General features: G+C 74.4%; 55 protein-coding genes (2 of these 55 cut by a window edge). 24 read left to right on the top strand and 31 right to left on the bottom strand.

Annotation, left to right across the window (positions count from 1 at the left end):
* From BIV28_RS16475 to BIV28_RS16465, 3 genes are all read right to left on the bottom strand, one after another.
* Nucleotides 1–174 carry the 5' portion of an EVE domain-containing protein gene (locus BIV28_RS16475; protein ID WP_076263595.1) on the bottom strand. It extends 264 nt beyond the left edge of the window, so 174 of the gene's 438 nt are visible here — the first part of the coding sequence; its start codon is at nt 172–174; the stop codon falls past the left edge of the window.
* On the bottom strand, nt 171–632 hold the full coding sequence (locus tag BIV28_RS16470; RefSeq protein WP_076263594.1) for an SRPBCC family protein: 462 nt from the start codon (nt 630–632) through the stop codon (nt 171–173). The genes BIV28_RS16475 and BIV28_RS16470 overlap by 4 nt, the downstream gene beginning before the upstream one ends.
* A 78-nt stretch (nt 633–710) precedes the next feature.
* A complete protein-coding gene (locus BIV28_RS16465; protein ID WP_076263593.1) occupies nt 711–2,066 on the bottom strand; it encodes an aspartate aminotransferase family protein in 1,356 nt (451 codons plus the stop codon).
* A gap of 149 nt (nt 2,067–2,215) precedes the next feature.
* Between BIV28_RS16465 and BIV28_RS16460 the strand changes: the two genes are divergently transcribed.
* A complete protein-coding gene (locus tag BIV28_RS16460; RefSeq protein WP_076263592.1) occupies nt 2,216–3,601 on the top strand; it encodes an NAD(P)/FAD-dependent oxidoreductase in 1,386 nt (461 codons plus the stop codon).
* Between the two features lie 7 nt (nt 3,602–3,608).
* Here the strand turns inward: BIV28_RS16460 and BIV28_RS16455 are convergent, their stop codons facing one another.
* The 6 genes from BIV28_RS16455 to BIV28_RS16430 form a co-directional block, all read right to left on the bottom strand.
* Nucleotides 3,609–4,448, bottom strand: coding sequence for a 2-phosphosulfolactate phosphatase (locus BIV28_RS16455; RefSeq protein ID WP_076263591.1), 840 nt, complete (start codon nt 4,446–4,448; stop codon nt 3,609–3,611).
* Between the two features lie 10 nt (nt 4,449–4,458).
* Nucleotides 4,459–4,638, bottom strand: coding sequence for a hypothetical protein (locus BIV28_RS16450; RefSeq protein WP_076263590.1), 180 nt, complete (start codon nt 4,636–4,638; stop codon nt 4,459–4,461).
* A gap of 105 nt (nt 4,639–4,743) precedes the next feature.
* The gene (locus BIV28_RS16445; RefSeq protein WP_076263589.1) at nt 4,744–5,229 is read right to left on the bottom strand and encodes a CAP domain-containing protein; all 486 of its coding nucleotides are present in this window, start codon (nt 5,227–5,229) and stop codon (nt 4,744–4,746) included.
* A gap of 141 nt (nt 5,230–5,370) precedes the next feature.
* The gene (locus BIV28_RS16440; RefSeq protein ID WP_076263627.1) at nt 5,371–5,778 is read right to left on the bottom strand and encodes an MmcQ/YjbR family DNA-binding protein; all 408 of its coding nucleotides are present in this window, start codon (nt 5,776–5,778) and stop codon (nt 5,371–5,373) included.
* A gap of 20 nt (nt 5,779–5,798) precedes the next feature.
* Complete coding sequence (locus tag BIV28_RS16435; RefSeq protein ID WP_076263588.1) at nt 5,799–6,518, bottom strand: DsbA family oxidoreductase; 720 nt, start codon at nt 6,516–6,518, stop codon at nt 5,799–5,801.
* Nucleotides 6,519–6,568: 50 nt separating this feature from the next.
* Entirely contained in the window at nt 6,569–7,414 is an 846-nt protein-coding gene (locus BIV28_RS16430) for an alpha/beta fold hydrolase (RefSeq protein WP_076263587.1), read from the bottom strand.
* A 132-nt stretch (nt 7,415–7,546) separates the two neighbouring features.
* Here BIV28_RS16430 and BIV28_RS16425 point away from each other — a divergent pair, with 132 nt between their 5' ends.
* On the top strand, nt 7,547–9,241 hold the full coding sequence (locus BIV28_RS16425) for an alpha/beta hydrolase (RefSeq protein ID WP_076263585.1): 1,695 nt from the start codon (nt 7,547–7,549) through the stop codon (nt 9,239–9,241).
* Nucleotides 9,242–9,322: 81 nt separating this feature from the next.
* On the opposite strand, the gene BIV28_RS16420 is transcribed toward BIV28_RS16425, so the two are convergent.
* On the bottom strand, nt 9,323–10,171 hold the full coding sequence (locus BIV28_RS16420; protein ID WP_242653093.1) for a DUF3626 domain-containing protein: 849 nt from the start codon (nt 10,169–10,171) through the stop codon (nt 9,323–9,325).
* A gap of 76 nt (nt 10,172–10,247) precedes the next feature.
* Between BIV28_RS16420 and BIV28_RS16415 the strand changes: the two genes are divergently transcribed.
* From BIV28_RS16415 to BIV28_RS16405, 3 genes are all read left to right on the top strand, one after another.
* Nucleotides 10,248–11,552, top strand: coding sequence for a cation:proton antiporter domain-containing protein (locus tag BIV28_RS16415; protein WP_207556045.1), 1,305 nt, complete (start codon nt 10,248–10,250; stop codon nt 11,550–11,552).
* 77 nt (nt 11,553–11,629) lie between these two features.
* The gene (locus BIV28_RS16410) at nt 11,630–12,382 is read left to right on the top strand and encodes a dienelactone hydrolase family protein (RefSeq protein ID WP_076263582.1); all 753 of its coding nucleotides are present in this window, start codon (nt 11,630–11,632) and stop codon (nt 12,380–12,382) included.
* An 82-nt stretch (nt 12,383–12,464) separates the two neighbouring features.
* Nucleotides 12,465–14,207, top strand: coding sequence for an alkaline phosphatase D family protein (locus tag BIV28_RS16405; protein WP_083707429.1), 1,743 nt, complete (start codon nt 12,465–12,467; stop codon nt 14,205–14,207).
* A gap of 9 nt (nt 14,208–14,216) precedes the next feature.
* Here the strand turns inward: BIV28_RS16405 and BIV28_RS16400 are convergent, their stop codons facing one another.
* Together BIV28_RS16400 and BIV28_RS16395 are read right to left on the bottom strand one after the other, a co-directional pair.
* Nucleotides 14,217–15,488, bottom strand: coding sequence for a PQQ-dependent sugar dehydrogenase (locus tag BIV28_RS16400; protein WP_083707437.1), 1,272 nt, complete (start codon nt 15,486–15,488; stop codon nt 14,217–14,219).
* Nucleotides 15,489–15,549: 61 nt separating this feature from the next.
* Nucleotides 15,550–15,738, bottom strand: a complete 189-nt coding sequence (locus BIV28_RS16395) for a hypothetical protein (RefSeq protein ID WP_207556036.1) — start codon at nt 15,736–15,738, stop codon at nt 15,550–15,552.
* Nucleotides 15,739–16,027: 289 nt separating this feature from the next.
* Between BIV28_RS16395 and dnaK the strand changes: the two genes are divergently transcribed.
* From dnaK to BIV28_RS16365, 6 genes are all read left to right on the top strand, one after another.
* The gene (dnaK, locus tag BIV28_RS16390; protein WP_076263581.1) at nt 16,028–17,944 is read left to right on the top strand and encodes a molecular chaperone DnaK; all 1,917 of its coding nucleotides are present in this window, start codon (nt 16,028–16,030) and stop codon (nt 17,942–17,944) included.
* Nucleotides 17,941–18,603, top strand: a complete 663-nt coding sequence (locus tag BIV28_RS16385) for a nucleotide exchange factor GrpE (RefSeq protein ID WP_242653091.1) — start codon at nt 17,941–17,943, stop codon at nt 18,601–18,603. The genes dnaK and BIV28_RS16385 overlap by 4 nt, the downstream gene beginning before the upstream one ends.
* A gap of 101 nt (nt 18,604–18,704) precedes the next feature.
* Nucleotides 18,705–19,736: a DnaJ C-terminal domain-containing protein gene (locus tag BIV28_RS16380; protein ID WP_076263579.1), complete on the top strand. Its 1,032-nt coding sequence runs from the start codon at nt 18,705–18,707 to the stop codon at nt 19,734–19,736.
* Nucleotides 19,737–19,780: 44 nt separating this feature from the next.
* Nucleotides 19,781–20,233, top strand: a complete 453-nt coding sequence (locus BIV28_RS16375; protein WP_076263578.1) for a heat shock protein transcriptional repressor HspR — start codon at nt 19,781–19,783, stop codon at nt 20,231–20,233.
* A gap of 144 nt (nt 20,234–20,377) precedes the next feature.
* Nucleotides 20,378–23,530, top strand: a complete 3,153-nt coding sequence (locus tag BIV28_RS16370) for an ATP-binding protein (RefSeq protein ID WP_076263576.1) — start codon at nt 20,378–20,380, stop codon at nt 23,528–23,530.
* Between the two features lie 32 nt (nt 23,531–23,562).
* Nucleotides 23,563–23,853, top strand: a complete 291-nt coding sequence (locus BIV28_RS16365) for a ribonuclease E inhibitor RraB (RefSeq protein WP_242653088.1) — start codon at nt 23,563–23,565, stop codon at nt 23,851–23,853.
* Nucleotides 23,854–23,905: 52 nt separating this feature from the next.
* On the opposite strand, the gene BIV28_RS16360 is transcribed toward BIV28_RS16365, so the two are convergent.
* Entirely contained in the window at nt 23,906–24,325 is a 420-nt protein-coding gene (locus BIV28_RS16360) for a DivIVA domain-containing protein (protein WP_076263575.1), read from the bottom strand.
* A gap of 152 nt (nt 24,326–24,477) precedes the next feature.
* On the opposite strand from BIV28_RS16360, the gene clpB reads away from it, so the two are divergent.
* Nucleotides 24,478–27,039 carry an ATP-dependent chaperone ClpB gene (gene clpB, locus BIV28_RS16355; protein ID WP_076263573.1) on the top strand — a complete coding sequence of 854 codons (2,562 nt, stop codon included), beginning with the start codon at nt 24,478–24,480 and terminating at the stop codon, nt 27,037–27,039.
* 110 nt (nt 27,040–27,149) lie between these two features.
* Here the strand turns inward: clpB and BIV28_RS16350 are convergent, their stop codons facing one another.
* The 3 genes from BIV28_RS16350 to BIV28_RS16340 are packed head-to-tail and all read right to left on the bottom strand — an operon-like array spanning nt 27,150 to nt 30,209.
* Nucleotides 27,150–28,031, bottom strand: coding sequence for an ABC transporter permease (locus BIV28_RS16350; protein ID WP_242653086.1), 882 nt, complete (start codon nt 28,029–28,031; stop codon nt 27,150–27,152).
* Entirely contained in the window at nt 28,024–28,992 is a 969-nt protein-coding gene (locus tag BIV28_RS16345; RefSeq protein WP_083707428.1) for an ABC transporter ATP-binding protein, read from the bottom strand. Before BIV28_RS16345 ends, BIV28_RS16350 begins: the two co-directional genes overlap by 8 nt.
* Complete coding sequence (locus BIV28_RS16340) at nt 28,989–30,209, bottom strand: LolA family protein (protein WP_076263570.1); 1,221 nt, start codon at nt 30,207–30,209, stop codon at nt 28,989–28,991. The genes BIV28_RS16345 and BIV28_RS16340 overlap by 4 nt, the downstream gene beginning before the upstream one ends.
* 105 nt (nt 30,210–30,314) lie before the next feature.
* Here BIV28_RS16340 and BIV28_RS16335 point away from each other — a divergent pair, with 105 nt between their 5' ends.
* Together BIV28_RS16335 and BIV28_RS16330 are read left to right on the top strand one after the other, a co-directional pair.
* A complete protein-coding gene (locus tag BIV28_RS16335; protein ID WP_076263569.1) occupies nt 30,315–30,965 on the top strand; it encodes a response regulator transcription factor in 651 nt (216 codons plus the stop codon).
* Entirely contained in the window at nt 30,962–32,425 is a 1,464-nt protein-coding gene (locus tag BIV28_RS16330; protein WP_207556035.1) for a sensor histidine kinase, read from the top strand. Before BIV28_RS16335 ends, BIV28_RS16330 begins: the two co-directional genes overlap by 4 nt.
* Here BIV28_RS16330 and BIV28_RS16325 read toward each other — a convergent pair.
* Nucleotides 32,422–33,024 carry an HAD family hydrolase gene (locus BIV28_RS16325; protein ID WP_076263567.1) on the bottom strand — a complete coding sequence of 201 codons (603 nt, stop codon included), beginning with the start codon at nt 33,022–33,024 and terminating at the stop codon, nt 32,422–32,424. The two genes, BIV28_RS16330 and BIV28_RS16325, sit on opposite strands and share 4 nt — an antisense overlap.
* Nucleotides 33,021–33,698, bottom strand: a complete 678-nt coding sequence (locus BIV28_RS16320; RefSeq protein WP_076263566.1) for a hypothetical protein — start codon at nt 33,696–33,698, stop codon at nt 33,021–33,023. The genes BIV28_RS16325 and BIV28_RS16320 overlap by 4 nt, the downstream gene beginning before the upstream one ends.
* Before the next feature lie 121 nt (nt 33,699–33,819).
* On the opposite strand from BIV28_RS16320, the gene BIV28_RS16315 reads away from it, so the two are divergent.
* From BIV28_RS16315 to BIV28_RS16305, 3 genes are all read left to right on the top strand, one after another.
* Nucleotides 33,820–34,527, top strand: a complete 708-nt coding sequence (locus tag BIV28_RS16315) for an LppX_LprAFG lipoprotein (protein WP_076263564.1) — start codon at nt 33,820–33,822, stop codon at nt 34,525–34,527.
* 14 nt (nt 34,528–34,541) lie between these two features.
* Nucleotides 34,542–36,266, top strand: coding sequence for an MFS transporter (locus tag BIV28_RS16310; RefSeq protein ID WP_423221546.1), 1,725 nt, complete (start codon nt 34,542–34,544; stop codon nt 36,264–36,266).
* Nucleotides 36,267–36,432: 166 nt separating this feature from the next.
* On the top strand, nt 36,433–37,410 hold the full coding sequence (locus BIV28_RS16305; protein ID WP_076263561.1) for a GNAT family N-acetyltransferase: 978 nt from the start codon (nt 36,433–36,435) through the stop codon (nt 37,408–37,410).
* A 14-nt stretch (nt 37,411–37,424) separates the two neighbouring features.
* On the opposite strand, the gene BIV28_RS16300 is transcribed toward BIV28_RS16305, so the two are convergent.
* The 4 genes from BIV28_RS16300 to BIV28_RS16285 form a co-directional block, all read right to left on the bottom strand.
* Nucleotides 37,425–37,826 (bottom strand): hypothetical protein, encoded by a 402-nt coding sequence (locus tag BIV28_RS16300; RefSeq protein ID WP_076263559.1) that lies wholly within the window; start codon nt 37,824–37,826, stop codon nt 37,425–37,427.
* A gap of 167 nt (nt 37,827–37,993) precedes the next feature.
* On the bottom strand, nt 37,994–38,347 hold the full coding sequence (locus BIV28_RS16295; RefSeq protein ID WP_076263558.1) for a VOC family protein: 354 nt from the start codon (nt 38,345–38,347) through the stop codon (nt 37,994–37,996).
* A 56-nt stretch (nt 38,348–38,403) separates the two neighbouring features.
* Nucleotides 38,404–39,294 (bottom strand): alpha/beta fold hydrolase, encoded by an 891-nt coding sequence (locus BIV28_RS16290; RefSeq protein WP_076263556.1) that lies wholly within the window; start codon nt 39,292–39,294, stop codon nt 38,404–38,406.
* Nucleotides 39,291–40,091, bottom strand: coding sequence for an exodeoxyribonuclease III (locus BIV28_RS16285; protein ID WP_076263555.1), 801 nt, complete (start codon nt 40,089–40,091; stop codon nt 39,291–39,293). Before BIV28_RS16285 ends, BIV28_RS16290 begins: the two co-directional genes overlap by 4 nt.
* A gap of 53 nt (nt 40,092–40,144) precedes the next feature.
* Here BIV28_RS16285 and BIV28_RS16280 point away from each other — a divergent pair, with 53 nt between their 5' ends.
* Together BIV28_RS16280 and pyrE are read left to right on the top strand one after the other, a co-directional pair.
* Nucleotides 40,145–40,990, top strand: a complete 846-nt coding sequence (locus BIV28_RS16280) for an SDR family NAD(P)-dependent oxidoreductase (protein WP_083707427.1) — start codon at nt 40,145–40,147, stop codon at nt 40,988–40,990.
* A gap of 69 nt (nt 40,991–41,059) precedes the next feature.
* A complete protein-coding gene (gene pyrE / locus BIV28_RS16275; RefSeq protein WP_076263553.1) occupies nt 41,060–41,626 on the top strand; it encodes an orotate phosphoribosyltransferase in 567 nt (188 codons plus the stop codon).
* Nucleotides 41,627–41,708: 82 nt separating this feature from the next.
* Here pyrE and BIV28_RS16270 read toward each other — a convergent pair whose 3' ends face one another.
* Both BIV28_RS16270 and BIV28_RS16265 read right to left on the bottom strand, forming a co-directional pair.
* Nucleotides 41,709–42,365 carry a hypothetical protein gene (locus tag BIV28_RS16270; RefSeq protein WP_076263552.1) on the bottom strand — a complete coding sequence of 219 codons (657 nt, stop codon included), beginning with the start codon at nt 42,363–42,365 and terminating at the stop codon, nt 41,709–41,711.
* Entirely contained in the window at nt 42,362–42,667 is a 306-nt protein-coding gene (locus tag BIV28_RS16265; protein ID WP_076263550.1) for a DUF1905 domain-containing protein, read from the bottom strand. The genes BIV28_RS16270 and BIV28_RS16265 overlap by 4 nt, the downstream gene beginning before the upstream one ends.
* Before the next feature lie 223 nt (nt 42,668–42,890).
* Here BIV28_RS16265 and BIV28_RS16260 point away from each other — a divergent pair, with 223 nt between their 5' ends.
* A complete protein-coding gene (locus tag BIV28_RS16260) occupies nt 42,891–43,625 on the top strand; it encodes a LemA family protein (RefSeq protein WP_076263549.1) in 735 nt (244 codons plus the stop codon).
* 43 nt (nt 43,626–43,668) lie between these two features.
* Here the strand turns inward: BIV28_RS16260 and BIV28_RS16255 are convergent, their stop codons facing one another.
* Entirely contained in the window at nt 43,669–44,592 is a 924-nt protein-coding gene (locus BIV28_RS16255; protein WP_076263547.1) for a TIGR03086 family metal-binding protein, read from the bottom strand.
* Between the two features lie 98 nt (nt 44,593–44,690).
* Nucleotides 44,691–45,395 carry a DedA family protein gene (locus BIV28_RS16250; RefSeq protein ID WP_076263546.1) on the bottom strand — a complete coding sequence of 235 codons (705 nt, stop codon included), beginning with the start codon at nt 45,393–45,395 and terminating at the stop codon, nt 44,691–44,693.
* 132 nt (nt 45,396–45,527) lie between these two features.
* On the opposite strand from BIV28_RS16250, the gene BIV28_RS16245 reads away from it, so the two are divergent.
* Nucleotides 45,528–46,187: a TrmH family RNA methyltransferase gene (locus BIV28_RS16245; protein ID WP_076263544.1), complete on the top strand. Its 660-nt coding sequence runs from the start codon at nt 45,528–45,530 to the stop codon at nt 46,185–46,187.
* Between the two features lie 4 nt (nt 46,188–46,191).
* On the opposite strand, the gene BIV28_RS16240 is transcribed toward BIV28_RS16245, so the two are convergent.
* Nucleotides 46,192–47,442: a citrate synthase gene (locus tag BIV28_RS16240; protein ID WP_076263543.1), complete on the bottom strand. Its 1,251-nt coding sequence runs from the start codon at nt 47,440–47,442 to the stop codon at nt 46,192–46,194.
* Between the two features lie 119 nt (nt 47,443–47,561).
* Between BIV28_RS16240 and BIV28_RS16235 the strand changes: the two genes are divergently transcribed.
* Both BIV28_RS16235 and BIV28_RS16230 read left to right on the top strand, forming a co-directional pair.
* Complete coding sequence (locus tag BIV28_RS16235) at nt 47,562–48,743, top strand: citrate/2-methylcitrate synthase (protein ID WP_076263541.1); 1,182 nt, start codon at nt 47,562–47,564, stop codon at nt 48,741–48,743.
* Nucleotides 48,744–48,827: 84 nt separating this feature from the next.
* Nucleotides 48,828–50,108, top strand: a complete 1,281-nt coding sequence (locus BIV28_RS16230; RefSeq protein WP_083707425.1) for an MFS transporter — start codon at nt 48,828–48,830, stop codon at nt 50,106–50,108.
* A gap of 189 nt (nt 50,109–50,297) precedes the next feature.
* Here the strand turns inward: BIV28_RS16230 and BIV28_RS16225 are convergent, their stop codons facing one another.
* Genes BIV28_RS16225 through BIV28_RS16210 form a run of 4 tightly spaced genes read right to left on the bottom strand, consistent with a single transcriptional unit; the run spans nt 50,298 to nt 54,658 of the window.
* Nucleotides 50,298–51,542, bottom strand: coding sequence for an ABC transporter permease (locus BIV28_RS16225; protein ID WP_083707424.1), 1,245 nt, complete (start codon nt 51,540–51,542; stop codon nt 50,298–50,300).
* Nucleotides 51,539–52,534, bottom strand: a complete 996-nt coding sequence (locus BIV28_RS16220) for an ABC transporter ATP-binding protein (RefSeq protein WP_083707423.1) — start codon at nt 52,532–52,534, stop codon at nt 51,539–51,541. Before BIV28_RS16220 ends, BIV28_RS16225 begins: the two co-directional genes overlap by 4 nt.
* A 34-nt stretch (nt 52,535–52,568) precedes the next feature.
* Nucleotides 52,569–53,282, bottom strand: coding sequence for a response regulator (locus BIV28_RS16215; protein WP_076263540.1), 714 nt, complete (start codon nt 53,280–53,282; stop codon nt 52,569–52,571).
* Nucleotides 53,279–54,658: a sensor histidine kinase gene (locus BIV28_RS16210; RefSeq protein ID WP_076263538.1), complete on the bottom strand. Its 1,380-nt coding sequence runs from the start codon at nt 54,656–54,658 to the stop codon at nt 53,279–53,281. The genes BIV28_RS16215 and BIV28_RS16210 overlap by 4 nt, the downstream gene beginning before the upstream one ends.
* Nucleotides 54,659–54,749: 91 nt before the next feature.
* On the opposite strand from BIV28_RS16210, the gene BIV28_RS16205 reads away from it, so the two are divergent.
* Nucleotides 54,750–55,685 carry the 5' portion of a M24 family metallopeptidase gene (locus BIV28_RS16205; protein WP_076263536.1) on the top strand. 192 nt of this gene lie beyond the right edge of the window, so the window shows 936 of its 1,128 coding nt (coding positions 1–936); it begins with the start codon at nt 54,750–54,752; the stop codon falls past the right edge of the window.

Genomic DNA, 55,685 nt, shown 5'->3' with positions numbered 1-55,685 from the left:
GGCCCGGCACGGCGCACCGCCGCCCATCTCCTCGCGCGGCGAGTAGTAGACGAACCCGTCGCCGGCCGCCATCCGGGCCAGGCCCGGCCGCTGGCCGTGGTGGACCTGGGCGATGCCGAGCTCGACCCCGCGCCGCACGTGGGCGGCCGAGACGACGCCGAGCCAGCACCTCATCTCGCCACCTCCGGCGCGACGGCGGGCGCTGCGACGAGGGCGAGGAGGTTCGCGAGGTCCTTCTCGACGCCGCGGCGCACGGCGTCGGCGCCCCCGAGGACCCGGGCCCAGAGCCCGCGCAGGGGACCGTCGACGCTGACGGTGACGGTGACCCGCGAGCCCGTCGGCGCCGGTTCGGCGTGGTGGCGGAAGGTGAGCCGCGCCCCGGCCAGGTGGGTCGTGTCGGCGAAGGTGCGGTCCGGGACCAGCTCGGTGACGGTGAACCGGGAGCGCGGGCCACCCTTGGGGCGCAGCCGGCCGGTCGCACCGAGGCGGACCGGCTCGTCGAGGCGGACCCACGCGAGGTCGGTGCTCCACTCGGGGTGGGTGTCGCAGTCGGCCCACCGGGCGAACAGCTGCGCCGGGGTGGCCGGGACGGTCGTCGTGTATGTGGCGAGAGGGGTCGAGGCTGTGTTCATGGACCTATAGTAAGCGCGCTTACTAAAACGTCAAGGGGTCGGCCCCCGGACATCCTCCGGGGGCCGACCGGCGACGCGTCAGGCGAAGAGCTCCTCGAGGCACTCCCGGAACATCGTCGTGTGTGCGTCGACGTCCGCCACCGTCGTGTCGGGGCACATGAGGGCCATGTTGTGGAACGGCGTCAGGAGGATGCCGCGGTTGAGGGCGTAGAGGTGCAGGTACTGCTGCAGCTCGAAGTCGTCTGCGTCGTGCGCCTCCTGGCCGTTGCGCGAGGGCACCTTCGAGAAGTTGTACTCGGCGCGGGCGCCGAGCCGGGTCACGTGCCAGTCGGCGCCGACCGCGTCGATGCCGGCCTGCACGCCGTCGGCCCAGGCGTCGGCGAGCGGCACCATGTGCGCGAACGCCTCGGGCGTCATGACCTGCTCGAGCGTCGCCTTCATCGCCGCCATCGACAGGCCGTTGCCGGCGAGCGTGCCGCCGATGCCGCCCACGTCGATGTCCTCGAGATCGACCGAGCGGGCGATGCGGTCGGCGACGTCCTGCGTGAAACCGAAGGTGCCGCAAGGGATCCCGCCACCGATCGACTTGCCGATGACGAGGAGGTCGGGCTCGAGTCCCTGGGCGCCCGTGTAGCCGCCCGGGCCCGCGCAGATGGTGTGCGTCTCGTCGTTGATGAGCAGCGCCCCGTACTTCGTCGCGAGCTCGCGGACGCCGGCGTTGTAGCCGTCGTCGGGCAGCACGATGCCGATGTTCGTCAGTGCCGGCTCGACGAGGATCGCCGCGACGTCGCCGTGCGACAGCGCCTTCTCGAGGGCGTCGAGGTCGTTGAACTCGACGACGCGCGTCGTCTCGGCGGTGTCGACCGGGGCGCCGATGTTGTGCCGGCGGTCGACCGTGGTGCCGCCCTCGCCGATCGTCGCGAAGGCCTCGTCGACCGAGCCGTGGTAGCAGTAGTTGTGCACGACGACCTTCGACCGGCCGGTGAGGTGGCGGGCGTAGCGGATGGCGTGCCGGTTGGCGTCGGTGGCCGTCAGGGTGAACTGCCAGTACGGCAGCCCGAAGCGGTCGGCCAGGTTGCCCGACACGGCGATGGCGTCCTCGGTCGGCAGCATCGTCGTGATGCCGCGCGCGAGCTGCCGCGTGACGGCCTCGACGGTCGCGGCCGGCGAGTGGCCCATCATGGCGCCGGTGTCGCCGAGGCAGAGGTCGACGTGGTCGATGCCGTCGACACACGTGAAGTGGGCCCCCTCCGCGTGCTCGACGAAGACCGGGTGGTCGCCCGGCCACTTGACCATCCAGCTCATCGGGACCCCGCCGGGCATGTGGGCCCGGGCCCGCTCGGCCAGCTCGCCGGAGCGGGGGCGGGCGGCGGTGAACGCCTCGCGCTCGCGCGCGTGCAGGTCGGCGAGGCGGGTGCGGTCGAGGGTGCTCATGTCGGCATGATGCCGTGTCGCGCGATTCTGCGGAAGGGGTGGTCAGAATTGCGGATGGCTACGGAATCCGTAGGTGTTGGAACCTGATTCCAATGAGATGGGCCCTCGGAAGGGGTTGCACGAACAGGTCGTCGTGGCATGATCCCGGCATGCTACCGAGCGGTTACCGGGGCCTGAGCCTGTGGCACGACACGTGCGACGACGACTTCGCGCCGCGCCCGTCCCTGCCCGGCGACCTCGACGTCGACGTCGCCGTCGTCGGGGCCGGCTACACCGGCCTGTGGACCGCCTACCACCTCGTCCGGGCCGACCCCACGCTGCGCGTCGCCGTGCTCGAGAAGGAGGTCGCCGGGTTCGGCGCCTCGGGCCGCAACGGCGGCTGGTGCTCGGCGCTCTTCCCGGCCTCGCTGCACCGGATGGCCACCGAGCGCGGCCGCGAGGCCGCGGTGCGGATGCAGCGCCGGCTGCACGACACCGTCGCCGACGTGGGCCGTGTCGCCGCCGAGGAGGGCATCGACTGCCACTTCGACCAGGGCGGGTACGTGTCGGTGGCCCGCAACCCCGCCCAGCTCGAGCGGGTGCGCGCCGAGGTGGCCGAGAGCCGCGAGTGGGGCTTCGGCGACGACGACCTGCGCCTCCTCGACGTCGACGAGGTGTCCGACCACGTCCGCCTCCCCGACGCGCTCGGCGGGGCCTGGACCCCGCACTGCGCGGCGCTGCACCCGGCCCGGCTCGTGCGCGGCCTCGCCCGCGCCGTCGAGCGACGCGGCGTCGTCCTGCACGAGCGCACGCCGGCCACCGCCGTCGGCGCCCACCGCGTCGTCACGCCGCACGGGACCGTGCGCGCCGAGCACGTCGTGCTCGCCACCGAGGGGTACACGCCGACCGTCGCCGGGCGCCGCCGCGCCATCGTGCCCGTCTACTCGCTCATGACCGCCACCGAGCCGCTGTCGGACGACGTCTGGGAGCGCATCGGCCTCGAGCGGCGCACCACCTTCGCCGACAACCGGCACCTGACCATCTACGGCCAGCGCACCCGCGACGGCCGGATCGCCTTCGGCGGCAGGGGTGCTCCCTACCACTACGCGTCGAAGGTGTCGCCGTCCTACGACCGCGACGACCGGGTCCACGCCCGGCTGCGGACCATCCTCACCGAGCTGTTCCCCGCCCTCGAGGGCGTCGCGTTCACCCACTCCTGGGGCGGCAACCTCGGGGTGCCGCGCGACTGGTTCCCGTCGGTGCGCCACGACCGGCACACCGGGCTCGCGTTCGCCGGCGGCTACGTCGGCGACGGGGTCGCCACCTCGGCCCTGGCCGGGCGCACCCTCGCCGCGATGATCCGTGGCGAGGACCCCGAGGACCTCACGAGCCTGCCCTGGGCCGGGCGCACCTCGCGCAACTGGGAGCCCGAGCCGCTGCGGTGGCTCGGCGTCAACGCCGTCACCGCCCTCATGACCTCGGCCGACTGGTCCGAGCGCCGCACCGGCCGGCCGTCCCGGGCCGCCTCGGCGTTCTGGTCGGCGATCGGGCAGTGAGCCTGGCTCAGACGGCGACGAACACGCCGTCGCGCAGCACGGGCACGACGTCCGACGCGTCGAGCTCGGCGGCCACGACGACGTCGTCGGCGTAGCCCTTCTCCTCGAGCTCGCGCCCGCTCGAGCAGGCGTGCAGGTCGGCGGCCAGCGCATCGACCGGCGCCGCCACGGCGTCCCACGCGGCCACCGCCACCCGCGCCTCGGGGCTGAGCAGCAGCGGTCCGGCGCGGTGCTCGAGCAGCCGTGCGAACGCGTCCGCGACGGCGCCGACGCCCCAGAGGTCCTCGGCCGCGGGGCGCAGCGAGTCGTCGGGCCACCGCTCGCCCGCGGGGACGAGGAGCACGACGGGCGGCCGGTTCGGGCTCGCCGTGAACCGGGCCGCCAGGTGGCGGGCCACCGCGGTGCGGTTGCGCAGGCACGCGGCCACGACCTCCGCCCCGGCCTCGGCGAGCCCGGCGCACACGGTGGAGCCGTTGGGGGAGGGCAGCACGAGGTCCGTGAGGCCCTCGGCGGTGCGGATCGACCTCGGGGACAGGCTCACCCGGCCGTCGTCGCCGTCCGCTGCGTCGGCGGTGCCAGCGGGCGGCACCGGACCGCGCGGCTGCGCGAGCACCGCGCCGTTCTCCCGCGCGAAGGCCGCGGCAGAGGCGTCCTTCCACCGGTAGGGCCGCACGCGCACTCCGCGGTCGACGCCGACCGACACGCACGTCGTGAAGCTGAGCACGTCGGCGACGACCGCCACGACGTCCGAGCCGGCGTCGCGCGCGTGCCGGGCCAGGGCCACCGACGCGTCGGCCCCCCACTCGAGGCGCACGAGGTGCCGGTCCTGGCTGTGCCACGCGTCCATGGCGGCGACCCTACCCAGCAGCGGGCGGCGAGGAGGTCGAGGTCGGCGTCGGCGGCGGGAAGCGCGGCAGGTCCTCGTCGACGGAGCGCTTGAGGGCGAGCAGGCCCCCCGTGACGAGCAGCACGGAGGCCACGAGCGTCACGACGACGGCCCGTCGCCGCGACGGCTCCCGATCGGTGTCACCGTGCACCCGCGGACCTTTCGACGGACGTGTCCCGACGGACGCCCGCCACGACACGTGGCGGACGGAGCCACACCCTACGGCCGCCGGGGCACCTGCGGGGTCGAGTCCGGGTCAGCCGCCGAAGTCCTGGGTCCAGTAGATGCCGTAGGGGCCGCCGGTGGCGACGCCGACGCCGATGGCGGTGTAGCGGCAGTCGAGGATGTTGGCGCGGTGGCCCGGGCTCTTCATCCACGCGGACATGACCGCGATCGGCGTGCGGTAGCCCGCGGCGATGTTCTCGCCGAGGCGGCGGCCGGTGTAGCCCTGGGCGCGGATCCGGTCGACGAACGTGCGCCCGTCGAGGCTGGTGTGCGAGAAGTACCGCCGCTTGGCCATGTCGACCGAGTGCGCGAAAGCTGCACGCTGGAGGCGGACGTCGACGCGGAGCGCGCGGCAGCCGACCTTGGCGCGCTGGGCGTTGACGAGCGTCACGACCTGCTGCGCGTACGTCGGGGTGGCGGCCTCCGACGAGGCGGCGGTGCCGACGACCCCGGACGCGGCGAGCGCGAGGGCCGCGGCGGCGGTGGCGATCCGGGCGGTGAAGGGGCGAGGACGCATCGGTGCACCTTTTCTGGCTTTTGTCCGTTTTCCGCCTCAACCGTAGGCCGCACGCAGCCGCCGCGGGCCGGAATCGGCCGAACCCGCCGAACCCGGCCGAACCCGCCGGGCACGGGCGCGCCGGACGCCCGGCGCCCCGGGTCAGGACGCGTCGAGCCGGGCGACGAGCCGGGCCGGTGCGGTGCGCCGGTAGGAGGCGTCGACGAGCTCGCCGACCTCGTCCCAGTCGACGCCCTCGACGCCGTGCGGGTGGCGCAGGTCGAGCATGAGCCAGCCGTACGGGCCGTAGTAGCCGGGCACGACGAACCGCCCGTCCTCGAGCAGCGCCGCCCGGTCGGTGTCGTCGGGCAGGACGAGGAGCGCCTGGCGGAAGGGCTCCGGGTCGTGGTCACCCTTGACGACGCCGCCGTAGATCGCGAAGACCTTGCGGGTGAAGAAGTTGGGCCGGCCGTGCGAGACCTTCTCGTCGGCGCCGGGCAGCGCGAGGCAGATGGTGCGCAGCCGGGTCAGGTACGGGTCTGCGTCCGCGTACATCGTCGGGTGGGCCATGGACCCACCGTAGGCGCCGGTCAGCGCCCGCAGGCCCCTCCGCACCCGCCGGCTCCGCAGCCACCGCCGCACCCGCCGCCCGCGGCGACCGGCTCGCGGGCGTCGTCGCGATGGGCCCACGCGGTCTCGAGGGCCTCGGTGAACACCTCGACCGGCTGGGCGCCGGAGACGCCGTAGCGGCGGTCGAGGACGAAGAAGGGCACCGACTCGATGCCGAGCATCTTGGCCGTGGCCTCGTCGCTGCGCACGTGGTTGCCGTAGTCGTCGGAGTCGAGCATCGTGCGGACGGCGTCGGGGTCCAGGCCGATCTCGGCGGCGAGGCGCACCAGGGTGTCGCGGTCGCCGACGGCGAGCCCGTCGGTGAAGTAGGCCCGCATGAGCCGCTCGTGGGCGGCGTCGGCGAGGCCGTGCTCGGCGGCCAGGTGCACGACCCGGTGGGCGTCGAAGGTGTTGCCGTACCGGGCCTGCTCCCAGTTGAACTCGAGACCGACGCCGGCGGCGGCCGCGGCGAGCGAGCGGTGCTGCTCGACGGCCTGCTCGCGGGAGATGCCGTACTTGCCGGCGACGAGGTCGACGAGCGGCGCGTCGGACACCGGCTCGGCGCCGCGGTCCAGCTCGAAGCTGTGCCAGCGGACGGTCACCTCGTCGGCGTGCTCGAAACCGGCGAGCGCCGCCTCGAGCCTGCGCTTGCCGACGTAGCAGAACGGGCACACGATGTCGGACCAGATGTCGATCTCCACGGTCGTGCAACCTACCTCGGTGCCGCTCTCTTCCCCGCATCGCGAGCGGGTCAGGCAGCCGAGCCCCGGGCGACGCTGCGCAGGACGGCCGCGGCGCACTCGGCGGCGCGCATCTCGGGCAGCCAGTGGCCGGCGTCGAGCTCGACGAGCTCGTACGGGGCCTCGACATGCTCGGCGGTGAGGCGTGCGGCGTCGGGGCCCAGGAACGGGTCCTCGCACCCCCAGACGTAGGTCGTCGGCACGTGCACCCTGTGCGCCGGCACCGAGGAGCGCCGTGAGGCCCGGTACCAGTTGATCGGGCCGGAGATCGCCGCCGGTGTGGCGAGGCGGTCGGCGTAGCGCCGGCGGTCCTCCTCGGGCAGCCCGCCGCGCCGCATCAGCGCCTCGAAGCGTCGGGCCATCACCTGCTCGGGCAGCGCCGGCACCTGGAAGGCGGCCACGTACCAGGAGCGCCGACGCTGGTCCCACCCGCGGCGCCAGGCCCGCCCCAGCGCCGCGGGGTGCGGGGTCGACAGCGCCGTCAGCGACGCGACCCGCCCCGCGTGGTTGCCGGCGAGCAGCCACGCGATGCCGCCGCCCCAGTCGTGCCCGACGAGGTGGACGCGCTCGCGGCCCGACGCGTCGACGAGCCCGAGCACGTCGGCGACGAGCTCCTCGAGGCGGTAGGCGTCGACGCCCGTGGGGCGCGCGCCGGGGGAGTAGCCGCGCTGGTCGGGAGCAAGGGTGCGCAGGCCCGCCTCGTGGAGCAGCGGCGTGACGGCCCGCCAGCTCGAGCGGTCGGTGGGGAAGCCGTGCAGCAGCACGACGACGTCGCCGCCGAGGGGCCCGGCGTCATCGACCTCGAAGCGCAGGCCGTCGCGGGCGAAAGTGCGGATGCGCTGGTCGTCGCGGCTCATCCGCCCATCCTGCCCCGGCCGTCACTCCCCGGGGTGGCGGGCAGCCGGTCGGACGCCGGGAGGCCGCGACTCAGGGACCGGTCAGGGACAAACCCGAGGCGGGGCGGGCCATCGCCGAAATACGCTGGAAGGGTGCCCGACGCCACCCGTGACCTGCGACTGGGCCGCCGGTGGTGGCACCTGTCCCGCACCGGCCTGCTCTTCGGCGCCGCGTACTTCCTCATCTCGATCTCACCGAGCCTGCTGCCGCGCACCTGGTACTACCAAGGCCTGATCAGCGGGCTCTGCGCGTCGGTCGGCTACGCGCTCGGCGTCCTCGTGGCGTGGCTCGTGCGCACGCTCGCTCGGGTCATCGACCTGCGCGTGCACGTCAGCGGCGAGGCCCGGCACTGGATCCGCGTCGCGGCGCCGGTGTTCGGGGCCGTCGCGGTCATCGGCATCACGGTGGCCAACGTCCGCTCGCAGGCCCGCACCGCCGCCGTCGTGCGCCTCGAGCCGCTCGACCCCCTCGACTGGGCCCTGGCCCTCGCGCTCGCCGCCGCCATCGCCGTGCTCTTCCTGCTCATCGCCCGTGGGCTGCGGGGCATGACGCACGGCCTGGCCGAGGCGGCCGGGCACGTGCTGCCCAAGACCGTCGCGTCGATGATCGCGGTCGTCGTCGTGGCCACGGCCACCGCCTGGGTCACCGACAGCGTCCTGCTCCACCGCGGCCTCGACGCCTTCGCCGGCGTGGCCGCCAAGGTCAACGCCGAGGCCCCGTCGAACCGCGCCGCGCCGCGCTCGTCGCTCGTGTCCGGCGGTCCCGGTTCCTACGAGACGTACGCCAGCCTCGGCTACCAGGGGCAGATGTTCGTCACGAGCGCGCCCACGCCGCAGGAGATCTCGGCCGCCACGGGCCGCGACGCCATCGAGCCGATCCGCGTCTACGCCGGGCGCACCGGCGACCGCACCATCGACGACGTCGCCGACGCCGTCGTGCGCGAGCTGCGCCGCACCGGGGCGTTCGACCGCAAGGTGCTCGCCGTCATCACGACCACCGGCACCGGGTGGGTCGACGACTGGTCGGCCCAGTCGATCGAGTACCTGAGCAACGGCGACTCCGCCATCGCGGCGATGCAGTACTCCTTCCTGCCCAGCGCGCTCGCGATCCTCACCGACCGCGACACCCCGCGCGCGGCCGGCACGGCGCTCTTCGACAGGGTCTACGCGGTGTGGAAGACGCTGCCCGAGGGCCATCGCCCGCAGCTCGTCGTCGGCGGCGAGTCGCTCGGCTCGTACGGCGGCCAGGGGGCCTTCCGCGACGAGGCCGACATGCTGGCCCGGGCCCAGGGCGGCGTGTGGGTCGGCACGCCGAGCTTCACCGGCATCGCCGCGAGCCTCACCGCCCGGCGCAACGAGGGCTCGCCCGAGATCGTCCCCGTCGTCGACGACGGACTGCACGTCCGTTTCGCGGCGAGCGGCGACCAGCTGACCCACGACTACTACGGCCGGCCCTACGGGGCCTGGGACTTCCCCCGGTTCGTCTACGCGCAGCACCCGTCCGACCCGGTCGTGTGGTGGAACCCCGCGCTGCTCGGCGAGCAGCCCGACTGGCTGCGCGAGCCGCGCGGGCGTGACGTCAACCCGGACGTCACGTGGATCCCGTTCGCGACGTTCTGGCAGCTGACGACCGACATGGCCGTCGGGCACGACCCGCCCGACGGGTTCGGGCACCGCTACGGCGCCGAGCTCGTGCCGGCGTGGGGGTCCGTGCTCGGTGGGTCGCCGACCGACGACTACTCCCGTCTCATCGCCGGCATCGAGAAGACGGTCAACCGCGTGGCCTGATCACCCGTCCTCCTCACGCACTGCTCCCACCACGGGAGCAGCTGGTGAGCGTCCGCACCACCCACCCGCTGTGGGACGCCGTCAGCGACCGAGGCCGAAGCGCGCGACGTGGTGCCAGACCCGCTTGAGGGTCTGCGGGTCGTGCTCGCCGGTCGCGGCCGCCTCACCGACGACGCGCGGTGTGAGGACGCCCTCGACCGCGACCCGCTCGCCGAGGGCCACCACCTCGGGCCCGCGGTAGTCCGGGTGGGCCCGCAGCACCTCGACGGGCAGTCGGTAGCCGACGTGCCACTCGACGGGGACGCCGAGCCGGGCCGCGTCGTCCTCGACGCCGGTGCCGCGGAACGACGGGTCGAGCACGAGGGCCTCGACGTCGGTGCGCACGTCGAGGACGCCGTGGACGTGCGCCTCGACGTAGTCGTCGAGGAGGTCGTGACCGGCCGACGCCGCCGCCTCGGCGAGCGCGAACGCGTCGGCCGTGCCGAACAGCGTCGGCTCGAAGACGCTGTCGGGGAAGCAGAACGTCGTGCGGTCCAGGGTGTGCCCGGCCAGCCGCACGTGGCTCGAGCCGAAGCGCGGCGCGGCGCCGTTCGGGCGCCGGTGCAGGTCGAGGGCCCCGTACCGCGGCCGGAGCGCGACGTCGGTCGTGTCGTAGGCGCCGCCGAAGAGCCGGCTCTCCCAGCGCCACCGGTCGCCGCCCGGGTGGGCGGTGAGCCCGCCGTTGCTCGTGCCGGTCTCGAACTGCGAGCGGTACACGCCCTCGTCGGCGAGCCGGGCCAGCACCGTGCGCCCGTGACTGACGCCCTCGAGCCGCTCCGGGTGGAAGTTGAGCGTGACGCGCAGCGTCGGGTCGAGCGCGGATCCGGCGGCGCGGCCCCGCACGTGCGCCACGGCGCGCTGCACGGCGTCCGGCAGGACGGGGCGGTCCACGGGGTGCGGCCTCCTCGGGCGACGTCGTTCGGGTGGGGTGCCACTCTGGCACGGACGAGGTGCGACGATGCGTCGTGTGTCGGCGAGCGCGGTCTACCTCATCTTCGGGCTCGCCCTGCTGCTCGCCGCAGTGCTGCCGACGGTCCTCGCGCGGTACGCCGTCTCGGCGCCCATGGTGCTGCTGGCGCTCGGTGCCGTCATCGGCCTGCTGCCGCTGCCGAAGGGCCTCGTCCTCGACCCCGTCGACATCCGCGCGCAGGTCGAGCACGTCGCCGAGCTGACCGTCCTCGTCGCCCTCATGGGCGTGGGCCTCGCGCTCGACCGGCCGCTCAGCCTGCGCGACCGCACCACGTGGCGTCGCTGGTCGCCGACGTGGCGGTTGCTCGTCGTCGCGATGCCGGTGACGATCGCCGCGGTGGCGCTGCTCGGCTGGGGGCTCGGCCTCGCGCCCGCGGCCGCGCTGCTGCTGGGCGCGGCCCTGTCGCCGACCGACCCGGTGCTCGCCGGCGACGTGCAGGTCGGCGGCCCGCACGTCGACGCCGATGCCGAGGGGCTCGAGGAGGTCGACGAGGCCGACGAGGTGCGCTTCGCCCTCACCTCCGAGGCCGGGCTCAACGACGGTCTCGCGTTCCCGTTCGTGCACGCCGCGGTCTTCCTCGCGACGCTCGGACCGGTCAGCGCGTGGATCGGCGGCTGGGTCGCCTGGGACCTCGTCGGCAAGCTCGCGATCGGCGTCGGGGTGGGCTTCGGCGTCGGGTGGCTGCTCGCGAAGGTGGCCTTCCGCTCGCCGCGGCGCTCGCTGCGCCTCGCCGAGCAGGGCGAGCCGCTGCTCGCGATCGCGGCGCTCGTCATGACGTACGGGCTGAGCGAGGTGGTCGGGGGGTACGGGTTCGTCGCCGTGTTCACCTGCGGCATGACGATCCGCGCGGCCGAGCGCGGTCACGAGTACCACGCGGCCATGCACGAGGTCGTCTCCCGCCTCGAGCGGCTGCTGACCCTCGTCGTGCTCATGCTCCTCGGGATGGGGATGACCAACGGGATGCTGTCGGCCCTGGACTGGCGCGGTGCCCTCGTCGCCGTCGCGATCGTCCTCGTCGTGCGCCCGGTCGCGGGCTGGCTCGCCCTGTCGGTGCGACCCCGGCCCGTCGAGGAGCCGGGCGGCCTCGAACCGGCCGAGCGGCGCGCGGCCGCCTTCTTCGGCGTCCGCGGCATCGGCACGCTCTACTACCTCGCCTGGGCGGCCGGCCAGCACGCCTTCCCCGAGGAGCGCTGGCTCTGGGCCACGGTCGCGGCGACGATCGCTCTGTCGGTCCTCGTCCACGGCGTCCTCGCGACGCCGGTGCTGCAGCGGCTCGAGGCGCGTCGCGAGGCCCGGGCCTGACGCGTCGCGGCCCGTCCCGCCACGGGATGGGGGCGCCGGGCCTCCCGCCGCCCGGCCGCGCCTGATAGGACGGTTCCATGGGCACGATGACCGACTTCCCCGAGCACGAGCTGTCCGCCTACCGCGCCGACCCGGACGGTGACCCGCGTGGCGCGGTCGTCGTCGTCCAGGAGATCTGGGGCCTGACCGACCACATCAAGGACGTCGCCGACCGGTTCGCCGCCGAGGGCTACGTCGCGCTCGCCCCCGACCTGCTGGCCCACGTCGGCCTGACCGCCGAGGTGGGCAGCCGCATCTTCGCGCTCAACAACAGCGCGAGCGAGCAGGAGCGCCTTGCCGCCCAGCCGCAGCTGCGCGAGGCCACGACGCCGGCCCGGCAGCCCGAGTTCGCGGCGTGGGCCGTGCCCGCCCTGCGCGGCGTCGTCGACTCCCTCGCCGGCGAGCCCGGCGTCGACGGACGCGTCGGCGTCGTCGGGTTCTGCTTCGGGGGCACGTACGCCTTCGCGCTCGCGGCCGCCGACGACCGGGTCCGCGCCGCCGTGCCCTTCTACGGCACCTTCCCCGAGCACGCCGACCCGTCGACGATCGCCTGCCCCGTGCTCGCCCTCTACGGCGAGGACGACCACCGGATCACCGACGGGGTGCCCGAGCTCGAGGCCCGGATGGGGGAGGCCGGCGTCGACTTCACGGCGCGCGTCTACCACGGCGTCGGGCACGCGTTCTTCAACGACGACGCCCCGTCGCGCTACAACGCCGACGTCGCCGCCGACGCGTGGCAGCGCACCCTCGCCTTCCTCGGCGCGCACCTCGGCGCGCACCTCGGCAGGTGAGCCGCCCCGAGGGCGTCCCCGCACAGCGGTCTCATGGCCGCTTCCGTCCCGTCGGAGAGCGGCAGGGGGTATGTCTGTGTCCATGAGCCCCTCGAGCGAGAAGACCGAGCCCGCGCCGAGCGCCCCGACCGAGTCGGGGACCCTCGACCCCGCCTCGCCGCTCGTCCTCGGGCCGATGCTGCGCTTCGCCGGCGAGACCGAGGCGACGGTGTGGGCCGAGACCGCGGGGCGCGCCACCGTCACCGTGCGTGCCGACGGACGCGAGTGGTCGGCGCCGACGTTCGTCGTCAAGGGCCACCACTACGCCCTCGTCCTCGTCGACGGCCTCGAGCCGGGCGCCTCCTACGACTACACGCTCGACGTCGACGACACCCGGGTGTGGCCGCCGGCCGACGACGGCCGGTTCCCGGCGCCGCGGATCAGCACCATCGACCGGTCCCGGCCGACGCGCCTGCTCTTCGGGTCGTGCCGCACGAGCGTGCCGCACGACGCCGAGGGCAACGCGTCGAACGGCGTCGACGCGCTGCGCACCCTCGCGCTCGCCCTCGCCGAGGGCGCGGAGGAGTGGCCCGACCTCGTCGCGTTCCTCGGCGACCAGGTGTACGCCGACGAGACGTCGGAGGCGATGCGCGAGTTCATCGCCTCGCGGCGCTCGCTCGAGGAGCCGCCGGGCGAGGAGATCAAGGACTACGAGGAGTACTGCCACCTCTACCGGCTCGCCTGGTCGGACGAGGCGAACCGGTGGTTCTTCTCGACCGTGCCCAGCTGCATGATCTTCGACGACCACGACATCCGCGACGACTGGAACACCTCGTGGTCCTGGCACGAGGAGATCAACCGGACGCCGTGGTGGCATGAGCGGCTCATGGGCGGGCTCGCCTCGTACTGGGTGTACCAGCACATCGGCAACCTCTCGCCGGCCGAGCTCGCCGAGGACGAGGTGTACGCGGCCGTCCTCGCGGCCGAGGCGTTCGGCGGCGAGGAGCTCGACCTCACCGAGCCGCTCTTCGACCTCGTCCGGCGCGTCGACCGGCACCCTGAGGTGTACCGGTGGAGCTACCGGCGCGACCTCGGCGACTCGCGCCTCGTCGTCGTCGACTCGCGCGCCGCGCGCGTCCTCGAGCCGGAGCGACGGTCGATGCTCGACGCCGACGAGGCGAGCTGGCTCGACGCGCAGCTGACCGGCGACGTCGACCACCTGCTCATCGGCACGTCGCTGCCCTTCCTCCTGCCGCCGGGCCTGCACGACTTCGAGGCCATCGACGAGGTGCTCGCGAGCAGCGGGGCGCACAACCGCGTCGTCGCCGGCCTCGCCGAGAAGAGCCGCCAGTCGATCGACCTCGAGCACTGGGCGGCCTTCAACGACGGGTTCGTCGAGGTGTTCGACATGGTGATGGACGTCGCCCGTGGCAACCGCGGCCGGGCCCCGGGCTCGATCACCTTCCTGTCGGGGGACGTGCACAACTCCTACGTCGCGGAGGTGGGCGACGCCGCGCGGTACGGCGCCCGGTCGCGCATCGTGCAGGCCGTGTGCTCGCCGATCCGCAACCCGATGCCGCGCGGGATCCGCGTCATGATGTCGCTGTTCGCGCGGGGCCTCGTGCGACCGATGCGGTTCCTCGCCGGGCACTCCAAGCGGGTGCCCGACCCGAAGTACCCGTGGCGGGTGACCGACGGCCCGTGGTTCGACAACTGCCTCGCCGAGCTGACCGTGCAGGGCCGCGACCTCGCGATCGTCTGGCGGGGCGGGGTCGTGCACGACGGCGACGACGCGCACCCGCGGTTGACGACGGTGGGCAGCGTGCGCCTGCCGGCCCGCCCGTGAGGCTCGGCGTCAGCTGACGCGGACCACGAGGATGCGGTCGTCGCCGGCGCGCGGGGAGGTGCGCCCGTCGCGGTTGCTCGTCGTCACGAGGAGCGTGCGGTCGTCGAGGGCGAGGACGCTGCGCAGGCGCCCGTACCGGCCCTCGAGGAACGACTGCGGGTCGCCGGCCGGCTTCGTGCCGTCGAGCGGGACCCGCCAGAGCCGTTCGCCGCGCAGGCCGCCGAGCCACGCCGAGCCGGCCGCGATGGCGATCCCGCTCGGGGAGTTGGCGTCGGGGCTCCACTGCTCGACGGGCGACACGATGCCGGGCGCGGACGTCTTGCCCTCGGTCTGCGGCCAGCCGTAGTTGCCGCCCTTGCGGATGAGGTTGAGCTCGTCGTGGAGGTGGTCGCCGAACTCCGAGGACCACAGCCGGCCCGCGGCGTCCCAGGTGATGCCCTCGACGTTGCGGTGCCCGTAGCTCCACACGAGGGTGCCGAACGGGTTGCCGGGTGCGGGCCGTCCGGCCGTCGTCATCCGCAGGATCTTGCCGCCGAGCGACGAACGGTCCTGTGCCAGAGGGCGGTCGCCCGCCTCGCCGGTCGTGGCGTAGAGGTAGCCGTCGGGCCCGAAGGCGAGGCGGCCGCCGTTGTGGTGCACCCCGTGCGGGATGCCCAGCAGGATGACGCGCGGCGCCCCGAGCTGCTGCCCCGCAGGCGCGGTCGGGTCGTAGGTCATCGTCGCAATGCGGTTGTCGTTCGCGGTCGAGAAGTACACGAAGAGCGTTCTGTCCGAGGCGAACCGGGGGCTGACGGCGATGCCGAGCAACCCGGCCTCGCCCTGCTGGTCGACGTTCGACACGACGCCGGGCACGTGCCCGACGCTCGTGACGCGTCCGGTGGACAGGTCGACGCGGCGGATGCGTCCGTCGTCGCGGGTCGTGACGAGCACGGCCGAGCGGTCGGGCAGCAGCGCCAGGCCCCACGGCACGTCGAGGCCTGTGGCGAGGGTGCGCAGCACGGTGACCGAGCCGGTCGGCCGGCCCGCGCGCGAGGTGGCCGTCGCCGTGGGGGTCGGCACGGCGGTCGGCGTGGCCGACGTCGTGGTGGGGGCAGGCGTCGTGCCGGCCGTGCTCGTCGCGACGGAGGACGCCGACGACCCCGCTGCCGACGAGCTCGCTGCCGTCGAACCCGCGGAGGAGCCGGCCGGCGTGGGGCCGCCCGATGAGCAGGCGCCGAGAGCGAGGGTTCCGGCCACGGCGGCGGCGCCGAGGACGCGTGCGGCAGAGCGCGGTCGGGACACGGTCACCTCCACGGGTCGGGGTCCCGAACCTACCCAGTGCACCTGTGCGACGCGTGCGTGCTCAGCGGTCGTGACGGCTGGCCAGCAGGCTCGCCCCGATGCCGAGCATCCACGTGTCCTTGCTCACCGCCATGCCGTCGGGCGTCGGCCAGATGCTCCCCTCCTGACGCATGCCGGGCGTGCGGAGGTAGAGGCCGACGAGGCCGCCGGAGAAGGCGGTCAGTGCGGCGCCGGCCAGCCGGTTGGGCACGAACGGCAGCAGCAGCGCCGCGCCCGTGGCGATCTCGGCGGCCGACAGCAGCCTGAGGAAGGAACGCGACCCCCTACCCGTCTGCCGCGCCGGCGCGCATCCGGAACACGGCCGACCGGTCCGCGCGGAAAAGTTCGCCGATCCGGGAACACCGGCCCCGGTCACGAAGTTGAGTCAGGTGAACGCAAGATTTGCGAGCGCGGCTTTGACAACGACGGGTCGGCTGGCGCAGATTGAGCGAGGACCTGTCAACCGGACCAGAGCATCACCAGAGCATCAAGGAGTCACCATGGCACGTGCGGTCGGAATCGACCTCGGTACCACCAACTCGGCCGTCTCCGTCCTCGAGGGCGGCGAGCCGACGATCATCGCGAACGCCGAGGGCGGTCGCACGACCCCGTCGGTCGTCGCGTTCAGCAAGAACGGCGAGGTGCTCGTCGGCGAGGTCGCCAAGCGCCAGGCCGTCACGAACGTCGACCGGACGATCCGCTCCGTCAAGCGCCACATGGGCACCGACTGGAAGTCGCCGGAGATCGACGGCAAGACCTACACGGCGCAGGAGATCAGCGCCCGCATCCTCCAGAAGCTCAAGCGCGACGCCGAGTCCTACCTCGGCGAGACCGTGACCGACGCCGTCATCACCGTCCCCGCCTACTTCGACGACGCCGAGCGCCAGGCCACCAAGGAGGCCGGTGAGATCGCGGGCCTCAACGTCCTGCGCATCGTCAACGAGCCCACCGCGGCCGCGCTCGCCTACGGCCTCGACAAGGGCAAGGAGGACGAGCTCATCCTCGTCTTCGACCTCGGTGGTGGCACGTTCGACGTGTCCCTCCTCGAGGTCGGCAAGGACGCCGAGGACGGCTTCGCCACGATCCAGGTGCGCGCCACGAACGGCGACAACCACCTCGGTGGCGACGACTGGGACGACGTCATCGTCCAGCACCTCATCACCCAGGTGAAGAACAAGACGGGCCAGGACCTGTCCAAGGACAAGATCGCGATGCAGCGCCTCCGTGACGAGGCCGAGCGCGCCAAGAAGGAGCTGTCGACCGCGACGAGCACCAACATCTCGGCGCAGTACATCTCGATGACGCCCGAGGGCCCGATCCACCTCGACGAGACCCTGACGCGCGCCCAGTTCGAGCAGATGACCAAGTCGCTGCTCGACCGCACCAAGGCCCCGTTCCACAAGGTCATCGAGGACGCCGGCATCAAGGTGTCCGACATCGACCACGTCGTCCTCGTCGGTGGCTCGACCCGCATGCCCGCGGTCGCGGCCCTCGTCAAGGAGATGACCGGCGGCAAGGAGCCGAACAAGGGCGTCAACCCCGACGAGGTCGTCGCCATGGGCGCGAGCCTGCAGGCCGGCGTCCTCAAGGGTGAGCGCAAGGACGTCCTGCTCATCGACGTCACGCCGCTCTCGCTCGGCATCGAGACCAAGGGTGGCCTGTTCACCAAGCTCATCGAGCGCAACACCGCGATCCCGACGAAGCGCTCGGAGATCTTCAGCACGGCCGACGACAACCAGCCCTCGGTCCTCATCCAGGTCTTCCAGGGTGAGCGCGAGATCGCCCAGCACAACAAGTCGCTCGGCACCTTCGAGCTGACCGGCATCGCGCCGGCGCCGCGTGGCGTGCCGAAGATCGAGGTCACCTTCGACATCGACGCCAACGGCATCGTCAACGTCAGTGCCAAGGACCAGGGCACCGGCAAGGAGCAGAAGATGACGATCACCGGCGGCTCGGCCCTGTCCAAGGACGAGATCGACCGGATGGTCAAGGACGCCGAGGCGCACGCCGAGGAGGACCACAAGCGTCGCGAGCAGGCCGAGGTGCGCAACCAGGCCGAGCAGCTCGTCTTCTCGACCGAGAACTTCCTCAAGGAGTCCGGCGACAAGATCCCGGCCGACGTCAAGACGCCGGTCGAGGAGTCGCTCGCCGACCTCAAGGCCGCCATCGCCGAGGGCTCCGAGGCCACGGTCGAGGACATCAAGGCCAAGATCGAGGACCTCAACACCAAGTCTCAGGCCATGGGCCAGGCGGTCTACGCCTCCGAGCAGGCGAACGCGGCTTCCGCCGGCGCCCCGGGTGCCGACGGCTCCGGCCCCGACGCCGCGGCGTCCGGTTCGGCCGGCGCGGGTGCGTCCGACGACGACGTCGTCGACGCCGAGGTCGTCGACGAGGACGAGGCCAAGGACGCCAAGTGACCGAGTCCACCCCGAACCCCGAGGCCGAGGGCACCCAGCCCGGTGCCGGCGGGCCCGAGGTGACCGACGCGCAGGGTGCCGGCGGCCAGTCCGCCGGCACCCCCGGCGCGGGCGCCCGGGGCCACCACACCTACTACGAGGGCGGCGCCGGCGCCTCGTCCGAGCCCGGTGGCGAGGACGAGTACGACCACGGCCCGGACGCCGCCACCGAGCGGGAGGCGCTCGCGCAGGAGGACGCGCTCGCTGCCTCCTACCTCGCCGACCTGCAGCGGCTGCAGGCCGAGTACGTCAACTACAAGAAGCGCGTCGACCGCGACCGCGAGGTCATCCGGCACACCGCGGTGGGCAGCGTCGTCGAGTCGCTGCTGCCGGTGCTCGACGACATCCACATGGCCCGCCAGGCCGGCGACCTCGCCGGCGGCCCGTTCGCGGCCATCGCCGACAAGCTCGAGGCGACGCTCGGCCGGTTCGGCGTCGAGCGCCTCGGCGAGGCCGGCGAGGAGTTCGACCCCAACGTGCACGAGGCCCTCATGCACGTCGAGGCCGATCTGCCGGAGGGGGCCACGGGCACGACGGTCGTCCAGGTGCTCCAGCCGGGCTACCGCATCGGTGACCGGCTCGTCCGCGCCGCCCGGGTGTCGGTTGCCGACCCCGCGTGAGCGCCACGCCGCGTCGACGCCCCACGCGTCGGCCGGCATCGATGATGATGTGAGGACCGCCGGGGACCCCGCGCGGCCGCAGCAGGAGAGGCAGGTGCGCCATGGCTAGCCAGGACTGGTTCGAGAAGGACTTCTACGCGACCCTCGGCGTCGCCCAGGATGCCGACGCGGCCGCGATCAAGAAGGCCTACCGCAAGCTCGCCCGCGACCTGCACCCCGACCACAACGTCGGGGACACCAGGGCCGAGGAGCGCTTCAAGGAGATCGGCGAGGCCTACGCGGTCCTGTCCGACCCCGAGCAGCGCCGCGAGTACGACGCGATCCGTGCCATGTCGCACGGGGGCGCCCGCTTCACCGCGGGCGGCCCCGGCGGCGGGGGCGCCGGGTTCGAGGACATCTTCTCGGCGTTCGGTGGGGCCGCTGGTCCCGGCGGCACCCGCGTCCGCTTCGGCGGCGGCGGGGCCGGGGCGGGCCAGCCCAACCTCGAGGACATCCTCGGGCAGATGTTCGGCGGCGGCGCCCCGGGCGGCGCCGGCGGTTTCGGCCAGCAGTACGGCGGCTACGGCGCCACGGCCGGGCCCCGGCCCGGCGCCGACGTGCAGGCCTCGACGAGCATCGGCTTCCGCGACGCCGTCGAGGGCTCGACGGTGACGCTCAGCTCGCCCGACCTCGGCCGGATCACCGCGCGGATCCCCGCCGGGGTCAAGGACGGCCAGAAGATCCGCCTGCGCGGCAAGGGCCGTCAGGGCGAGTCCGGCGGCCCCGCCGGCGACCTCATCCTCACGGTGACCGTCGAGAAGCACCCGGTCTTCGGGCGCGACGGCGACAACCTCACCGTCGACCTCCCCGTCACCTTCGCCGAGGCGGCGCTCGGGGCCACCGTGCCCGTGCCGACCCTCGACGGCGGGCAGGTCAAGGTGCGCATCGCGGCCGGCACCCCCAGCGGGCGCGTGCTGCGCGTCAAGGGTCGCGGCGTCCACCGGGGCGAGCACACCGGCGACCTCCTCGCCAAGGTGCAGGTCGTCGTGCCGCAGCGGCTGACCGACGAGGCCCGCGCGGCGATCGAGACCATGGCCTCGGCCGAGGACGGCCAGGACCCCCGGGCCGACCTCTTCCGCCGGGCCAGGGCCTGAGGCCGACGGGCCCCACGAGCGCGAACGGGAAGGGAGTGGTGAGGATGGCACGCAGGAGCGCACGCCCGGCAGGGCACGACGACGACGCACCCGTCTTCGTCATCTCCGTCGCGGCCGAGCTGGCGGGCATGCACGCCCAGACGCTGCGCCAGTACGACCGCCTCGGGCTCGTGACGCCGTCGCGCACCCGGGGCGGCGGGCGGCGCTACAGCACCCGCGACGTCGAGCTGCTCCGCGAGGTCCAGCGGCTCTCCCACGAGGGCGTGTCGCTCGTCGGCATCCAGCGCATCCTCGACCTCGAGAACCACGTGACGGCGCTGCAGTCCCGGGTCGAGGAGCTCGCCGGCGAGCTCGAGCGCACCCAGGCCGCCCTGCACGCCAGCACGCGGTTCTTCGCGGTCGGCCCGCGGGGCGAGGCGGTCCCGATGCGACCCGGTCAGCGGCCGCCGCGGACCGCCGCGTCGCAGGCGCTCGTCGTCTGGCGCCCGCAGCACTGACGCGCGCCGCTGCCGCCGCTCGGCGCCTCGGCGCCTCGGCGCCTCGTGCGGCACCGTTTGGCAAGCCCCGGGCGAGGTGCAAGGATTGCCGGGCCTCCAGCCACGCGGGCGCTGGCTACGCCATGCCCACGTAGAGGATCTCCGTTGTCCCATCCGCTCGACCCGACGACGCCGTACGGTGGTCCCGACCCTGCCGGAGCCGCCGAGACGTGGGAGCAGATGCCGAGGCTCGTGCTGCCCGACACCGACATCGGGCGTCTCTTCGCCACCGTCGACTGGGCGGGCACCGGGCTCGGCCCGGTGGACACCTGGCCGGCCGAGCTCGTCAGCGTCGTCAACGCCGCGCTGTGGCAGCGCTTCCCCATCCTCGTGTGCTGGGGCCCCGAGCTGCTCATGCTCTACAACGACGCGTACCGGGTCCTGCTCGGCGAGGAGAAGCACCCGGCGGCCCTCGGCCTGCCGGTTCGGGACGTGTGGCCCGAGGTGTGGGACGTCATCGAGCCGCGGTTCACCGAGGTGACGACGACGCGCGAGCCGTCGTGGGACGAGGACCAGGTGCTCGTCGTCGACCGCAACGGCTACCTCGAGGAGGCCTACTTCACGTGGTCCTACAGCGTCGTCACCGGCCCCGACGGTGAGGTCGCCGGGATCCTCGACATCTCGACCGAGACGACGGGCAAGGTGCTCGCCGAGCGGCGCGCGTCCGTCGTGTCACGCCTCGGCGCCGCCCTCGGTGGCGCCGGCACGGTCGAGGACGTCGAGCGGCTGGCGCTCGAGATCATGCGTGAGAACGTCGAGGACCACGCGTCGGTCGACCTCGTCGCCGGCCTGCCCGACGCGCCGGAGGCGCTCGGCGCCGACGTGCACGTCGTGCCCGTGGTCGAGCCCGGTCGCGACGAGGCGAGCGCCTCGCTCCTCGTCACCGCCAACCTGCGACGCCCCTGGGACGACCTGCTGCAGGCCTACGTCGAGCTGTGCGCCGCCCACGTCGCGGCCGCGTTCGCCGGCGTGCGCCGCCTCGACGACGAACGGCACCGCGCCCAGGCCCTCGCCGAGCTCGACGCCGCCAAGAGCGCCTTCTTCACGACGATCAGCCACGAGCTGCGCACGCCGCTGACGCTGATCGCCGGTCCGGTGGAGGACTCCCTCGGCGTGCCCGGGCTCGACCCGGCCGTCCGCCGCCACCTCGAGCTCGTCGAGCGCAACACCGAGCGCCTGCGGGTCCTCGTCGACCAGCTGCTCGACCTCAGCCGCATCGACGCCGGACGCGTCGACCCGCACGTCGTCGAGACCGACGTCGCCGAGCTCGTGCGCGGTCTCGCCGCCGGCTTCCGCCCGGCCGTGCACCGCGTCGGGCTCACCTTCGCCACCGACGTGCCCGACCTCGGCCGTCCCGCCTGGGTCGACCGCGACATGCTCGAGCGGATCGTGCTCAACCTGCTGTCGAACGCCCTGAAGTACACGCCCGCCGGCGGCATCGAGGTGACCGTGCACGCGCTGGACGACGGCTTCGAGGTGCTCGTCACCGACTCCGGGATCGGCATCCCCGCCGCCGACCTCGCGTCGGTCTTCGAGCGGTTCCGGCAGCTGCCGCGCACCGACGGCGCCCGCTCGCGCGAAGGGGCCGGGATCGGCCTGTTCCTCGTGCGCCAGCTCGCCGAGCTGCAGGGCGGCCACGCCTGGGTCGACTCGGTCGAGGGCATGGGCAGCACGTTCGGCGTCCGTCTGCCGTGGGGGCAGCCCCCCGAGGGGGTCGAGCCGGCGAGCCCGTCGATCACGCCACGGCCCGTCGAGTCCTTCCTCGTCGAGGCCCAGGGCTGGGACGCCGGGGCCGACGCACCCCTCGACGGCGCCGTCGTCACCGCGCTGCCGACCGAGCCGACCGAGCCGATCGAGCCGGTGACCGGGGCCGGGGAGCAGGCCGACGAGCGCCCCCTGCTGCTGCTCGCCGAGGACAACGCCGACATGCGCGCCTACCTCTCCGAGGCCCTCGCCGACCGCTACGAGGTGGCCACCGCGCGCGACGGCGTCGAGGCCCTGACCATGGCGCGGTCCCGCCGGCCCGACCTCGTCCTCGCCGACGTCATGATGCCGCGGCTCGACGGGCTCGGCCTGCTGCAGGCCCTGCGCGACGACCCCGCGCTCGCCGACCTCCCCGTCGTGATGCTGACGGCACGGGCCGGCGACGAGGCGAGCGTCACCGGCCTCGTCCGGGGTGCCGACGACTACGTCGCCAAGCCGTTCGAGATGCGCCACCTGCGGGCTCGCCTGTCGGCCAACCTCGCCCGCGCCCGCGAGCGCGCCCGCGACGCCGCCTGGCGGCGGGCCGTGGTGGCCTCGCTGCACGAGCCGCTCGCGGTCTTCGAGCCGGGCGGCCGCGTGGTGCTGCTCAACGAGGCCTTCACCCGCACCTACGGCTGGAGCCTGGACGACGGCCCGATCGGGCTGCCGCACCCGTGGACCCTCGATGACGCCGAGGCCAAGGCGGCCCGGGTCGAGCGCGTCCTCGCCGCGTCGGGGCCGGTGGAGGAGTCCTTCGCCATGGCCCGCAGCGACGGCAGCCGGGCCCAGGTGTCGGTCACCTCGTCGGTCATCCCCGCGAGCGGCACGCACCCGGCGCTCGTCGTCAGCGTCGTGCGCGACACGACGCTGCAGCACGAGGCCGAGCAGCGACGCGTCCGCGCGGCCGAGCTCGTCTCCGAGCTGCGCTCGGCCGAGGACCTCGAGACCGTCGTGTCGGCGGCCGTCGCCGGCTTCAGCGTCCTGTTCGACGGTCTCGCGACGCTCCAGCTGCCGGGCCGCTCCGACACCGAGCGGCTCTACTTCAAGCCGCAGGGCCCGACGCCCGCGGCCGACCTGCACCCGCTGACCCACGCCGTGCTCACGACCGGTGCGCTTCCGGGTGGGCAGGACGCCCGCGACGAGGTGGCGCCGGGCATCCTCTTCGAGCCGGCGGGCCCCGACTCGCCCGTGCGGGTGTGGGTGCGGTTCCGGGCCTCGCGGGCGGTCTCGGCCGACGAGCGGATCGCCGGCGACCTCGTCGCCCAGCTGCTCGTGCAGGCCGTCGACCGGGTCGCCGCCCAGCAGGACCGCGCCACCAAGGAGGCCCAGCTGCGCCAGGCGATCGACAGCCACCGGCTCATCGGCCACGCCGTCGGCGTCCTCATCGAGCGCCACCGGATCACGGCGGTGCAGGGGTTCGAGCTGCTGCGCCAGTCCTCGCTCAACCGCAACATCAAGCTGCGTGAGCTGGCCCAGCGCGTCGTCGAGACGGGCCTGGACCCGTCGGAGGCCTGACGCCCGACGCCGACCGTCCGTACACTCGCCGCGTGGAGCACGGGCACCCCGACGACGTCGAAGACGCCGACGCGCGCGACGGGATCGAGCACCTCGTCGTGCTGCCCGAGCGCGACGTCGCCGAGGAGGTCGCCGAGCAGCTCGCGGCCGAGGGCCTGACGCAGGTGCGCGTCGTGCGCGAGGCGCTGGCAGGGGAGGACGACTCCGAGGACCACGAGTGGGCCGTCCACGTGCGCACGCCCGACGACCCGGCCTGGGCCGACCGGCTCACGGCCCTCGCGGAGGCCCACGACGGCTGGTACGACGCCGAGCCGGGCGCCTGACCCGGCTCGTCAGTCGCCGTCAGTCGCCCGTCAGTCGCCCGTCAGTCGCCCGTCAGTCGCCGCGGACGGCGCGGGCCAGGCGGCCGAGGAGCCCCGGCTTCGGCTCGATGAGCGCGGACGGGAGGTCGCCCGACGCGTCGGACGCGTCGGACGCGTCGCGCGCGTCCGGGACGGGCCGGGTGCTCGCGGCGACGGGCACGTCGGCACCGTCGGGGGCGGTGCCGAGCGACTCGACGACGTGCCGGAGGGCGTCGTCGACGTCGGCCATGTCGTAGCCACGCCGGAAGCTCGTCGTCGTGAACCGGGCGCCGTCGACGGCGGCCGTGATGGCCGGCGCGGGCTCGCCCGAGCGCAGCCGGGCGTCGAGGCCGTCGAGGAAGTCGTCGACCTCGCGCTCGTCGTATCCCGGGCGCATCTGGGTGGTTCGGAAGCGCGCTCGGCGCAGCTCGTCGGCAAGGGTCCCGCGGTCCATGCCCCGAGCGTAGGGTCGGAGGCGGCAGACGGCGGCCCGAGCGTCCTCCGGCTGGTCCGCGCGCGCACGAAGTTGAGCGGAATACACTCAACTGTGTCGCAGTTGTCCCCAGTGAATCGACCGCTTGACCCCCGCACGTCACAGGAGAACACATGGACCTACAGCTGACCAACAAGGCTCAGGAGGCCTTCGCCCAGGCCGCGACCACCGCGACCGGCAAGCACCACCCGAACATCGAGCCGGCTCACCTGCTGCTCGCGTTGGCAGCCCAGTCCGGCACCACGACCCCCGCGCTGCTCACGGCCGGGGGCTCGTCCGTGGCCGCGGCCACGCAGGCCGCCGAGAAGGCCATGGCCGCCATGCCGCAGGTCACCGGCGGCACCCAGCAGCCGCCGCTCGCGCCCGCGATGGGCCGCCTGCTGTCCCAGGCGCAGCAGTACATGACCGCCATGGGCGACACCTACGTGTCCACCGACCACCTGCTGCTCGCGCTCGCCCGCACCGGGCAGTTCGGCCTCGACGCCGACGCGGTCGAGAAGGCCATCCCCGAGCTGCGCGGCGGCCGCCCGGTCACCTCCGACAACCCCGAGGGCACCTTCGAGGCCCTGGCCAAGTACGGCACCGACCTCACGGCCCGGGCCCGCGAGGGCAAGCTCGACCCGGTCATCGGCCGTGACGCCGAGATCCGCCGCGTCGTGCAGGTGCTGAGCCGTCGCACGAAGAACAACCCCGTCCTCATCGGCGAGCCCGGCGTCGGCAAGACCGCCGTCGTCGAGGGCCTGGCCCAGCGCATCGTCGAGGGCGACGTGCCCGAGAGCCTGCGCGACAAGACGCTCTACAGCCTCGACCTCGGCTCGATGCTCGCCGGCGCGAAGTACCGCGGCGAGTTCGAGGAGCGCCTCAAGGCCGTCCTCGAGGAGATCCAGGGCAGCGACGGCCAGATCGTCACCTTCATCGACGAGATCCACACCGTCGTCGGCGCGGGAGCCGGCGGCGAGGGCGCCATGGACGCCGGCAACATGCTCAAGCCGATGCTGGCACGCGGTGAGCTGCGCCTCGTCGGCGCGACGACGCTCGACGAGTACCGCCAGCACATCGAGAAGGACGCCGCCCTCGAGCGACGCTTCCAGCAGGTCTTCGTCGGCGAGCCGTCGGTCGAGGACACCATCGCCATCCTCCGCGGCCTCAAGGAGCGCTACGAGGCGCACCACAAGGTGACGATCGCCGACTCCGCGCTCGTCGCGGCCGCGTCGCTGTCCGACCGGTACATCAGCGGCCGCCAGCTGCCCGACAAGGCCATCGACCTCATCGACGAGGCCGCCTCGCGGCTGCGCATGGAGATCGACAGCAGCCCGGTCGAGATCGACGAGCTGCGCCGTGCCGTCGACCGGCTCAAGATGGAGGAGTTCGCCCTCGAGCAGGAGACCGACGCCGCCTCGCGTGACCGCCTCGAGCGCCTGCGCCGGGACCTCGCGGACCGCACCGAGGAGCTCGCCGCGCTCAACGCCCGGTGGGAGGCCGAGAAGTCGGGCCTCAACGCCGTCGGCGACCTCAAGGCCCGCGTCGAGGACCTGCGCACCCAGGCCGACCGGCTCCAGCGCGAGGGCGACCTCGGTGCCGCGTCGAAGATCCTCTACGGCGACATCCCGACGCTCGAGAAGCAGCTGGCCGAGGCGCAGGAGCGCGAGGCCACGGCCACCGCGTCCGACGAGGCGCCGATGGTCAAGGAGGAGGTCGGCGCCGACGACATCGCCGACGTCATCTCGGCCTGGACCGGCATCCCCGCCGGGCGCCTGCTCGAGGGCGAGTCGGAGAAGCTCCTGCACATGGAGCAGCACCTCGGTGCCCGCCTCATCGGCCAGGCCGAGGCTGTCCGCGCCGTGTCCGACGCCGTCCGCCGCACCCGCGCCGGCGTGTCCGACCCCGACCGGCCCACCGGCAGCTTCCTCTTCCTCGGCCCCACCGGCGTCGGCAAGACCGAGCTGGCCAAGAGCCTGGCCGACTTCCTCTTCGACGACGAGCGCGCCATGGTGCGCATCGACATGTCGGAGTACTCCGAGCGGCACGCCGTGGCCCGCCTCATCGGTGCCCCGCCCGGCTACGTCGGCTACGAGGAGGGCGGCCAGCTCACCGAGGCCGTCCGGCGCCGGCCCTACTCGGTCGTGCTGCTCGACGAGGTCGAGAAGGCCCACCCGGAGACCTTCGACATCCTCCTGCAGGTGCTCGACGACGGCCGCCTCACCGACGGCCAGGGCCGCACCGTCGACTTCCGCAACGTCATCCTCGTGCTGACCTCCAACCTCGGCTCGCAGTACCTCGTCGACCCGCTGCTCTCCCCGGAGCAGAAGCGCGACGAGGTCATGGCGGTCGTGCGGGCCGCGTTCAAGCCGGAGTTCCTCAACCGGCTCGACGAGGTCGTCGTCTTCGACGCGCTGAGCCAGGACGACCTCGCGCACATCGTCGACCTCCAGGTGCGGGCCTTCGCGGCACGCCTCGGCGACCGCCGCATCGCGCTCGAGGTCACCGACGCGGCGCGGCGCTGGCTGTCCGAGCGCGGTTACGACCCGGCCTACGGCGCCCGGCCCCTGCGCCGGCTCGTCCAGCGCGAGATCGGCGACCGGCTGGCCCGCAGCCTCCTCGCCGGCGAGGTGCACGACGGCCAGACCGTCACGGTCGACCTCGACGCGTCGGGGGACCAGCTGGTCCTGTCCTGACCCGTCACCGACGCCCACCCTCAGGCCCGCCGACGCCGCAGCGTCGGCGGGCCCCGCCCCCTCGATGGGGGAGGGAGGGGTAAGTGGGGTGGGTGCGGCCGGGTGTGGGCTCAGCTCGTGACGTCCTTGCCGGAGAACCGCGCCCACGCGAAGAGCCAGAAGACGACGGCGTAGGCGAGGTCGACCCACAGGCCGCGGGCGATGTTGTCCCAGAAGGGCGGGTCGCGCAGCAGGTCGCCGAACGCGCCCCACTGGTCGACGAGCAGCCACGGGTGCAGCCACGAGATCTGCGGCACCGAGTCGGCGATCCACGACAGGATCGTGAAGATCATGAGCGCGACCGTGGCGGCGAGCGGCTGCTCGGTGAGGGTCGAGATGAACAGTCCCACCGCCCCGAGGGCCGCGAGCCCGGCCGCGACGTAGAGCGCCACGAGGACGACGCGCCAGAGCGCCTCGCCGAAGCCGATCTGCGTGCCCGACAGGGTCGTCATCGGCCCGGTGCCGAAGAGGGCGATCCCGGCGAGCGCGCCGGCCACCGTGACGACGGCGACGCCCCAGAGCGCACCGACGACGAGCGAGGCGTACTTGACGGCGAGGAGCCGGGTGCGCCCGACCGGCACGGTGAGCAGGTAGCGCAGCGTGCCGAGGTTGGCCTCGCCGGCCACCGAGTCGCCGGCGAGCATGGCGATGGCGAGTGGCAGAAACAGGCCCATCTCGACGCCGAGCGCCGCGAGGGGCACGAAGAGCCCGTTCGAGGTGATCGAGGACAGGAAGTCCGGGCCCCGGCCGGCCCGCGGCGAGGAGATCCGCACGGCCACGGCCATGAGGACGGGCACGGCGGCGAGGACGAGCAGGCCCATCTGGTTGCGGCGCCGGCCGCCGATGAGCCCCAGCTCGGACCAGAGCAGCCGCGTCGACAGCAGCGTCGACAGCGAGGCCGCGCGACGCGTCGGCGGTGCGGCCGCCGGCGGCGGGGTGACGGACTCAGCCACTGACATCGAAACCCTCCCCGGTCAGTGCGACGAAGAGGTCCTCGAGGCTCGGGCTCGTCACGGTGAACTCCTTGACGCCGACGCCGCCCTGCACGAGGGCGGCGACGATCTTCTCCGGTGCGACGCCGTCGGGCACGCCACGCACGCCGCCGGCCGCCGGCTCGACGGAGCGCACGCCGAGCTCGGTCATGATCCGGGCGGCCTCCTCCGGCTGCTCGGTGACGACGCGTGCGACCGGGGCCGCGCCGCCGCGCACCTGCGAGGTCGAGCCCTGGGCGACGAGGCGTCCCTCGCTCATGACGCCGAGGTGCGTGCACATCTGCTCCACCTCCGAGAGCAGGTGGCTCGACACGAAGACCGTCGTGCCGTCCGAGGCGAGCGAGGCCACGAGGTGGCGCACCTCGCGGGTGCCCTGCGGGTCGAGGCCGTTGGTCGGCTCGTCGAGCACGAGCAGCTCGCGCGGCACGAGCAGCGCCGCCGCGATGGCGAGCCGCTGGCGCATGCCGAGGGAGTAGGCGCGGTAGCGCTTGTCGGCCGCGGCGAGCAGCCCGACGCGGTCGAGCGCTGCGTCGACGCGGGTGCGGGTTGTCCGCGGGTCGGCGGTGAGGTCGGCGGCGTCGAGCCGGCGGAGGTTGGCCCGCCCCGACAGGTACGGGTGGAAGGCCGGTCCCTCGACGAGCGCGCCGACCCGCGGCAGCACGAGCTGGGCCGCGCCCGGGACCGGTTGTCCCAGAAGGCTGCTCGTGCCGGCGCTCGGGCGGATGAGGCCGAGCAGCATGCGGATCGTCGTCGTCTTGCCGGAGCCGTTCGGCCCGAGGAAGCCGTACACCGAGCCGCGCGGCACCTCGACGTCGATGCCGTCGACGGCCGCCCTGCCCTTGAACCGCTTGGTCAGGCCCCGGCTCGCGATCGCGAGGTCGCGGTCGCGAGCCGGGTCCGACGTCGTCAGGGCGTCGGTCACTTCGCCGCCAGGGCGGCGAACAGGGTGTCGGGCCCGACGGCACCGACCGCCACGCGCCCGTCGTCGGTGACGACGGCCGAGAACAGCGTCCCCTCGAGGACGTGGCCCGAGCCCCACGCACCGGACACCGTCGGCAGCGCCTTGAGGACCGTCTGGAGCTGCTTGGCGACGCTCGACGCCGAGCCCGAGCCCGAGCCCGAGCTGGAACCCGAGCCGGAACCGCCGGTGGCCGCGTCGGTCGGCATCGGGGCGACGACGACGGTGCTCCACCCGGAGCCGACGACCCGCATCGCGCCGGCCGCCTTCGCCGCGGCCGCCATCTGCTCCTTGGACGGAGCGGGGTTGGTGCCGGCGGCACCCTTGGGGGCGAGCGCGTCGGACTGGGTCACCGTGGTGCCGGCGGGCGGGGTGAAGGTGAACTGGCGGGCCTCCGGCTGCGAGAAGTCGACGGCTGTGAAGCCGACCTCGAAGGCCGGGTTGGACAGCTTCGTCGAGTAGACGCGCACCCGCAGCGGCACGTGCTTCTCGGCGTCGATGGCGATGCGCACCGACGCGATGCGCGTGGCCTTGTCCTTCGGGGTCAGGACGAGCTCGTAGGCCGAGCGCCCGGCCACCGAGGCCGTGCCGGACGTCGTCACGGTCGTGTCCTTGCCCATGACGGCCAGGGCCGTGGCGGCCGCCTCGTCGGGGGTGCGCGGGACGCCGGCCGGCAGGCTGGCGCTCGGGTGGGGGAGGGCCGCCTTGGCGTCGCCCGATCCGAGCGTGTGGTGGACGGCGGTCTTGTCGGCGCTCGACCACAGCCACAGGTCGGAGCCGTTGCGGATGACGTCGGACTCGCCGCTCGTGCCGACGAGAGCCAGCCGCTGACGCGTCGGCCCGTCGACCCAGATGCGCCACGTGTGCGTGCCCGAGACGAGCGAGGCGAGCGAGCTGCCCGCCGCACCGCCGGCACCGGCCGCGCCCCCACCGGCCGGGCCGCCTCCTGTGAGGCCGGGCAGCGACGGGATGCCGAGGTCGGAGGTCTGCACGACGGTGCCCGACAGGCTCGACACGTCGGACGAGCGCACGTCGGCGAGCAGCTGCATCGCGGTGCGCGGTGGCAGGCCCGCGTCGGCGGAGGCCGTCTGGTTGATCGTCAGGGCCGCGACGCCGATGACGCCGACGGCCGCCGCAGGCAGGCCCCAGCGGGCGGCAGGGTGTTCGGTGAAGATGCTCATGGAGCCATCGTGCGACGTGCGGGCTGAGAACCGGCTGAGAAGCCTTCCGGCGTGGGCTCGCCCGCAGGGAGGTGCCCGACGTGTCGGGCGTGGCAGGGTGGCCGTGTGCGGGTGCTGCTGGTCGAGGACGAGGCGCGGATGGCGTCGGCGCTCGTGCGCGGGCTGGGCGCGGAGGGCTTCGTCGTCGACCACGTCGCCGACGGCGTCGCCGGTCTCGAGGCTGCGCGCTTCGGCGGCTACGACGTCGTCGTCCTCGACGTCATGCTGCCCAGCATGTCGGGCTACACCGTCGTGCGCACCCTGCGCGAGGAGGAGAACTGGGTGCCGGTCCTGCTCCTGACCGCCAAGGACGGGGAGTACGACGAGGCGGACGGCCTCGACTACGGCGCCGACGACTACCTGACCAAGCCGTTCTCCTTCGTCGTCCTCGTCGCCCGGCTGCGCGCGCTGCTGCGCCGCGACCCGGCCCCGCGCCCGGTGCTGCTGCGCCGCGCCGGGGTGACGCTCGACCCCGCCACCCGACGCGTCGAGGTCGAGGGCGCCGAGGTGGCCCTCGCGCCGCGCGAGTTCCTCCTGCTCGAGCACCTCATGCGGGCCGACACCGCCGTCGTGCCCAAGGAGGAGCTGCTCGACCGGGTCTGGGGCGGGCTCGATGACCCCAACGTCGTCGAGGTCTACGTCGGCTACCTGCGGCGCAAGCTCGGCCGGGCCCGCATCGAGACCGTCCGCGGCGCCGGGTATCGGATGGCCCGGTGACCGAGGCCCGCCCCGACGCCAGGCCGCCCCGGCCGCCCCGGCTGCACCGGCTGGGGTCCCGGTTCGCGCGGCTCGGGCTGCGCGGGCGCCTCATGCTCGTCGGGCTCGTCGGGGTGGCCGGCGCGCTCGTCATCGGCGGGGTGCTGCTCTACGTCGTGCTCACCGGGTCGCTGTCGCGCTCGGTCGAGTCGGCGGCCCGGGCGAGCGCCGAGCAGGTGGCGCTGCTCGTCGACGCCGGACGCGTGCCCGACCCGGTGCCGGTGTCGGGCGCCCAGGTGCTGCAGGTGCTCGACGCCCGCGGCCGGGTCGTCAGCGGTTCGGTGACCGCCGACCGGCTCACCGCCCTCGTCACCGACGACGAGCGCCGGCGTGCCCTGGCCGGCGAGCCCGTCGTCGTGCCGGGCAGCCGCTCGGGGCTGGCCGGGCAGCTGCAGGTCGCCGCGGTGGCCGCCGGGCCGGCCACCGGCGCGGGACGCGCGTACACCGTCGTCGCCGCCGCCCCGACCGCCGACATCGAGCAGAGCGCCCGCACGGTGCGCCTGCTGCTCCTCGCGATCTTCCCGCTGCTCCTCGCGGCCCTCGCCGTCATCGCCTGGCGCGTCATCGGGGCCGCGCTCGCGCCGGTCGAGGCCCTGCGCCGCGGCGCCGAGCGCATCGACGACGCCTCGTCGGAGGGCGAGCGGCTGCCCGTGCCGCCGAGCGACGACGAGGTCAGCGCCCTCGCCACGACGCTCAACGCGATGCTCGACCGCATCGCCACCGCCCGACGCAGGCAGCGGGCGTTCGTCGCCGACGCCGCCCACGAGCTGCGCAGCCCGCTCGCGAGCATGCGCACCCAGCTCGAGGTGGCCCAGCGGCTCGGGGAGGGTGGACGCCTCCCGGCCGAGGTGCTGCCCGACGTCGACCAGCTCGCGACGCTCGTCGACGACCTGCTCCTGCTCGCCCGGACCGACGACGGCGTGTCACCCTCCGCGGCGTCCGCGCGGCCGGCGTCGACGGTCGACGTCGCCGCGCTCGTCCGTGACGTCGCGGCGCGGTACGGCTCCGCGCGGGTGCCCGTCCGGACCCGGCCCGGCGCCGGCGGCGGGCCCGTCGAGGCCCGGGTCGCCGCCGCGGACCTGACGCGGGCCCTGACCAACCTCGTCGACAACGCGGTGCGCCACGCGCGCACGGCGGTGACCCTCGATGCGTCGGTCGTGGGCCACCGGGTCGAGGTCGTCGTCACCGACGACGGCCACGGCGTCGGGGAGGCCGACCGCGAGCGCGTCTTCGACCGCTTCACCCGGCTCGACGAGGCCCGAGACCGCGACAGCGGCGGCACGGGCCTGGGCCTTCCCATCACCCGGGCCCTCGTGCGCCGCTGGGGCGGCGACGTGCGGCTCGAGGACGCCGGGCCGGGAGTCCGGGCGGTCGTCAGCCTCCCCGCCGAGGTGCGCGACCCGCGCGACCCGCGTGACTAGTGCCGGAGCGTGAACAGCTCTGCGTCCCAACCGAACTCGCGGGCCGCATCGACGTTGTCGCGTCGGTCGTCGGTGAACCACACCTCGCCGCGCGGCAGGCTCCGGCCGAGGTCGCGCTCGAGCGCGGCGTGGGCCGCGGCGAACGCGTCGGGGTCGGGCTTGGCCACCCCGAGCTCGGCGCTGTTGACGACGCCGTCGAAGAGGTGGGCGAGGCCGAGCACCTCGAGCTCGCGCGGCACGAGGTCGGTGCCGTTGGTGAACAGGTACGTGCGGTGGCCGCCGGCGCGGAGGGTCTCGAGCCGCTCGACCGACTCGGGCACCGGCGAGCCGCGGTGGGCCCGCCACGCCTGCATGTGCTCGCGCACCCTCTCCGGCTCGGGCACGACCTCCTCGAGGGCGAGGCAGATCGAGGCATACCACTCGTCGAAGGAGCGCCGGCCGGTGATCGTCGGGACGAGCAGGTCGGGCCGGAACGCCGTCGCGGCGACCGAGCCGCCGGGCAGGCCGAGCGCCGCCTCGATCATCGGGGCGGCGTCGCCCGCGGAGAAGTCGCGGACGACGCCGTCGAGGTCGAAGACGTAGGCGGCGTGCTCCCTCACGCGCGCGTGCCGCGGTCCGTCGCCGGCAGCTCCGTGGTCGAATCGCCCGTCGTGTCGTAGGGGTCGGCCGCGCCCGGCTCCCCGCCGGCGTCGCCGCGGGTCGGGACGCGTCGGCCGGTGCGGGTCTCCGGCGGGCGCGGGACCGAGCCGGCCGAGGCGCCGGGCTCCTCGGCCCAGCGCGCCGTGCCATCGGCGACGCTGCCCTCGGCCCGACCGGTCACGACGTCGGCGCGCGACGGGCCCTCGCGCTCGCGCCACTCGGCCTCGCGGCGCTCGAGCTCGGCCTCGCGGGTGTCGAGCCCCTCGTGCCGTGCGGCGAGCTGGTCCTCGCGGCGGCGGAGGTCGTCGTCGCGCAGGCCGGCCTCCTCGAAGCGGCGCTCGTGCTCGAGCCGGTCCGCCTCGGCGGTGTCCTGCACCTCGGCCAGCCGGGCCGCGTCACGTTCCTCGCGCCGCGAGCGGGCGCGGCGACGGGCCGACCTGGCCAGCAGCGCCCACCCGAGGGCGAAGAGGAGCAGGGCGATCGCGCCGTACGCGACGAGCTCGAGGGCCGTGGCGTTGCGCGAGAAACCGAACGCGGTCACGGTGAGCGTCGCGGCGGTCGACCGGGCGGCGACGAACGCCGTGGCGCCGGCGCCGATCCCGAGCAGCAGGAGGACGACTCCCAGGAGGGCCATGGTGTGCTCCTTCGTCTGGACGACGGGCAGGTCCCGTCGTCGGGGTCCATCGACCCTAGCCATACCCGCAATCGCGTCGTGGAGCCGAGTCCTGCCGTCCCGACCCGTTAGCCTGACGCGCATGCTCGCCACCCGAAGGTTCGCCGCCGCCGTGCTGTCGGCCCTCTGCGTCGTCACCGCTGCGTCGTGCTCGAGCGGCGACAGCCCCGGCCCGGCCGAGACCTCGCTGTCCCCGGCCCAGCGCCTCGCCGCGGCGAAGACCAAGGTCGACGCCGCGCCGTCGGTGCACCTGGCCCTCACCAGCTCGGGACTGCCCGACGGGGCCAGCGGCATCGTCTCGGCCGACGGGTGGGGCGCCCACCCGCCGGCGTTCAAGGGCACCTTCAAGGTCGCGCTCAAGGGCATCCAGGCCGACGCCGAGATCACCTCGGTCGGCGGCGAGGTCTACGCCAAGCTCCCGCTCGTGCCCGGCACGAACAAGATCGACCCCAAGGCGTTCGGCCTGCCCGACCCGGCCACGCTCTTCTCGGCCGACCAGGGCCTGACGACGCTGCTGACCAAGACCCAGAACCCGGCCGTCGGCAAGCAGGTGCGCCAGGGCGCCGACGTGCTGACGACCGTCAGCGGCACGCTACCCGGCGCGGCCGTCGTCGACCTCTTCCAGATCGGCGACCGCTCCGGCACCTACCAGGTCTCCTACGGGCTGACCGACGCCCAGGAGCTGCGCACCGTCACGCTCACCGGGCCGTTCTTCGGTGCCGGTACGAGCTCGACGTACACGCTGGCGCTGGACAAGTACGGCCAGCCCGTCACCATCACCAAGCCCTGAGCACCCGCGGACCGCTGCCCGTGCCAGCCTCGCCGCCCCGCCACCGGCTCGCGCTGCTGACAGTCGCCTCGGCGGCCGTCGCCCTCGCCGCCGCCGACACCTACGTCGTCGTCCTCGCGCTGACCGACATGATGGCCGGCGTCGGCATCGGCATCGACGCGCTCCAGCGGGCCACGCCGATCATCTCGGGGTTCCTCCTCGGCTACGTCGCGGTGCTGCCGCTCATCGGGCGCCTGTCCGACCTGCTCGACCGGCGTCGCATCCTGCTGGCCTGCCTCGTCGTCTTCGTCGTGGGCTCGGCCGTCACGGCGCTCGCCACCGAGATGCCGGTGCTCGTCACGGGCCGCGTGCTGCAGGGGGTCGGGGGCGGCGGCCTCGTGCCGGCCACCCTCGCGCTCGTCGCCGACCTCTGGCCGGCCGACCGGCGCGGCACCCCGCTCGGTGTCGTCGGTGCGGTGCAGGAGCTCGGCTCGGTGCTCGGGCCGGTGGTCGGCGCGGTGATCCTCACGTGGCAGGGCTGGCGGGCGATCTTCTGGGCCAACGTCGCCGCCGGGCTGGCGCTGTGGGTCGTGCTCCGCCTGCTGGGGCGTGGCGCCCCGACGACGTCGGCACCGCCCCCGCGTCGGGGCGCCGGCGGACGCGTCGTCACGGTCGTCGCGGGCGTCGCCGCGGTGCTCGGGCTCGCGACCGTCGGCCTGGCGCTCGCGGCACCCGAGTCGCTCGTCACCGACGTGCAGCTCGGCCTGCCGTTCGTGCCGTTCGCGGGCAGCTCGAAGGTGCTGACGCCGATCGGGGTCACCGGCCTCGGGCTGCTGTTCGTCACCGGCGTCCTCACGGCGCCGCGGTGGTGGCCGGTGCTGCGGCGCGCCGACCTCGTCGGGGCGGCGCTCGTCGCCGTCGCCCTCGGCAGCCTCGTGCTGACCTTCGCCTCCTCCGACCCCGAGAAGGAGGTCGTCGGCCCGCTCGGCTACCGCCTCCTGCCGGTCGGGGCCCTGGCCCTCGTGCTGCTCGCGGTGTGGCACCGCGTCGCGCGCGACCCGCTCGTGCCCCGTGGCGTCGTCGGATCGCGGGGGCTGCGCGCCTACCTCGTGAGCCTGCTCGTCGGGGCGGCGCTCGTGGCGGTCGTCGTCGACGTGCCGCTCCTCGCGCGCCTCACCGACACCTACGACGAGACGGGTGCGGCCCTCGTGCTCGTCCGCTTCCTCCTCGCCGTCCCGGTGGGGGCGCTCCTCGGCGGCTGGTCTCTGCGCCGGCTCGGCGACGGCGCGGTCGCGGCCGTGGGGCTGGCCCTCGCGGCCGCGGGCCTCGCGCTCATGTCGCGCTGGACCCTCGAGTCGGTCGTCGACCCGGTCCCGACGACGCTCGTGCTCGTCCTCGTCGGGCTCGGCGTCGGGCTCGCGCTGGCGCCCGTCAACGACGCCGCCCTCGCCGACGCGCCCTCGGACGCCCACGGCGTCGCCAGCTCGCTCGTCGTCGTCGCGCGGATGGTCGGCATGGTCGTCGGCCTCGCGCTGCTCACCTCGATCGGCCTGGCGCGCTACTACGAGGCCGTGCGGCACCTGCCCGACCCGCTCGACACCCAGGCCCTTCTCGCGGCCGGGGTCGTCCAGGTGCAGACGGTCTTCCTCGGGGGAGCGGTCGCCGCGGGCGTCGCGGCCCTCGTCGCGGCGACGCTCGGCACGACGCGCACCGGCGGCCGGTCCGCGACGGCGGCCGACCCGCGTCCGGTCGGCCTCTGAACCCGTGCGGCGGCGCGAGGCGCACGGTCGGACGACCATTGGTGCACGCCCAGCCGCGACACGCCGCGATTCGGGCCGCCGGAGGACGGCGTCGTGGACCAACGGTCGTCGGCCGGTGTCGGGAAACACGGTCGCCCGCGAGGCTGGGGTGGCCTAGGTTCGCCGGATGGACCTACGCCGGCTGGACCTGACCGACGTCCGCGCGCTCGGGCAGGCCTACGACGTCGAGTGCGCGGCGACCCGGGCCGTCCGTCACGGCTGGGTGCCGCTCGCGCGGGAGGCTCGCCTCGCGGCGTGGCAGGCGCGCAACGGCTGGCAGCGCCGGATCGTGGGGGCCTTCGACGGGGAGGTGCTCGTCGGCATGGCGAGCTCGGCGACGGCCGACGACACCCCCGACACGACGTGGGTCGACGTGCACGTGCTCCCGGACCGCCAGCGTCGGGGCGTCGGCTCGGCGCTCGCCCGCGCCACGGAGGCCGCGAGCCCGGGGTCCGTCGGCCGGCTCGTCGCGAGCGCCTACCGGCCCACCCGGGTCGCGGTCGACAGCCTCGTCGAGGGCTTCGCAGCGGGGCTCGGGTACGTGCGGGCCACCGACGAGACCGTCGTCGAGCTCGACCTCGACCGGGCCGACCTGCCCGAACCCGCTGTGCCGCAGGGCTACACGGTCTCAACGCACGTCGACGGCGTCCCGGTGCCGCTGCGCGGCGAGGTCGGCGTCCTCAAGGGGCTCGTCGACGCGGAGGCCCCGAACGGCGAGCTCGCCTGGGAGGCGACGCCGGTGTCGGAGGAGGAGTACGCGCAGGAGATCGCGCTCTGGGCGGTGCAGGGCAGGACCGCCGTCGAGGCCGTGGCCCTGGACGGCGGGGGAGCCGTGGCGGCCTGGACCTGTCTGCTGCTCCCGGCCGACGGGTCGCCCCGCGCGGCGCAGGTGGAGGGCACGCTCGTGCTGGGCCCGCACCGCGGCCGGGGGCTGGGCCGAGCGGTCAAGGTGGCCTCGATGCACGCCGCCCGGCAGCGTCGGGCGGGGCTGCGGGTGCGCACGAGCAGCGACGACCAGAACGTCTGGATGCACGCGATCAACCGCGGGCTCGGCTTCGTCCCGGTCGAGTCGGAGGTGCTCCTGCAGAAGCGCCTCCGACCCTAGGAGCCCGCCGGGCGTCAGGACGTCCGCTGCCAGACGATCCCGAAGCCGTCGCTCAGGGTGTCGCTCGCGCCGTCGTAGGTGTAGGTGAGCGCGATGCGGGTCCGGAACGGGTTGCCGCCCGGCGTGCACGTCAGGGCGCCGACCATGACGACGTCGTCACCGAAGGTGTAGCCGGGCCCGGTGACCTTGGCGGGGGAGCCGCCGCACGCCCCGGTCGCGGCGTCGTCGACGTAGACCATGGCGTAGGCGTGGGAGCCCGTGCCCATGACGTAGAGGGTCTGGTTGCTGCCGTCGGTGTCGACCGAGGACCACGTCCCGGCCAGCGGCCCGCCGGCCGCCGAGGCGGTCGACGCCGCGACGGGCGTCAGCACCGCGAGGGATGCACCGAGGACGAGCGCGGTCCGTGTGCGTTTCATGAGGAACCACCTTCCGAGTCCACTGGTTGGTCCCCGAGCCGGCCGCCTCCCCTCCTTCGCGGCCCCACCAGCCTCCTCCCGGCTGGCCGTCGTGTCAGAGCATCCTGTGAACTCGCTGGGCCTTTGCCGGACGCGTCGGGCTCAGTGGTGCGCGAGCCCGGGGCCGGTCAGGACCGCTGCCAGAGCTCGATGCGGTTGCCCTCGGGGTCGGTGACCCAGCCGAACCGCCCGACGCCGTCCATCTCCTCGGTCTCCTCGGCGACGGCTGCCCCGCGCGAGCGCAGCTGGGCGAGCATGGCGTCGAGGTCGGCCACCCGGAAGTTGAGCATGACCCGCTGATCGGCCGACCCGAGGTAGTCGCTGCCGTGCTCGAACGTCGCGAACACCGTGGGTCCGGGCTCCTGGAGCCAGACGCCGTGCTCCCCGAGGTCGAGCCCGAGGCCCTCGCGGTACCAGGCGGCCAGGGCCTCCGGGTCGGTCGCCCTGAGGAAGATCCCGCCGATGCCCGAGACGCGTTCCATGGCCCACAGCCTCCCACGGCGCGAGCCTCACGCACCTGCCGTGCGTGGCTCGAGGGTCAGGCCGACGCGGGGCGGGCGCGCAGCTCGGCGAGCAGGTCGCGGACCTCGTCGGCGACGACGTCGGTCGCCTCCCACGGCAGCATGTGCCCCGCGTGCGGCAGCTCGGTGAAGGTCGCGTGGGGCAGGGCGACGCGCAGGGCGTGGGCCCGCGCCACGGGCATGAGCGGGTCGAGCCGGCCGGCGACGATGCCGAGCCGGACGCGCTCGAGGCCGAGGAAGCCGGCGCTCTGGTCGGCCGTCAGCAGCGCGCCGTAGAAGGCGCCGAACGTCGCGAGCTTCGTCGCGGCGACCTGGGCCCGCGCCGTCTCGACGGCGTCCGGGTCGGGGTTCTCGCCGAAGAGGCCGCCGACAAGGGCCCGGATGCGCCCGTTGCCGCCGGGCGGCAGGGGCAGGCCACGCGCGGCCATCCGCATCACGGCCGCCTCGCCGGTCCGCTCGCCGAGCGCGACGCCCGAGGCCGCCGTGGCCACGAGCAGGGCGGCGCGCACCCGGGTCCCGAAGAGGTCGGGCCGCTGCTCGGCCAGGGCCATGACGGTCAGGCCGCCCATCGAGTGCCCGGCGAGGACGACCGGCGAGGCCGCCGGCACGACGGTGCGCAGCACGGTGTCGAGGTCGCGCCCGGTGTGCTCGACCGACACCGACGACATCTCGGCCCGCCGCAGCCCGATCGTCGAGCGACCGTGCCCGCGCTGGTCCCACAGCACGACGCGCACCGGCTCGTCGGCGAGCTCCTCGACGACCGGCAGCCAGCTCTCGTGGTTGACGGCCCAGCCGTGGGCCAGCACGAGCGTCGGCGCGTCGGCCGGCAGGTCCGGGTGGGCGTGGGTGTGCACCGACAGCACGGCGCCGTCGGGCGTGACGATGCCCCGGCGGTCGTGGCGCCTCACGCGTCCACCCCCTCGACCTCGAAGACGACCGGGGCGTGGTCGGAGGCCCCCTTGCCCTTGCGCTCCTCGCGGTCGATGGCCGCGCCGACGACGCGTCGGGCCAGGGCCGGCGAGCACAGCGCGAAGTCGATGCGCATGCCCTGGCGCTTCGGGAAGCGCAGCTGCGTGTAGTCCCAGTACGTGAAGGTGCCCGGCTCGGAGGTGTGCGGGCGCACGACGTCGGCGAACCCCGCGTCGAGCACGCCCTGGAAGGCCGCGCGCTCGCCGGGTGAGGTGTGGGTCTTGTCCGCGTAGTACTCGACGCTCCACACGTCGGCGTCGGTCGGGGCGATGTTCCAGTCGCCGAGCAGGGCGATCCGCGCCTCCGGGTCGCTCGCGAGCCACCCGCGTCCGGCCTGCGCCAGTGCGCCGAGCCAGTCGAGCTTGTACGTCAGGTGCGGGTCGTCGAGCGAGCGACCGTTGGGGACGTAGAGCGACCAGATCCGCACGCCGCCGCACGTGGCGCCGATGGCGCGCGCCTCCGGGGCCACCGGCTCGCCCCAGCCGGGCATGCCCTCGAAGCCGACCGTGACGTCGTCGAGGCCGACGCGCGAGACGATGGCGACGCCGTTCCACTGGTTCAGCCCGTGATGGGCCACCTCGTACCCGAGGGCCGCGAACCGCTCGAACGGGAACTGGTCCTCGCGGGCCTTCGTCTCCTGGATCGCGAGCACGTCGACGCCGGTGCGCTCGAGCCACGCCTCCACCCGGTCGATGCGGGAGCGGATGGAGTTGACGTTCCACGTGGCGACTCGCATGGTCGGACACCCTAGAGGGACAGGGCAGCCGCGTGGTGCCTAGGGTGTGCCGCATGACCGAGCCCACAGCCGCCGACGCGTCCGGCCCGACGCTCCCAGCGCGTCCGGAGCGCCCGGAGCGTCCGACGCGTCCCACCGCCCTCGTCACGGGTGCCAGCGCCGGCATCGGCCGGGAGTTCGCGGTGCAGCTCGCCGGTCGCGGCCACGACCTCGTGCTCGTCGCGCGCGACACCGCCCGGCTCGAGGAGCTCGCCGCCGTGCTGCGACGCGGGGGAGCGGACGTCGAGGTGCTCACCGCCGACCTGTCCGACCGCGCGGCCCTCCAGCGCGTCGCCGACCGGCTGTCCGACCCCGACCGGCCCGTCGACCTGCTCGTCAACAACGCCGGCTACGGGCTGCGCGGCCGGTTCCTGCGCAACGACCTCGCCGACGAGGAGCGGATGTTCGACGTGCTGACCCGGGCCGTCCTCGTGCTCTCGCACGCCGGTGCGCGGGCCATGGTCGGGCGCGGCCACGGTGCGGTCGTCAACGTGTCGTCGGTGGCCGGCTGGCTCGCCTCGGGCACGTACTCGGCCGCCAAGTCGTGGGTCACCGTCTTCACCGAGGGCCTGGCGGGGGACCTCGCCGGCACCGGGGTCACCGCCACGGCGCTCTGCCCGGGCTTCACCTCGACCGAGTTCCAGCAGCGGGCCGGCATCTCGAGCCCGGGCCCGAAGTTCATGTGGCTCGACGCGCACCGCCTCGTCGCCGACTGCCTCGACGACGTCGCGCGCGGCCGCGTCGTGTCGGTGCCCGGTCTGCAGTACAAGGCCGTGTCGACGCTGCTGCGCATGCTGCCTCGGCCCCTCGTGCGGGCCCAGCTGCGCAGCACGAAGCTGCCGAGCCGCCGCGGCGACTGAGGCCGGGCGCGCGGCCCGCGCCGTGAGCCCCGGCGTCGGTCTCCGGCGCCGGGCCCTACGATCGAGGGCGTGACCGAGACGCCCGACATCGCCACCGCCCGCGCCCGCCTCCTCGAGATCATCAAGGACAAGGCCATCGTCCACGGACGCGTCACCCTGTCCTCGGGCAAGGAGGCCGACTACTACGTCGACCTGCGCCGCATCTCCCTCGACGGTGAGGCCGCGCCGCTCGTCGGCGTCGTCATGCGCGACCTCGTCAAGGACCTCTCCTTCGACGCCGTCGGCGGCCTGACGCTCGGCGCCGACCCGGTCGCCACCTCGATGCTGCACGCCGCGTCCGCGGCCGGTGAGCGGCTCGACGCGTTCGTCGTGCGCAAGGCGGGCAAGGCCCACGGCCTCCAGCAGCGGATCGAGGGCCCGTCGGTCACGGGCCGCGACGTGCTCGTCGTCGAGGACACGACGACGACCGGCGCCTCGCCGCTCGAGGCCGTCAAGGCGGTCCGCGAGGACGGCGGCAACCCCGTGGCCGTCGCGACGATCGCCGACCGCGCCACCGGCGCCGGCGAGCGCATCACCGCCGAGGCCGGCGTCGAGTACCGCTTCGTCTACACCCTCGAGGACCTCGGGCTCGCCTGAGCCGCAAGGCCTCCCACGCGACCATCTCGGTGCCCGGCTCCGAGTGGTCGGCGCTTCGGGGAGGTGGCGGTCGACTGTCGCGTCAGGCGTGCTGCGGCTCGGGCGCCCCGACCTGGACGGGGTACCCGCGCCGCAGCGCGTCGAGGCTCGAGGGCGGGGTCAGCACGGTCGCCGTGCCGCGGGAGGGGCGAGCGAGCGACTGTCCGGCCGGCGCGTAGCTGTTGTCGGGGCGCCACGGCACGACGGCGTCGCCGGCGACCCGGGCCGGGCCGGCGTCGAGCACGACGAACGCGCCGTCGGGCAGGTCGGCCCACGGGGCGGCGTGCAGCCGCCGGGTGCGGTGGCGGGAGTCCCAGCGCTCCTCGTGGAGCAGCCGGTCGAGATCAGGGGCGGCGAGCCGCTCGACCCCGACGCCGGCGGCGACGAGGTCGCGGAACCGGACGAAGTCGGCGCGCCGGCACTCGGCGCAGGGCCGGTGCCCGGCCGCGAGCGCCACGGCCTCGTCGAGGAAGAACAGCGGCGTGTAGCGGCCCGGGTGCCACTGCTCGACGCGGCGGTCGCGGAAGGCGAGCGCGCACGTGATCCACGCGCGTCCGACGTGGTGGCGACGCACCTGGCGGGTGCCGGCCCCCTCGTGCAGCCGGCCGCGGTTGCCCATCCACGACCCGCGGCCCGGCGCCGCCACGACCTCGCCGAACGGCGTGACCCGGTTGGCGGCAGGGCTTTCGTCGGGGCTCACTCGAGCACCTCGAGGTGCACGTGGGCCGGGTCGCCCTCACCGAGCCCCTCGGCCCGGCGCACCGCCTGCTTCACCGGCAGCACGTAGGCGCCGCGCGAGGCGTCGGGGAAGATCGAGGTGGCCCAGCTCGACCCGCCGACGGTGACGCGCACCCGCACCGAGCCGAAGCCGCGCGGTGGGCGCGGCCGCTCGCGGACGCGTTCTGACGCCTCGGGCGGGACCGTGACGAAGAACCAGCCGGTCTGGGCCTCCCACCGCCACAGCTCGGCGGTGAAGTCGAGGGCGAGCGTCGCGTCGTCCATGCCGGCAGCGTACGGACGCCCGCCGACACCCCGCCGAAACTCCGCGGCGCGGCGCGGCGCGACGCGTCGGGCCGGCGGGAACGCGCCCGGCCGCCGCCGCGTCGCAGCACCGGTCCCGCAGCCGTCGGGCCTCGCCCGAGGCCGCCGACGCGCGGGGCCCGCCGGTCTAGGATCGGTGCCACGGATCGTCCCGCCTCACGCCCTCACGCCCAGGGGAGAACCCATGATCATCGTCTGGATCCTGCTCGCGCTCGTCGTGCTCCTCGGCATCTGGGGCGTCGTCAGCTACAACGGCCTGATCCGCCTGCGCAACCGCGTCGAGGAGGGCTGGCGCCAGATCGACGTCGAGCTCAAGCGTCGGCACGACCTCATCCCCAACCTCGTCGAGACCGTCAAGGGCTACGCCGCCCACGAGCGCGGCACCCTCGAGGAGGTCATGCGGGCCCGGTCGGCCGCGATGTCCGGGTCGCCGTCGCCGGCCGAGGCCGCCCAGGCCGAAGGGGCGCTCAGCCAGGCGCTCGGGCGCCTCATCGCCGTCGCCGAGGCCTACCCCGACCTCAAGGCGAACCAGAACTTCCTCTCGCTCCAGCAGGAGCTGTCGAGCACCGAGGACCGCATCGCCTCCTCGCGCCGCTACTACAACGCGCTGGTCCGCGACCTCAACACCAAGGTCGAGTCGGTGCCCTCGAACGTCGTCGCGAACATGGCCGGGGTCAAGCGCGCCGAGTACTTCGAGACGCCGGCCGCCGAGGCCGCGGTGCCGAGCATCTCCTTCGGCGACCAGGCGCCCGGCACCTTCGGCTCGACCCCGGGTGGGCCGGGTGCGGTCGGCGGGTCCACGCAGCCCGGCGCCGTCGGCGGTCCCTCGACGCAGCCCGGCGGCCTGCCGCAGGCCGACGCCCCGGCCGACCTCCCGGCGCCCGACCCGAACGTCGACCGCTCGCGTCCCGACGCCTGAGCGGACGCGTCCGGGGCGCCTGGGCCTCGCGCGTCCCGACGCGTCAGCCCTTGACGTAGGACAGCTTCTCGCTGACCTTCCCGTCGCGCAGCCGCACGACGTCGACGCCCCGCACGTGGCCCGGGGTGTCGTCATCGCCGACCCAGTCGAAGCGCCAGCGCAGCACGCCGCGATCGCCCGCGACGAAGGACTCCTCCTCGGTGAAGCGCGGGTCGCGCGTGCCCCCGAAGAGCTCCTCCCACACGGTCCGCACGGCCTCGGCCCCCTCGTGGCGCACACCGTCGGGAGCCGGGCCGGTGGCCTCGAAGACGCAGTCCGGGGTCATGAGCGCCATGATCGCGTCGACGTCGCCACGCCCGAACGCCGCGACGAACGCGGCGAAGGCGGCGTGCGTGGGACCCCACGCGGCGTCGCGGCCGAAACGGGCCAGCAGGTCGGCGCCGGGGGCGCCGGTCATCGTGCGGCGGGCGCCCACCGCGCCCACCGACCGGTAGAGCTCCTCGCGCTCGTCGAACCAGCCCGCGACCGCGGTCACGAGCCAGACGTCGAGGGTGGTGTCGCCGCCCGTCGCCGCGGCGAGGTCCCAGCCGTGGACGACGTGGTCGGCGAGCAGCTGGCGGACGTACTCGTCCATCGACTCGGTGCCGTAGGACAGGTGCACGGTGCCGCCGCTCGGCAGGGTCGCGGCGACGACGTCCTGCGCCTCGGACGCGGCGTGCGTGGCCGCCGCGACGGGGTCCTCGCCCAGGACGTCACCGTCGTAGCGGCTGCCGACCTCCTCGATCGTCGCGCCCTCCATGAGGGGGACCGTCCAGAGGTCCTCGCCGACGACGTGGTTGACGAGGTCCCGGACCGTCCAGGCCGAGCACGGCGTCGGGCGGTCCCAGTCGTCGGGGTGCAGCTCCGCGACACGGTCGGCCCAGCCGCGCACGCTGGCCCGGTAGAGCGTCGTCAGATCGGTGTCCATGTCGGCCTCCGTCCACCCCTGCACCGACCAGTCTGCCCCGGCGCGACGAGCGGCGGAGCGGGTTCGGCGCAACCACGGCAGGGGTGCGGCCGCTCAGGTCAGCGGCGGTCCTGGGCCTCGCCTGCGGTCTCGCCGGCGGCCTCACCGATCTCGGCGGCGACCTCGCGGGCCTCGCGGCGGTGCTTGACCACCTCGATGACCATCGGGATGACCGAGACGAGGACGACGAGCAGGATCGCGTACTCGATGTTCTTCGTCAGCCCGGGGAAGATCTGGCCGAGGAAGTAGCCGAGCAGGGTGACGCTGACGACCCACGCGACGGCGCCGACAGCGCTCCAGCCGAAGAACCGCTGGCGGTGCATGCGTCCGATGCCCGCGACGACCGTGATGAAGGTGCGCACGATCGGCACGAACCGGCCCAGGACGAGGGCGCGGTTGCCGTACTTGTCGAAGAAGACGTTCGTCTTGTCGAAGTTCGCGGTGTTGATGAACCGGCCCTGCCGTTTGTAGAGCGGCCGGCCGACGCCGCGCCCGATCTCGTAGCCGACGACGTTGCCGAGGAAGGCCGCCGCGGTGAGGGCCGCCATCGCGACGAAGAGGTTGATGTCGACCTGGCCCGTGGCGATGAAGAGGCCGACCGCGAAGAGCAGCGAGTCGCCGGGCAGGATCGGGAAGAGCAGCCCGCACTCGACGAACACGATGACCAGGGCGATGACGAAGAACGCGCCCTGGTACTGGTCGAGGAGGTACGTCGGGTCCATCCACTTCGGGCCGAGGGCGGGGACGGCGGCGAGTGCGTGCATGGGCCCAAGGGTAGGCGGTGCGATCCGGATCTCCTCAATCTGCGCTGTGCTCCTCCTGTGCGCGTGCGTACGGGCCTCGGAGGGCCTGGGAGGGCCTCCGCGTCGGGTCACTCGCGCTCGTAGACTCGGCCGGTGCCCGACGTGCCCCGCGAGACGACGACCCCGGACGGTGTCCCGCACGTCGCGGAGGTCGGCGTCGGGCCGTGGGAGGGGCCGTGGCCTGAGGGTGCGCACTGGGACCCCGAGCTGCTGGCCCACGGTGACCGCCGCAACGTCGTCGACGCCTATCGGTACTGGCGCCACGACGCGATCGTCGCCGACCTCGACACCCGCCGGCACGCCTTCCACGTCGCCGTCGAGAACTGGGGTCACGACTTCAACATCGGCTCGGTCATCCGCACGGCCAACGCCATGGGGGCGCGGGCGTTCCACATCGTCGGCCGCCGGCGCTGGAACCGGCGCGGGGCCATGGTCACCGACCGCTACCAGCACGAGCACCACCACGCCGACGCCGACGCCCTGGCCGCGTGGGCGCGGGGTGCCGGGCTCGTCCTCGTCGGGGTCGACAACCTGCCCGGGTCGCTACCGCTCGAGACCTACGACCTGCCGCGCGGCTGCGTCCTCGTGTTCGGCCAGGAGGGGCCGGGCCTGAGCGAGCCGATGCGAGCCGCCTGCGAGGTGGTGCTGCACATCGAGCAGTTCGGCTCGACCCGCTCGATCAACGCGGGAGCGGCGGCGGCGGTGGCGATGCACGCCTGGGTGCGCCGCCACGTCTTCGACCAGCGCCCCTGACGCCTCAGGCGGAGGGGTCGCGGCCTCGCCAGCGCAGGGGCTCCTCGGCGTACTCCTCGACGACGTGCGCGGCGACGCCGAACGAGCGGGCCACCTGGAAGAGCACCTCGCCCGCGGCCGCCGGCAGCCCGAGGGCGTGCAGGGCGGCGGCGCTCGCGAGGTCGATGTTCGGCAGGGCCCCGGTGCGCTCGGCGACGACCCCGGCCAGCGCCTCGACCCGCTCGAGGACCGGCTCGGCACCCGGCAGCCGGCGCACCCGGTCGAGCACGACCTCGGCCCTCGGGTCGCCGTCGGGGTAGAGGAAGTGCCCGAAGCCGGGCACGACGCCGTGCGTCCGAAGCGCTCGCGCCACCGCGTCGGACGCCGACGTGCCCGCCGGCCCGGACGCGTCGGACCCGTCAGCGGCGCCCGCTGCGTCGGCGAGGAGGGCGTGGGCGGCCACGGGTGCCGCGCCGTGCAGCGGTCCGGCCATCGCGGCGTACGCGGCGACGAGGCAGTCGTGCAGTCCGGCACGGGTCGAGGCGGCCACCCGGGCGGCGACGGTCGAGGCGGTGAGGCCGTGGTCGAGCAGCGTCACGAGCAGGACGCCGACGACCTCGGACGCGTGGGCGCCGGGCTCCCCGCCGAGCGCCGCGAGCGTCAGGTCGGCGAGCGGGTCGAGCGTGGCCCCTGCGCGGACACGGGCGCCCGAGGCCAGGGCAACCGCACCGGCCACGACGGCGGGCGCGGCCCCACGGACCCGATCGGGATCGGTGTCGCCGGCGAACGGGTCGGACGCGGCGAGCAGCTGCACGGCGACCGGTACCCGCCGCTCGAGCGGGAGGCGGACGAGCGCGCGGGCCGCCGGGCGCACGGCGTCGGTGAGCCGCGGCATCCGCGGGAGGGGTGCGTCGGCGTCCGAGAACCCTTGGGCTGCAAGGGAACCGAGAACCAGCCCGGCGACGCGCTCGACCGACCCCGCCTCGACCGCAGCCTCCAGGGGCACGCCGCGGTAGCGCAGCTCGCCCTCGACCTGGCTGCTGACGCCGGTGGCCACGGTGCGGAACCGGAGGACCGACTGCGGCGTGCCGACGGCGCGCGTGGCCGAGGCCATGGCCTCCACCTGGGCCCGGTCGAAGAGGCTCTCCTGCTGGCCGGGGCGCCGCTCGCTGCGGAGCAGCCCGCGGCTGACGTAGGCGTAGAGCGTCGCGCGCTTGACGCCGAGACGCTGGGCGGCCTCGGTCGTCGTGATCCACGGGCTGCGCGGTGCCGGCACGGCTCCTCCTCGGGTGGCTGATGGCGTCGGTGTTGACCGGATCAACGTTGACCAGATCAACATTGACGATGTTGATCAACATGGCTGAGGGTGACGAGTGAACCCGAGAGGAGCACGTCATGTCCACCCACACCCCAGCCCCGACGCCCGCCGGCTTCGTCGTCGTGCCACCCGGACTCGCCAAGGTCGTCGTCACCGACACCGAGATCGGCGACGTCCGCGGCGACGAGGGTTTCTTCCACTACCGGCAGTACTCGGCCGTCGACCTCGCCGAGGCGGTCGGCTTCGAGGAGGCCTGGCACCTGCTCTTCCACGGACACCTGCCCTCCGCGTCCGAGCTCGACGCCCTGCGCGCCGAGGCCGACCGGCTGCGGGTCCTGCCGCCCGCGCTCGCCGACCTGCTGCCGGCGATCTGCGCCACGACGACCGACTCGCTCCAGGTGCTGCGCACCGCGCTGTCGGCGTGGGGCGGCATCACCGGCCAGCGGCCGCTCTACGACGCGGGTGAGCAGGAGCGGCTCGCCTCGGCCATGGCGGCCGTCGCGGTCACGCCGACCATCCTCGCTGCCTCGCACCGCCTCCAGCGCGGTCTCGAGCCGGTCCCCGCCGACCCGGGCCTCGACCACGCCACCGACTACCTGCGGATGGTCACCGGCTCGCTGCCCACCGAGCGCGACGCGCGCGCCGTCGAGCAGTACCTCGTTTCGACGATGGACCACGGGTTCAACGCCTCCACGTTCACCGCCCGCGTCATCGCGAGCACCGGCGCCGACCTCGCGGCCTGCCTCGTCGGGGCCATCGGCTCGTTCGCCGGCCCGCGTCACGGCGGAGCCCCGAGCCGCGCCCTCGAGGCGCTCGAGCAGATCGGCACCCCCGACCGCGCCGAGCCGTGGGTCCGCGAGCAGGTCGGCAGCGGGGCGCGGATCATGGGCTTCGGCCACGCCGTCTACCGCACCCACGACCCCCGCTCGGAGATGCTCAAGGGCGTCGCCCGGCGCTGGGACGACCCGCTCGTCGACTTCGCCATCGGCGTCGAGGCGACGATCGAGCGGGTCCTGGCCGAGCTCAAGCCGGACCGCCCGCTCTACGCCAACGTCGAGTACTACGCCGGCGTCGTCATGCGCCTGGCCGGGCTCGAGCCGAGCATGTTCACCCCGACGTTCTGCGTGGCCCGCTCCGTCGGCTGGACCGCGAACGTCCTCGAGCAGGCCCGCGACCCGAAGATCATCCGGCCCGCGGCGCGCTACGTCGGCCCGCCGCCCCCGCAGCCGGTGCCGGCGCGCACGCCGGCGACCGCCTGACCGACGCAGGGCGCCCGCCCCCTAGGTTGGTGCCCGGCACGGTGACGCGCGTCGCCGGGCCGGGCGCCAGGGGAAGGGGCAGACGTGGAGGTCGGCGAACCGCTCGGGCTCGGGGGTGCCCCCGGTGCGACCCGCCCGCACTCATCGTTCGCGCGCTTCTGGTTCGCCGACGCGGTGAGCAACCTCGGCACGTTCGTCTCGGCGCTCGCGCTGCAGCTGCTCCTCATCGAGACCCTGCACGCCGACCAGGTGGCCATCGGCGTCGTGCGCTCGGCCCAGTTCCTGCCGTACCTGCTCTTCGGACTCGTCGCCGGCGTCGTCGTGGACCGGGTGCGCCGTCGCCCGCTGCTCATCGGGGCCGACGTGCTCTGCGCGGCGCTGCTCGGCACCGTCGGGTTCCTCGCCCTCGCCGGGCACCTCACCGTGCCAGTGCTCGCCGTGCTCGTGTTCGTCGTCGGCTCGGCCTCGATGTTCTTCAGCGCCGCGCACCAGTCCCTGCTGCCGGCGATCGTGCCACCGGAGCGGCTGCCCCGGGCCAACGCCCGCCTCTCGCAGACCTACTCGGCCACCCAGTCGCTGGGGCCGCTCGTCGGTGGGGCCCTCGTGCGCCTGCTGACGGCACCCGTCGCCGTGCTCGTCGACGCCGCGTCGTACGCCGTCTCCGCGGCCACCCTCGCGACGGTGCGCGTCGAGGAGCCACGGCCGGAGCGGGCCCAGCGGCGCCACCTGTGGGCCGAGCTGCGCGAGGGCGCGGCGTGGGTCTACCGCCACGCGACGCTCGGGCCCTACGCCGTGTCGCTGCACCTGTGGTTCTTCGGCAACGGCATCGTCACCACCGTCCTGGTGTACTTCGCGACCACCGAGCTGCACCTCGACGCGCTCGCCGTCGGGTTCGTGCTCGCGGCCACCGGGGTCACGGGCATCGTGGGTGCGGGGCTCGCGCCGCGCCTCGGGGTCCGGTTCGGCACCGGGCGCGTCGTCGTGGCCATGGAGTGGGCCAACCCGGCGGCGTACGCGCTCCTGCTGCTCGCCCGGCCCGGGCCGTGGGCGCTGGTGTGGCTGCTGCTGGCCAACGCCCTCTTCGGCCTGGCCATGGGGGTCAAGGACCCGCTGACGATGAGCCACCGCAACCTCGTGACGCCGGACCGGCTCCGCGGCCGGATGAACGCCACGATCCGCTCCTTCAACTGGGGCAGCATCGCCATCGCGGCCCCGCTCGGCGGCTGGCTCGCCGCGTCGTTCGGCAACCGCCTCGCCATCGGCGTCGGCGTGCTCGGGCTCGTGGCCTCGGCGCTGTGGCTCTGGCTCTCGCCCTACCGGCACGTCACCGTCGACGGGGAGCGCCCGCCGGGCGCCCGGGCGTGACAACGGGCCCCGACCACCACGGTCGAGGCCCGTTCGGCGCGGCCCGGGGGAGCGATCCGGGCCACGCACCACGCATCCGGCGTCCCCTCCACCGTAGGGGCCGGCGACGACGTCCGGCACCCGCTGTCGGTCTGCACTCGGCAAGGACTTCGCATCCGCAGGTCGGCTGCGGGTAAGGGGCGTCCCGCCTCAGTCGGTCGCCCGCAGCGCCTGGCGCCACGACACGCGTCCCCGCGTCTGCAGCAGCGACCGCCGGTAGATGCGCTCGCCGACCACGACGGTGGCGGCCGAGAACACGACCATGACGAGCAGCGAGAGCACCGCCTCCCACCACGTCGCGTCGCCGGCGAGGATGCGCGCCGGCATCGTCACGACCGAGGCCACCGGCACGTACGACGCGACCGTGAGGGCCGTGCCGCTCAGGCCGAAGCTGACGACGTAGACGAGCATGAGCACGGTCGTCATCGGGGCCGTGGTGCTCTGCAGGTCCTCGGTGCGCGAGGCGAGCGCGCCGGCCACCGCGAAGAGGCAGGCCAGGGCGAAGAACCCGACCGCGAAGAAGAGGACGAACCACACGACCGCCGTCGACAGCGTCGGCAGCAGGGCCGAGAAGTCGGTGAACGACACCATGACGAGCCCCACCCCGGCGATGAGCACCACCTGGGCCAGGGCGATGGCGGAGTTGCCGACGACCTTGCCGGCGAGCAGCTGGCGCACCGGGATGGCGGTGGCGATGATCTCGACGAGGCGCGACTGCTTCTCCTCGACGACGCTCGCCGCGATCTGCTGGCCGAACATCATCGCCGACATGAAGAAGAGCAGCGCGAAGGCGAAGGTGACGGCCTTGACGAAGCCGGCGTCGGTGCCGGCGCCCGAGAACCGGTCGAGCGACAGGGCCGACCCCTGCTCGAGCGAGGTCAGGCTGGTGCCGGCCGCCGTGGCGTTGCGGTCGAGGGCGTCGGTGCGCACCGCCTGCTCGAGCGCGGTGCGCAGGCCCGAGGGCACGTCGTCGGCGGACGTCGCGGCCCAGCCGGTGGCCGTGCGGTGCAGCCACACGTCGGCGTCGCCGTCGGTCACGGCGGTCCGGGCCGCCGACGCGTCGGCCACCGGCTTCGTCGTGACGACGACCGTGTCGTCGGTGGTGTGCGCCACCCGGCCGGTGGCCGCCACGAGCGGCCCCGCGGCGGGCGCGTCGGTCGTGCTGACGGCGACGGTCCACGTGGTCGTGCGGCCGGACTGCCAGGCCGCGAAGGCGCCGTAGCCGGCGATGAATAGCAGGGTCAGGGCGGTCGAGACGAGGAAGGCGCGGTTGGTGAGCCGCACGACGACCTCGCGCATCGCGACCACGGTCCACGCCCGGCCGACGCCGTCGTGGGCCGGGAGCCGGGTGGCCGGGGCGTCGCGCCGGTCGGAGCGGTTGCTCGTGGTGGTCATGCCGTCACCTCGCGGTAGATCTGGGCCAGCGACGGACGCTGGGGCGTGAACTCGTGGACGTCGCCGCGTCGGACCGCCTCGGCGAGCAGCGCCCGCTCGGCGCCGGGCTCGACGACCTCGACGAGCGCGCTCGTGCCCTCGACGTCGACGGCGAGGATCCCGGGCACGCCGCGCACCCAGCCGGCGTCGCCCGACAGCACGATGCGGTGGCGCACCACCGAGCGCGAGCGCAGCTCGTCCGGGGTGCCGTTGGCGACGACGCGGCCGCGGGAGAGCACGACGAGCCGCTCGCAGAGCCGCTCGACGAGGTCGAGCTGGTGGCTGGAGAACAGGACGGGGACGCCGCGGGCCGTGTGCTCGCGCAGCAGGTCGGCCATGTTGTCGACGGCGACCGGGTCGAGGCCGCTGAACGGCTCGTCGAGGACGAGGGCCTGCGGCTCGCCCATGAGGGCGGCGATGATCTGCACCCGCTGCTGGTTGCCGAGCGACAGCTTCTCGACGTGGTCCTTGGCGCGCTCGGTGAGGCCGAGCCGCTCGAGGTGCTCGGTGACCGAGGCCCGCGCGGCGCTCGTGGACAGGCCGCGCAGCCGGCCGAGGTAGACGAGCTGGTCGAGGACCGGCTGCTTGGGGTACAGCCCGCGCTCCTCCGGCATGTAGCCGAAGCGGCGGCGGTCGCCCGCGGTGATCGGCCGGCCGTCCCAGAGCACCTCGCCGCTCGTGGGGGCCAGCACGCCCATGACCATCCGCATCGTCGTCGTCTTGCCGGCACCGTTGCCACCGACGAAGCCGGTGAGCAGGCCCGGCAGGACGGCGAACGACACGTCGTCGACGGCCCGCACCTGCCCGAACGACCGGGTCAGGCCGCGTACCTCGACGCCTCCGGTCGCGGCCCCCGGCGGGGGTGCGGTGCCGGTGTCCGGGTGGTCGGCCGGGTGGTCCGGGTGGTCCGGGCGGTGGTCCGACCGGTGGTGCGTGTCCCCGAAAGTCGTCATGCCTCCACGCTAGGCCGGGGAGTCGCCGGCGGGATCAGCCCGCAGGCGGAACGTCGGCGTCCCCCGCGCGGATGAGTCCGGCCTCGTAGGCGAGGACGACGGCCTGGACGCGGTCGCGCAGGTGCAGCTTGGACAGCACGTTCGACACGTGGGTCTTGACGGTCGCCTCGCCCAGCACGAGGTGGGCGGCGATCTCGGCGTTCGACAGGCCGCGCCCGACGAGGCCGAGCACCTCGGTCTCGCGCGGCGTCAGCCGGTCGAGCCGCTGGTCGCGCGCTTCCTCGGCACGTGCGGATCCGCCTGTGGCCGTGGTCGGCCCGACCGACGCGTCACCACTCGTCATGCGCTCGATGACCCGACGCGTCACCTCGGGCGCGAGCAGCGCGTGTCCACCGGCGACGGCGCGGACGGCGTCGACGAGCTGCTCGGGCTCGGCGTTCTTCAGCAGGAAGCCGCTCGCCCCGGCGGCGAGCCCGGCGAACACGTAGTCGTCGCGGTCGAACGTCGTGAGGATGACGACCTTCGACAGGTCGCCCTCGACGATGCGGCGGGTGGCCTCGATGCCGTCGAGCACCGGCATCTGCACGTCCATGAGCACGACGTCGGGCCGCAGCTCGGTGGCGCGCCGCACCGCCTCGGCGCCGTCGGCGGCCTCGCCGACCACCTGGAGGTCGTCCTCCACCGACAGGATGAGGGAGAAGCCGGAACGGACCAGCTGCTGGTCGTCGACGAGCAGGACGGTCGTCACGGGGTCTCCTCCGACAGCGGCATGCGGACGCGCACACGGTAGCCGCCGGTGACGCGCGGGCCGATCTCGCCGACGCCGCCGTGCGTCGCGAGGCGTTCGCGGATCCCCAACAGCCCCAAGCCGGTTCCCGAGGTGCCGGTGCGGGGGCGTCCGTCGTCGAGCACCTCGACCTCGGCGTACCCGTGCGCGAAGCCGGGCTCGGGGCGTCGGTCGACGCGCACGAACACCTGCGCCGTGCGCGCCGTCGAGTGGCGGCGCACGTTCGACAGCGCCTCCTGCACGGTCCGGTAGAGGGAGAGGCCCAGCGGCCCGGGCACGGCGTCGAGCGCGCCCGGGGCGTCCTCGACGACGTGGCACCGCGCGTCGAGTCCGGACCCTCGGGTCTGCTCGACCAGCCCGCCGATGTCGGCGAGGCGCGGCTCCGGCGCGCGGGGCACCGGCTCGGCGTCCTCGTCGGCCGACCGGAGGGTGCCGAGCAGCGCCCGCATCTGGGTCACCGCCTCGCGCGAGGACGCCTCCATCGAGCGCAGCGACGCCTCGGCGACGTCGGCGTCGCGCCGGAGCGTGCGCCGGGCCGCGGCCGCCTGGATGCCGATGACCGAGACGTGGTGGGCCACGACGTCGTGCAGCTCGCGGGCGATGCGGAGGCGCTCCTCGACGACGGCCCGGCGCTGCAGCTCGGCGGCCTGCTCCTCGATGGTGTGGGCCTGGGCGGCGAGCCGGTCGCGGTGCAGCGCGGCGCGCCAGGCCGCCTGCCCGCCGATGATGGCGCCGCCGAAGTAGAAGACGTTGACGAGCAGCGTGTAGACGACGTACGCCGTGGCCGGGGAGAACAGGCCCTGGCGCGTCAGCGGGGTCCCCGCGTGACCCAGGGCCTCCTCGACACCGCTGCCGACCGCCAGCTGCCAGGTGAGCCAGCCGAACATGAGCAGGACGATGCCGGTGACGACCGCGAGCATCGCCCGGCGGTCACGGGCCCACGCCACCCCGGTGAAGATGCCGAGGAAGTACACGACCTGCATCGGCATCGACACCGCCACCGAGGGCAGGGTGATGCCGACGACGAAGAAGTGCGCCGAGAGCCACACCGCCACGAGCAGCGGCCGCTGCCGGCGCCAGGCGAGGGGCAGGGTGCCGGCGGCGACGGCGACGTGCGGCCAGACGTAGGAGCCGGCGGAGCTCCCGAGGGCGTCGATGCTCCGCAGCAGCTCGACGCCGAGCGACCCGGCGACGAGGAATGCTGCCGCCAGCACCGCGTCGGTCCGGCGGGCGCGGGCGGGGTCGTCGGGCACGCGCTCCCACGTCTCGTCGACGCCGAACCACGCCGCCAGGCGGGTCCGCCACGGGCCGCCGGGCGCAGGGTGTCGGGTCGCCATGGCGCCAGCGTAGGCAGTGCGCGCCGGCGGGGCCTCCCCCTGGGGACGGAGCCCGTGCGGGAGGTCCGCGTGCCGGGAGTACGGTCTGCGCATGGGCACCCACACCTCGGTCCTCGACGTCTCGACGATGCGTTCGCGCCTGGACCGGTTGCGGAGCCACGCGGCCGACGCCGGCCTCGCGTCGGTCGTCGTCTCGCCGGGCTCGGACCTGCGCTACCTCGTGGGGGTGGCCGGGTCCTCGTTCGAGCGGCTCACGGCCCTCGTCGTGCCGACCGACGCCTCCGTGGCGCCGGTGTTCGTCTCGCCGAGGCTCGAGTTCGCGGGCCTCGGGCACGTGCCCTTCGGCGACCTCGGCGTCGAGGTGCGCACGTGGGTCGACGGGGAGGACGCGTACGCGCTCGCCCTCGCCGGCGTGCCCGGTGGGCCGGTGGCCGTGTCCGACATGACGCCGGCGCTGCACGCCCTGCGGCTGCGCGACGCCGGAGCCGCCGAGCAGCAGCTGGCCGGGCCGGTCCTGCGCGAGCTGCGGATGCGCAAGGACGCCGCCGAGCTGGAGCAGCTGCGCCTCGCCGGTGCCGCCATCGACCGGGTCCACGCGCGGGTCGGGGAGTGGCTCCGACCGGGTCGCACCGAGGCGGAGGTCGCCGCCGACATCGCGGCCGCGATCGTCGAGGAAGGCCACGCCGCAGCCGATTTCGTCATCGTCGGGTCAGGCCCGAACGGCGCCAGCCCGCACCACGAGGTCAGCGACCGCGTCGTGCAGCAGGGCGACGTCGTCGTCGTCGACATCGGCGGCCCGCTGCCCTCGGGCTACAACTCCGACAGCACCCGCACCTACGCCGTCGGCTCGCCGAGCGACCCCGACGTCGCGGAGGCCTACGCGGCCCTGCAGGCCGCGCAGCAGGCGTCGGTCGACGCCGTCCGCCCCGGCGTCACGTGCCAGGACGTCGACCGCGCGGGTCGTGAGGTGCTCGCCGAGGCGGGCCTCGCCGAGCACTTCATCCACCGCACCGGCCACGGCATCGGC

The sequence above is a fragment of the Intrasporangium flavum genome, assembly GCF_001956915.1.
Lineage (GTDB): Bacteria > Actinomycetota > Actinomycetes > Actinomycetales > Dermatophilaceae > Monashia > Monashia flava.
The sequence above is the reverse complement of the archived record's forward strand: the minus strand, read 5'-3'. Positions and strand labels throughout refer to the sequence as shown.

Bases quoted from the DNA above. Each gene is read 5' to 3' on its own strand.
- BIV28_RS16470 (WP_076263594.1), bottom strand. From the start codon at position 632: ATGAACACAGCCTCGACCCCTCTCGCCACATACACGACGACCGTCCCG.
- BIV28_RS16465 (WP_076263593.1), bottom strand. From the start codon at position 2,066: ATGAGCACCCTCGACCGCACCCGCCTCGCCGACCTGCACGCGCGCGAG.
- BIV28_RS16460 (WP_076263592.1), top strand. From the start codon at position 2,216: ATGCTACCGAGCGGTTACCGGGGCCTGAGCCTGTGGCACGACACGTGC.
- BIV28_RS16455 (WP_076263591.1), bottom strand. From the start codon at position 4,448: ATGGACGCGTGGCACAGCCAGGACCGGCACCTCGTGCGCCTCGAGTGG.
- BIV28_RS16445 (WP_076263589.1), bottom strand. From the start codon at position 5,229: ATGCGTCCTCGCCCCTTCACCGCCCGGATCGCCACCGCCGCCGCGGCC.
- BIV28_RS16440 (WP_076263627.1), bottom strand. From the start codon at position 5,778: ATGGCCCACCCGACGATGTACGCGGACGCAGACCCGTACCTGACCCGG.
- BIV28_RS16430 (WP_076263587.1), bottom strand. From the start codon at position 7,414: ATGAGCCGCGACGACCAGCGCATCCGCACTTTCGCCCGCGACGGCCTG.
- BIV28_RS16410 (WP_076263582.1), top strand. From the start codon at position 11,630: ATGGGCACGATGACCGACTTCCCCGAGCACGAGCTGTCCGCCTACCGC.
- BIV28_RS16405 (WP_083707429.1), top strand. From the start codon at position 12,465: ATGAGCCCCTCGAGCGAGAAGACCGAGCCCGCGCCGAGCGCCCCGACC.
- dnaK (WP_076263581.1), top strand. From the start codon at position 16,028: ATGGCACGTGCGGTCGGAATCGACCTCGGTACCACCAACTCGGCCGTC.
- BIV28_RS16380 (WP_076263579.1), top strand. From the start codon at position 18,705: ATGGCTAGCCAGGACTGGTTCGAGAAGGACTTCTACGCGACCCTCGGC.
- BIV28_RS16375 (WP_076263578.1), top strand. From the start codon at position 19,781: ATGGCACGCAGGAGCGCACGCCCGGCAGGGCACGACGACGACGCACCC.
- BIV28_RS16360 (WP_076263575.1), bottom strand. From the start codon at position 24,325: ATGGACCGCGGGACCCTTGCCGACGAGCTGCGCCGAGCGCGCTTCCGA.
- clpB (WP_076263573.1), top strand. From the start codon at position 24,478: ATGGACCTACAGCTGACCAACAAGGCTCAGGAGGCCTTCGCCCAGGCC.
- BIV28_RS16340 (WP_076263570.1), bottom strand. From the start codon at position 30,209: ATGAGCATCTTCACCGAACACCCTGCCGCCCGCTGGGGCCTGCCTGCG.
- BIV28_RS16320 (WP_076263566.1), bottom strand. From the start codon at position 33,698: ATGGCCCTCCTGGGAGTCGTCCTCCTGCTGCTCGGGATCGGCGCCGGC.
- BIV28_RS16315 (WP_076263564.1), top strand. From the start codon at position 33,820: ATGCTCGCCACCCGAAGGTTCGCCGCCGCCGTGCTGTCGGCCCTCTGC.
- BIV28_RS16305 (WP_076263561.1), top strand. From the start codon at position 36,433: ATGGACCTACGCCGGCTGGACCTGACCGACGTCCGCGCGCTCGGGCAG.
- BIV28_RS16300 (WP_076263559.1), bottom strand. From the start codon at position 37,826: ATGAAACGCACACGGACCGCGCTCGTCCTCGGTGCATCCCTCGCGGTG.
- BIV28_RS16295 (WP_076263558.1), bottom strand. From the start codon at position 38,347: ATGGAACGCGTCTCGGGCATCGGCGGGATCTTCCTCAGGGCGACCGAC.
- BIV28_RS16285 (WP_076263555.1), bottom strand. From the start codon at position 40,091: ATGCGAGTCGCCACGTGGAACGTCAACTCCATCCGCTCCCGCATCGAC.
- BIV28_RS16280 (WP_083707427.1), top strand. From the start codon at position 40,145: ATGACCGAGCCCACAGCCGCCGACGCGTCCGGCCCGACGCTCCCAGCG.
- BIV28_RS16265 (WP_076263550.1), bottom strand. From the start codon at position 42,667: ATGGACGACGCGACGCTCGCCCTCGACTTCACCGCCGAGCTGTGGCGG.
- BIV28_RS16260 (WP_076263549.1), top strand. From the start codon at position 42,891: ATGATCATCGTCTGGATCCTGCTCGCGCTCGTCGTGCTCCTCGGCATC.
- BIV28_RS16255 (WP_076263547.1), bottom strand. From the start codon at position 44,592: ATGGACACCGATCTGACGACGCTCTACCGGGCCAGCGTGCGCGGCTGG.
- BIV28_RS16250 (WP_076263546.1), bottom strand. From the start codon at position 45,395: ATGCACGCACTCGCCGCCGTCCCCGCCCTCGGCCCGAAGTGGATGGAC.
- BIV28_RS16235 (WP_076263541.1), top strand. From the start codon at position 47,562: ATGTCCACCCACACCCCAGCCCCGACGCCCGCCGGCTTCGTCGTCGTG.
- BIV28_RS16225 (WP_083707424.1), bottom strand. From the start codon at position 51,542: ATGACCACCACGAGCAACCGCTCCGACCGGCGCGACGCCCCGGCCACC.
- BIV28_RS16220 (WP_083707423.1), bottom strand. From the start codon at position 52,534: ATGACGACTTTCGGGGACACGCACCACCGGTCGGACCACCGCCCGGAC.
- BIV28_RS16210 (WP_076263538.1), bottom strand. From the start codon at position 54,658: ATGGCGACCCGACACCCTGCGCCCGGCGGCCCGTGGCGGACCCGCCTG.